52 protein-coding genes and 1 riboswitch (1 of these 53 only partly in view) are annotated in these 56,093 nt (G+C 58.8%); of the genes, 29 read left to right on the forward strand and 23 right to left on the reverse strand.

All coding sequences use genetic code 11. The features are described 5' to 3' along the window. The 4 genes in view from D7S44_RS10845 to D7S44_RS10860 are tightly spaced (at most 21 nt apart) and all read left to right on the forward strand, a layout consistent with a single transcriptional unit that may run on beyond the window. A protein-coding gene (locus D7S44_RS10845) for a Csu type fimbrial protein (protein WP_240629459.1) crosses the window boundary here: on the forward strand, positions 1-360 show its 3' portion. Its footprint begins 129 nt before the window's first position; the window shows 360 of its 489 coding nt (coding positions 130-489); its start codon lies off the left edge, out of view; it ends in the stop codon at positions 358-360. Positions 361-381: 21 nt separating this feature from the next. Next, complete coding sequence (locus D7S44_RS10850) at positions 382-1,074, forward strand: fimbrial biogenesis chaperone (protein ID WP_120454737.1); 693 nt, start codon at positions 382-384, stop codon at positions 1,072-1,074. Beyond that, on the forward strand, positions 1,075-3,525 hold the full coding sequence (locus D7S44_RS10855) for a fimbria/pilus outer membrane usher protein (RefSeq protein WP_120454739.1): 2,451 nt from the start codon (positions 1,075-1,077) through the stop codon (positions 3,523-3,525). It begins immediately after the preceding gene. Then, on the forward strand, positions 3,522-4,496 hold the full coding sequence (locus tag D7S44_RS10860) for a Csu type fimbrial protein (RefSeq protein ID WP_120454741.1): 975 nt from the start codon (positions 3,522-3,524) through the stop codon (positions 4,494-4,496). Before D7S44_RS10855 ends, D7S44_RS10860 begins: the two co-directional genes overlap by 4 nt. Here the strand turns inward: D7S44_RS10860 and tcuC are convergent. The 3 genes from tcuC to exbB all read right to left on the reverse strand — a co-directional run bounded on the left by tcuC (position 4,493) and on the right by exbB (position 7,259). Further along, on the reverse strand, positions 4,493-5,815 hold the full coding sequence (gene tcuC, locus D7S44_RS10865) for an MFS transporter (protein ID WP_120454743.1): 1,323 nt from the start codon (positions 5,813-5,815) through the stop codon (positions 4,493-4,495). The genes D7S44_RS10860 and tcuC overlap by 4 nt on opposite strands. Positions 5,816-6,107: 292 nt before the next feature. Beyond that, positions 6,108-6,530: a TonB system transport protein ExbD gene (exbD, locus tag D7S44_RS10870; protein WP_120454745.1), complete on the reverse strand. Its 423-nt coding sequence runs from the start codon at positions 6,528-6,530 to the stop codon at positions 6,108-6,110. Between the two features lie 3 nt (positions 6,531-6,533). Then, positions 6,534-7,259 (reverse strand): tol-pal system-associated acyl-CoA thioesterase, encoded by a 726-nt coding sequence (gene exbB, locus D7S44_RS10875; RefSeq protein ID WP_179256417.1) that lies wholly within the window; start codon positions 7,257-7,259, stop codon positions 6,534-6,536. Positions 7,260-7,609: 350 nt separating this feature from the next. Here exbB and D7S44_RS10880 point away from each other — a divergent pair, with 350 nt between their 5' ends. From D7S44_RS10880 to D7S44_RS10900, 5 genes are all read left to right on the forward strand, one after another. Further along, the gene (locus D7S44_RS10880) at positions 7,610-8,587 is read left to right on the forward strand and encodes a TRAP transporter substrate-binding protein (protein WP_120454749.1); all 978 of its coding nucleotides are present in this window, start codon (positions 7,610-7,612) and stop codon (positions 8,585-8,587) included. 46 nt (positions 8,588-8,633) lie between these two features. After that, positions 8,634-9,140: a TRAP transporter small permease gene (locus D7S44_RS10885; RefSeq protein WP_120454751.1), complete on the forward strand. Its 507-nt coding sequence runs from the start codon at positions 8,634-8,636 to the stop codon at positions 9,138-9,140. A 9-nt stretch (positions 9,141-9,149) separates the two neighbouring features. Beyond that, a complete protein-coding gene (locus D7S44_RS10890; protein WP_120454753.1) occupies positions 9,150-10,436 on the forward strand; it encodes a TRAP transporter large permease in 1,287 nt (428 codons plus the stop codon). Between the two features lie 157 nt (positions 10,437-10,593). Further along, on the forward strand, positions 10,594-11,784 hold the full coding sequence (gene metC, locus D7S44_RS10895; protein ID WP_120454754.1) for a cystathionine beta-lyase: 1,191 nt from the start codon (positions 10,594-10,596) through the stop codon (positions 11,782-11,784). Between the two features lie 105 nt (positions 11,785-11,889). After that, positions 11,890-12,552 (forward strand): DedA family protein, encoded by a 663-nt coding sequence (locus D7S44_RS10900; RefSeq protein WP_120454756.1) that lies wholly within the window; start codon positions 11,890-11,892, stop codon positions 12,550-12,552. Between the two features lie 10 nt (positions 12,553-12,562). On the opposite strand, the gene D7S44_RS10905 is transcribed toward D7S44_RS10900, so the two are convergent. Beyond that, entirely contained in the window at positions 12,563-13,471 is a 909-nt protein-coding gene (locus tag D7S44_RS10905) for an AraC family transcriptional regulator (protein WP_120454758.1), read from the reverse strand. A gap of 194 nt (positions 13,472-13,665) precedes the next feature. Between D7S44_RS10905 and dkgA the strand changes: the two genes are divergently transcribed. Beyond that, complete coding sequence (gene dkgA, locus D7S44_RS10910) at positions 13,666-14,493, forward strand: 2,5-didehydrogluconate reductase DkgA (protein WP_120454761.1); 828 nt, start codon at positions 13,666-13,668, stop codon at positions 14,491-14,493. A 50-nt stretch (positions 14,494-14,543) separates the two neighbouring features. On the opposite strand, the gene ftsP is transcribed toward dkgA, so the two are convergent. From ftsP to parC, 3 genes are all read right to left on the reverse strand, one after another. Further along, a complete protein-coding gene (ftsP, locus tag D7S44_RS10915; protein ID WP_120454762.1) occupies positions 14,544-15,974 on the reverse strand; it encodes a cell division protein FtsP in 1,431 nt (476 codons plus the stop codon). 132 nt (positions 15,975-16,106) lie between these two features. Continuing rightward, the gene (locus tag D7S44_RS10920; RefSeq protein ID WP_120454763.1) at positions 16,107-16,844 is read right to left on the reverse strand and encodes a 1-acylglycerol-3-phosphate O-acyltransferase; all 738 of its coding nucleotides are present in this window, start codon (positions 16,842-16,844) and stop codon (positions 16,107-16,109) included. Positions 16,845-16,890: 46 nt separating this feature from the next. Continuing rightward, positions 16,891-19,164 carry a DNA topoisomerase IV subunit A gene (parC, locus tag D7S44_RS10925; RefSeq protein ID WP_120454764.1) on the reverse strand — a complete coding sequence of 758 codons (2,274 nt, stop codon included), beginning with the start codon at positions 19,162-19,164 and terminating at the stop codon, positions 16,891-16,893. A 409-nt stretch (positions 19,165-19,573) separates the two neighbouring features. Between parC and D7S44_RS10930 the strand changes: the two genes are divergently transcribed. The 6 genes from D7S44_RS10930 to D7S44_RS10955 all read left to right on the forward strand — a co-directional run bounded on the left by D7S44_RS10930 (position 19,574) and on the right by D7S44_RS10955 (position 24,921). Then, the gene (locus tag D7S44_RS10930) at positions 19,574-21,136 is read left to right on the forward strand and encodes a BglG family transcription antiterminator (RefSeq protein ID WP_120454765.1); all 1,563 of its coding nucleotides are present in this window, start codon (positions 19,574-19,576) and stop codon (positions 21,134-21,136) included. A 17-nt stretch (positions 21,137-21,153) separates the two neighbouring features. Continuing rightward, complete coding sequence (locus tag D7S44_RS10935; protein ID WP_120454766.1) at positions 21,154-21,624, forward strand: PTS sugar transporter subunit IIA; 471 nt, start codon at positions 21,154-21,156, stop codon at positions 21,622-21,624. A gap of 24 nt (positions 21,625-21,648) precedes the next feature. Beyond that, a complete protein-coding gene (locus D7S44_RS10940; RefSeq protein WP_120454767.1) occupies positions 21,649-21,963 on the forward strand; it encodes a PTS fructose transporter subunit IIB in 315 nt (104 codons plus the stop codon). A gap of 11 nt (positions 21,964-21,974) precedes the next feature. Continuing rightward, positions 21,975-23,066: a PTS fructose transporter subunit IIC gene (locus tag D7S44_RS10945; RefSeq protein WP_120454768.1), complete on the forward strand. Its 1,092-nt coding sequence runs from the start codon at positions 21,975-21,977 to the stop codon at positions 23,064-23,066. A 9-nt stretch (positions 23,067-23,075) separates the two neighbouring features. Then, the gene (locus D7S44_RS10950; RefSeq protein ID WP_120454769.1) at positions 23,076-23,927 is read left to right on the forward strand and encodes a class II fructose-bisphosphate aldolase; all 852 of its coding nucleotides are present in this window, start codon (positions 23,076-23,078) and stop codon (positions 23,925-23,927) included. A gap of 130 nt (positions 23,928-24,057) precedes the next feature. Further along, positions 24,058-24,921 carry a ketose-bisphosphate aldolase gene (locus D7S44_RS10955; RefSeq protein ID WP_120454770.1) on the forward strand — a complete coding sequence of 288 codons (864 nt, stop codon included), beginning with the start codon at positions 24,058-24,060 and terminating at the stop codon, positions 24,919-24,921. A 69-nt stretch (positions 24,922-24,990) separates the two neighbouring features. Here the strand turns inward: D7S44_RS10955 and D7S44_RS10960 are convergent, their stop codons facing one another. Continuing rightward, complete coding sequence (locus D7S44_RS10960) at positions 24,991-25,755, reverse strand: transporter substrate-binding domain-containing protein (protein WP_120454771.1); 765 nt, start codon at positions 25,753-25,755, stop codon at positions 24,991-24,993. Between the two features lie 158 nt (positions 25,756-25,913). Between D7S44_RS10960 and D7S44_RS10965 the strand changes: the two genes are divergently transcribed. Next, positions 25,914-26,495, forward strand: a complete 582-nt coding sequence (locus D7S44_RS10965; protein ID WP_120454772.1) for an NAD(P)H-dependent oxidoreductase — start codon at positions 25,914-25,916, stop codon at positions 26,493-26,495. Positions 26,496-26,526: 31 nt separating this feature from the next. After that, positions 26,527-26,835: a putative quinol monooxygenase gene (locus D7S44_RS10970; RefSeq protein ID WP_120454774.1), complete on the forward strand. Its 309-nt coding sequence runs from the start codon at positions 26,527-26,529 to the stop codon at positions 26,833-26,835. A 51-nt stretch (positions 26,836-26,886) separates the two neighbouring features. On the opposite strand, the gene D7S44_RS10975 is transcribed toward D7S44_RS10970, so the two are convergent. From D7S44_RS10975 to nudF, 6 genes are all read right to left on the reverse strand, one after another. After that, complete coding sequence (locus D7S44_RS10975) at positions 26,887-27,786, reverse strand: LysR substrate-binding domain-containing protein (RefSeq protein WP_120454776.1); 900 nt, start codon at positions 27,784-27,786, stop codon at positions 26,887-26,889. Between the two features lie 76 nt (positions 27,787-27,862). Next, on the reverse strand, positions 27,863-29,758 hold the full coding sequence (parE, locus tag D7S44_RS10980) for a DNA topoisomerase IV subunit B (RefSeq protein ID WP_120454778.1): 1,896 nt from the start codon (positions 29,756-29,758) through the stop codon (positions 27,863-27,865). A 47-nt stretch (positions 29,759-29,805) separates the two neighbouring features. Continuing rightward, positions 29,806-30,387, reverse strand: a complete 582-nt coding sequence (gene yqiA, locus D7S44_RS10985; RefSeq protein WP_120454779.1) for an esterase YqiA — start codon at positions 30,385-30,387, stop codon at positions 29,806-29,808. A 3-nt stretch (positions 30,388-30,390) separates the two neighbouring features. Further along, positions 30,391-31,218, reverse strand: a complete 828-nt coding sequence (gene cpdA / locus D7S44_RS10990) for a 3',5'-cyclic-AMP phosphodiesterase (RefSeq protein WP_120454781.1) — start codon at positions 31,216-31,218, stop codon at positions 30,391-30,393. Between the two features lie 45 nt (positions 31,219-31,263). Beyond that, the gene (locus D7S44_RS10995; RefSeq protein ID WP_120454783.1) at positions 31,264-31,689 is read right to left on the reverse strand and encodes a DUF1249 family protein; all 426 of its coding nucleotides are present in this window, start codon (positions 31,687-31,689) and stop codon (positions 31,264-31,266) included. Continuing rightward, a complete protein-coding gene (gene nudF, locus D7S44_RS11000) occupies positions 31,686-32,321 on the reverse strand; it encodes an ADP-ribose diphosphatase (protein ID WP_120454785.1) in 636 nt (211 codons plus the stop codon). Before nudF ends, D7S44_RS10995 begins: the two co-directional genes overlap by 4 nt. 214 nt (positions 32,322-32,535) lie before the next feature. Between nudF and tolC the strand changes: the two genes are divergently transcribed. From tolC to D7S44_RS11020, 3 genes are all read left to right on the forward strand, one after another. Then, positions 32,536-34,002 carry an outer membrane channel protein TolC gene (tolC, locus tag D7S44_RS11010; RefSeq protein ID WP_120454787.1) on the forward strand — a complete coding sequence of 489 codons (1,467 nt, stop codon included), beginning with the start codon at positions 32,536-32,538 and terminating at the stop codon, positions 34,000-34,002. A gap of 141 nt (positions 34,003-34,143) precedes the next feature. Beyond that, complete coding sequence (locus tag D7S44_RS11015) at positions 34,144-34,815, forward strand: DUF1190 family protein (protein ID WP_120454789.1); 672 nt, start codon at positions 34,144-34,146, stop codon at positions 34,813-34,815. Positions 34,816-34,822: 7 nt separating this feature from the next. Then, on the forward strand, positions 34,823-35,983 hold the full coding sequence (locus D7S44_RS11020; RefSeq protein WP_120454791.1) for a glutathionylspermidine synthase family protein: 1,161 nt from the start codon (positions 34,823-34,825) through the stop codon (positions 35,981-35,983). Between the two features lie 31 nt (positions 35,984-36,014). On the opposite strand, the gene ygiD is transcribed toward D7S44_RS11020, so the two are convergent. Further along, complete coding sequence (gene ygiD / locus D7S44_RS11025; protein ID WP_120454793.1) at positions 36,015-36,800, reverse strand: 4,5-DOPA-extradiol-dioxygenase; 786 nt, start codon at positions 36,798-36,800, stop codon at positions 36,015-36,017. A gap of 188 nt (positions 36,801-36,988) precedes the next feature. Here ygiD and zupT point away from each other — a divergent pair, with 188 nt between their 5' ends. Further along, positions 36,989-37,756 (forward strand): zinc transporter ZupT, encoded by a 768-nt coding sequence (gene zupT / locus D7S44_RS11030; protein ID WP_120454795.1) that lies wholly within the window; start codon positions 36,989-36,991, stop codon positions 37,754-37,756. 64 nt (positions 37,757-37,820) lie between these two features. Here zupT and ribB read toward each other — a convergent pair whose 3' ends face one another. Continuing rightward, positions 37,821-38,477 carry a 3,4-dihydroxy-2-butanone-4-phosphate synthase gene (gene ribB, locus D7S44_RS11035; protein WP_120454797.1) on the reverse strand — a complete coding sequence of 219 codons (657 nt, stop codon included), beginning with the start codon at positions 38,475-38,477 and terminating at the stop codon, positions 37,821-37,823. A gap of 108 nt (positions 38,478-38,585) precedes the next feature. Further along, positions 38,586-38,733: riboswitch (FMN riboswitch) on the reverse strand. A 331-nt stretch (positions 38,734-39,064) separates the two neighbouring features. Between ribB and ubiK the strand changes: the two genes are divergently transcribed. After that, positions 39,065-39,370 (forward strand): ubiquinone biosynthesis accessory factor UbiK, encoded by a 306-nt coding sequence (ubiK, locus tag D7S44_RS11040; protein ID WP_033752486.1) that lies wholly within the window; start codon positions 39,065-39,067, stop codon positions 39,368-39,370. Between the two features lie 37 nt (positions 39,371-39,407). Here ubiK and hldE read toward each other — a convergent pair whose 3' ends face one another. The 3 genes from hldE to D7S44_RS11055 form a co-directional block, all read right to left on the reverse strand. Continuing rightward, complete coding sequence (hldE, locus tag D7S44_RS11045) at positions 39,408-40,832, reverse strand: bifunctional D-glycero-beta-D-manno-heptose-7-phosphate kinase/D-glycero-beta-D-manno-heptose 1-phosphate adenylyltransferase HldE (RefSeq protein ID WP_120454799.1); 1,425 nt, start codon at positions 40,830-40,832, stop codon at positions 39,408-39,410. A 75-nt stretch (positions 40,833-40,907) separates the two neighbouring features. Further along, complete coding sequence (gene glnE, locus D7S44_RS11050; protein WP_120454800.1) at positions 40,908-43,754, reverse strand: bifunctional [glutamate--ammonia ligase]-adenylyl-L-tyrosine phosphorylase/[glutamate--ammonia-ligase] adenylyltransferase; 2,847 nt, start codon at positions 43,752-43,754, stop codon at positions 40,908-40,910. A 22-nt stretch (positions 43,755-43,776) separates the two neighbouring features. After that, complete coding sequence (locus D7S44_RS11055; protein ID WP_120454802.1) at positions 43,777-45,087, reverse strand: CYTH domain-containing protein; 1,311 nt, start codon at positions 45,085-45,087, stop codon at positions 43,777-43,779. A gap of 207 nt (positions 45,088-45,294) precedes the next feature. Between D7S44_RS11055 and D7S44_RS11060 the strand changes: the two genes are divergently transcribed. Beyond that, positions 45,295-45,915 carry a TIGR04211 family SH3 domain-containing protein gene (locus tag D7S44_RS11060; protein ID WP_120454804.1) on the forward strand — a complete coding sequence of 207 codons (621 nt, stop codon included), beginning with the start codon at positions 45,295-45,297 and terminating at the stop codon, positions 45,913-45,915. Positions 45,916-46,129: 214 nt separating this feature from the next. Continuing rightward, a complete protein-coding gene (locus D7S44_RS11065) occupies positions 46,130-47,362 on the forward strand; it encodes a multifunctional CCA addition/repair protein (protein ID WP_120454806.1) in 1,233 nt (410 codons plus the stop codon). Positions 47,363-47,380: 18 nt separating this feature from the next. On the opposite strand, the gene bacA is transcribed toward D7S44_RS11065, so the two are convergent. Both bacA and folB read right to left on the reverse strand, forming a co-directional pair. Continuing rightward, a complete protein-coding gene (gene bacA / locus D7S44_RS11070; RefSeq protein ID WP_120454808.1) occupies positions 47,381-48,199 on the reverse strand; it encodes an undecaprenyl-diphosphate phosphatase in 819 nt (272 codons plus the stop codon). 194 nt (positions 48,200-48,393) lie between these two features. Continuing rightward, on the reverse strand, positions 48,394-48,753 hold the full coding sequence (folB, locus tag D7S44_RS11075; protein WP_120454810.1) for a bifunctional dihydroneopterin aldolase/7,8-dihydroneopterin epimerase: 360 nt from the start codon (positions 48,751-48,753) through the stop codon (positions 48,394-48,396). A 108-nt stretch (positions 48,754-48,861) separates the two neighbouring features. On the opposite strand from folB, the gene plsY reads away from it, so the two are divergent. Then, entirely contained in the window at positions 48,862-49,470 is a 609-nt protein-coding gene (plsY, locus tag D7S44_RS11080; protein WP_120454812.1) for a glycerol-3-phosphate 1-O-acyltransferase PlsY, read from the forward strand. A gap of 51 nt (positions 49,471-49,521) precedes the next feature. Here the strand turns inward: plsY and tsaD are convergent, their stop codons facing one another. Then, on the reverse strand, positions 49,522-50,535 hold the full coding sequence (tsaD, locus tag D7S44_RS11085; RefSeq protein WP_120454814.1) for a tRNA (adenosine(37)-N6)-threonylcarbamoyltransferase complex transferase subunit TsaD: 1,014 nt from the start codon (positions 50,533-50,535) through the stop codon (positions 49,522-49,524). Between the two features lie 281 nt (positions 50,536-50,816). On the opposite strand from tsaD, the gene rpsU reads away from it, so the two are divergent. The 3 genes from rpsU (at position 50,817) to rpoD (ending at position 55,189) form a co-directional block, all read left to right on the forward strand. Further along, positions 50,817-51,032, forward strand: coding sequence for a 30S ribosomal protein S21 (gene rpsU, locus D7S44_RS11090; protein WP_001144069.1), 216 nt, complete (start codon positions 50,817-50,819; stop codon positions 51,030-51,032). 118 nt (positions 51,033-51,150) lie between these two features. After that, a complete protein-coding gene (gene dnaG / locus D7S44_RS11095; protein WP_120454816.1) occupies positions 51,151-52,896 on the forward strand; it encodes a DNA primase in 1,746 nt (581 codons plus the stop codon). Between the two features lie 448 nt (positions 52,897-53,344). Beyond that, positions 53,345-55,189: an RNA polymerase sigma factor RpoD gene (gene rpoD, locus D7S44_RS11100; RefSeq protein WP_120454818.1), complete on the forward strand. Its 1,845-nt coding sequence runs from the start codon at positions 53,345-53,347 to the stop codon at positions 55,187-55,189. 61 nt (positions 55,190-55,250) lie between these two features. Here the strand turns inward: rpoD and D7S44_RS11105 are convergent, their stop codons facing one another. Beyond that, a complete protein-coding gene (locus tag D7S44_RS11105) occupies positions 55,251-56,000 on the reverse strand; it encodes a substrate-binding domain-containing protein (protein ID WP_120454820.1) in 750 nt (249 codons plus the stop codon). Positions 56,001-56,093: the final 93 nt, after the last annotated feature.

A 56,093-nucleotide genomic window follows, 5' to 3' on the forward strand; every position in this document is an offset into this window, starting at 1 on the left:
ACGCTTGATTTCGGCTCGCAGTCAGGCGTCGCCAGCAGCAGCGTCAGCGCCAGCTTCGTGCAAAGCACCGCCATTACGCTCGCCTGTACCCCCGGCACGACGCTGAGCATGAGCATTAACGGCGGCAGCAACTACACCACGACGCGCAACCTGAAACACACCAGCAATACCAATACCGTGGCCTATGCCCTCTATACCAACGCCAGCCATACCACCGCCATTCCGGTAAACAGCGCCGTCGCGCTGAGCTACAGCAACGCCAGCAACATTACGTTGCCGATTTATGGCCTGCTGCGGCTGCCCGGCCCGACGCGCGCTGGCGTCTACACCGACACGCTGACCGTGACGCTGAGCTGGTAGCCGCATGCTTAAAGGAGAAAGATGATGATGCGCGCCCTGTTGTTCCTTGTTTCCCTGCTGGCGACCAGCGCCCAGGCAGCGAATTCGCTGATGATCTGGCCTATCGATCCCAGCATCAACCCCGATGAAAAAGCCAGCGAGCTGTGGCTGGAGAATCGCGGCAACGCCACTACGCTGATGCAGGTACGCATCTTCAGCTGGCAGCAGGTCGGTGGCAAAGAGCAGTACGCCACGCAGCAGAGCGTCGTCGCCAGTCCGCCGCTGGTGCGTATTGAGCCTGGGCAAAAGCAGCTGGTACGCCTGATTAAGCAGACGCCGCCTGGCGCGGGCCAGGAGCTGGCGTACCGCGTCGTGCTCGACGAGATCCCGACACCGCGCACGCCGGGCGAAAACCAGGCGGGCCTTAATTTTCAGATGCGCTACTCAGTGCCGCTGTTTGTCTATGGCGACGGGCTGACGCGCGACGCAGCGAAGCCAGAACTGAGCTGGCGACAGGTCAGCGAGGGTGGAAAGTCCTGGCTGCTGCTCACCAACCGGGGCAGCGGCCACGCGCGCCTTAGCAACGTCACCCTCGGCGGACGCAAACTGGGCGACGGCTTGTTCGGCTACGTGCTGGCGCACAGCGAAAATCGCTGGCCGCTAAAAAATGCGGTTAGCGGCCAGATGAGGGCGGATACCAACGCCGGTGAATGGCGCAGCGCGCCCAGCCGCTAAATGCCAGGCTCTCTCCATCCCTGCGCGCTGGCGGTGGCCAGCGTCTGCGCTTCTCTGACGCCGGCCGCCGCGCTGGCGGAGACCTTTTCGTCGCTGCCGCCGCCGCCGTCGCTGGAGAGCAGCGGCGAACAGCAGCGTTATATGCTGGAACTGGTGATTAACCAGCGTGAAAACGGCGCTATCGTACCGGTAGAAAGACGCGATGGCCGCTTGCTGGTGCGCGCGGGCGATCTGCAGCGCGCCGGCATCCCGGCCGAGAAGCTGCCGGACCCGCAGCTGGTCGACGTTACCCGCTGGAACGAAGTAAAAGCGGACTATGACGATCGGCGTCAGCGCCTGCTGTTAACGGTGCCGCCCGCGTGGCTGCCAGGCCAGGTAATCGGCGCAGCGCAAAACGGGCCGCGCTACCCTGGCCGCACCTCCACGGGGGCGCTGTTCAATTACGACCTCTACGCCACCCGCACCGCCAACGCTGGCACGCGGCTGTCGGCCTGGAACGAGCTGCGCCTCTTCGGCTCCGCAGGCCAGTTTTCCAGCAATGGCGTCTGGCAGCAGCAGATGGAAGGCCGCGCTCCCGCGCAGGACGACGGCTATATCCGCTACGACACCTGGTGGAGCAATGAGGATGAGAACAAGGTGATCAGCTGGCGCGTCGGCGATCTCACCACCGATGCGCTGAGCTGGAGCAACAGCGTGCGTCTCGGCGGGATACAGATCGGCCGCGATTTTAGCGTGCGGCCCGATCTCGTGACCTACCCGCTACCGGCCTTTTCCGGTCAGGCCGCGGTGCCCTCCACCGTCGATCTCTTTATCAACGGCTACCAGTCCAGCCAGGCGAACGTGCAGCCGGGTCCCTGGTCGCTGACTAACGTGCCCTTTGTCAACGGCGCAGGCGATGCGGTCATTACCACCACCGACGCGGTGGGACGCCGGGTGACGACGACGCTGCCGTTTTATGTCTCCAGCACGCTGCTGAAAGCGGGCCTGAGCGACTACTCGTTTTCCGCTGGCGCGTTCCGCGAAAACTACGGTATTAAGAACGTCGATTACGGCAACGCGGCGGCCAGCGGCTCGCTGCGCTACGGCGCGACCGACTGGCTAACGCTGGAGACCCATGCCGAAGGCAGCGACTCGCTGGCGATGGGCGGCGCGGGAGCGATGTTTCGCATCGGCAGCCTGGGTGTGCTAAACGGCGCGCTGGCGCAGAGCCAGATGAGCGGCGCAGCCGGAACGCAGTACAGCTGGGGCTACCAGTACAACAACAGCTGGTTCAGCATCGGCACACAGCATACGCTGCGCAGCCGTGAATTCGGCAACCTGGCGCTGCTCAACAGTCGTACCGGCAACAGCAACGCCAGCAATACCACTTACAGCCTGGCGCGCCGCAGCGCCCAGTACAACGCCAGCGTGTCGCTGAGCCAGTACGGCAGCCTCGGTGCGGCCTACATCGATATCAGCGGCGGCGACGGCCAGCATACGCGGCTGCTTAACCTTTCGTGGAGCAAAACGCTGTGGGGCAACGCCAGCCTCTACCTCTCCGCCAGTCGCGACCAGCAACAGGGCGCATGGAGCGGCGCGATGTCGCTGGTGATCCCGTTCGGCGAACACGGCAGCGCTTCGGTCAGCATGGAGCGCGACCAGCAGGGCGAAAACAATCAGCGCCTCTACCTGTCGCGCTCGATGCCGAGCGACGGCGGCTTCGCCTGGGATGCCTCCTGGGCTAATCAGGGCGGCGACAGCGGCGACTATCGCCAGGCGAGCCTGCGCTGGCGCAATAATAAAATCGACACCTCCGCAGGCTTTTACGGCGACGACGACTACAACACCCAGTGGGCGGATCTCACGGGTTCGCTGGTGTTAATGGACAGCCAGGTGTTTGCCGCCAACGGTATCAACGACGCCTTTGTGGTAGTGAAAACCAGCTACCCCGACGTCAATGTGCGCTATGAAAACCAGTCGATGGGGCGCACTGACCGCAGCGGCTACCTGCTGGTGCCCTCGGTCAGCAGCTACTATCCGGCGAAGTATGATATCGATACGCTCGATCTGCCCGCCGATATGACGACGCCGCAGGTTGAACAGCGCTTCGCGGTGAAACGCCAGAGCGGCTACCTGCTCCATTTTCCGGTAGAGAAGCTGCGCTCCGCCAGCGTGATCCTGCAGGACGCCGAGGGTCAGCCGCTGCCGGTCTCCAGCCAGGTGCTGCGCGAGGGCCAGGCGACCGAGTATGTCGGCTGGGACGGCATCGCCTGGCTGGAAAACCTGCGCGCCAGCAACCCCCTTCGCGTCGCCACGCCGGACGGCCGCACCTGCAGCGCCGAGCTGACTATCGCCAGCGGCCAGCCGCAGGCGCTGAAAACCTATGGCCCGATTACCTGTCCGCTGCCGCCGCGACCGGCGGGCGCGCCGACTCCCAACCCCGATAACGCCACCTCAGGGATCACACCATGAAAAAAATGCTGCTGCTGATGCTGCTGATGCTTTTCCCGACGCTGTCGCGCGCCGCCTGCACCCTGCCCAGCTCGACCGCCAGCTTTGGCTCAGTCACGACCTTCGTGGTGAACAGCACGACAGAGGCGACCTCGACCAACGCCAACGTCAACTGTGGGGCCGGCTCGTCACTCTCGCTGCTGGGCAATAACCAGATCACCTTTCAGCTTACCGGCGCCACCAACGTCAGCGGTACGCGCGGCATCCTTAAGCGCAGCGGCGATACCGGCACGGACAATATTCCCGTCCAGCTCTGCGTCGACAGCGCCTGCGCAACGGAGCTGACTATCGGCGGTGCCGCCCATGTCTTCAGCCAGTCGGTGCTGGTTAATCTCGCCGGACTGCTGGGCAGCCTCAACTTCGCCATTCCGGTCTATCTGCGCACCGTACCGGGTCAGACGGTCGCCGCCGGCACCTATACCACCACGCTTAACCTGGCGGTAACCTATAACGTCTGCACAAGCATCGGCGTCGGCAATCTCTGCCTGACGCCGCAGAGCGGCAGCGGCGTGATCCCCATCGCCGTCACCCTGGTCGTCACCAATGACTGCACCACCATTACCGCGCCCAATATCAGCTTTGGCAGCGCGCCGCTGGTCGGCAGTTTTTCCGCCGTCTCGCAGACGATTAACGTGGTATGCAGCAAAGGCAGCACCTACACGGTGGGATTAAGCAACGGCAGCTATGTCAACGGCACGCAGCGCCAGATGGCGAGCGGCGCGAACCGGTTGAGCTATGAGATTTACAAGGGGACCAGCAGCAACCGCTGGGGGCCGAGCGGCACCGATCGCTACAGCAGCGCCAGCGCCACCAGCGTCAGTACGGATGGAGTGACGCGCGGCTATAACTACACCGCGCGCATACTCACCACGCAGACCACGCCGCCCGCAGGAAACTACACGGACAGCGTGGTGGTGGATGTGTCGTTTTAAACGGAGGCGCCAGCGGCGGCGGTGCTGCTGCGTCGCGCGCGATACTGTTTGACCATGCGTCCAATCAGCAGCGTGCCGATCAGACCGCAAACGGCGGCAAAAGTGAGCCATACGCCGGGCATCGCTTTATCGCCGGTGGCGTGGATCAGATAGCTGGAGATAGCGGGCGTAAAGCCGCCGAACAGCGCGGTCGCCAGACTATAGGCGAGCGAGAAACCTGAGGCGCGCACTTCGGCAGGCATAATTTCCGCCAGATAGACCACCATTGCGCCGTTGTAGCTGGCGTAGAGGAACGAGAGCCAGAGCTCAGCTTCCATCAGATGGGCGAAGGTCGGCGATCCTACCAGCCAGTGCAGCACCGGCCAGGTGGTGACGATCATCAGCAGCGTAAAGGTAATCAACAGCGGGCGGCGGCCGATACGGTCCGACAGCGCGCCCATTACCGGCAGCCAGAACAGGTTGGAGATGCCGATGCACAGCGTGACCAGAAAGCTCTCTTTGTCACTCATCATCAGCACGGTTTTGCCGAAGGTGGGCGTAAAGGCAGTGATCATATAGAACATAACGGTGGTGGTGACCACCATCAGCATTCCCGCCAGCACCAGTGCCCAGTTGCTCGCCAGCGAGCGCATAATATCCCGCATGCTGGGATGGTGTTTGCGCTGGCTAAAGGCTTCGGTCTCTTCCAGCATACGGCGGATCCAGAACAGAAACGGCACGATCATACAGCCGATGAAGAAAGGAATACGCCAGCCCCAGTCCGTCACCGCCTCTTTTGCCAGCAGATGGTTGATCAGCAAGCCGAGCAGCGCAGCGAAGATCACCGCGATCTGCTGACTGCCCGACTGCCAGCTGACGAAAAAGCCTTTACGTCCTTTCGGCGCAACCTCCGCCAGATAGACCGAGACGCCGCCCAGCTCCACGCCAGCAGAGAAGCCCTGCAGCAGACGGCCCAGCAGGATGAGGATCGGCGCGGCGGCGCCCAGCGTGGCGTAGCCCGGCACTACCGCGATGGTGAGCGTGCCTATCGCCATCAGCCCCAGCGTTAACAGCAGCCCTTTACGACGGCCATGATGGTCGATATAGGCACCAAGCACGATGGCGCCCAGCGGCCGCATTAAAAAGCCAGCGCCGAAGGTCATCAGGGTTAACATCAGAGAGGCGAATGGGTCGTCGCCTGGGAAAAAGGTTTTCGATATGGCGGTGGCATAATAGCCAAACACCATAAAGTCATACATTTCAAGGAAGTTACCGCTGGTAACGTTAAAGATGGTTCGAGCGCTGCCCTGAGGCTTTTGTAAAGGTGAAGTGTGACTCATAGTGGCTTCCTGCGTTTTTTTCCCCTTTTAGCCTGCCTGAGCCGGGAATAATGTGACATACCTCACCATTGCACTTTACAATCGCGAAACCAAAAGTAACAAATAATTAACCCCGCAATTATGCAGCATAATTCACCATTAAATGCCGCACTCCCCCTCTCTCCTCTCTGACGGGCAGCCTCCAGAGGCCGCTCGCCTGCGCAGCCGCAAAACCATAAACAGCGCCCTCGCCGCCAAAAACAAAAAGGGCAGCCGTCTGGCTACCCTTTTCAATTTGCATCTGCTTGCCCGCTTATTTTGCGGCGGTTTCCATGCCCATCAGGCCGATCTTGAGATAGCCCGCGGCGCGCAGCTTATCCATCACGCTCATCAGGGTTTCATAATCCACCGACTTGTCGGCCTGGAAGAAGATCGTCGTCTCTTTATTGCCTGCGGTCTGGCTGTTCAGCACGTTGACCAGCGTCTCCGGCGTGACCGGATCGTTGCCGATAAAGAGCTGCTTGTCGGCCTTAATCGACAGATAGACTGGCTTCTCCGGCCGCGGCTGCGGCGCGCTGGTCGAGGCGGGCAGATTAACGCGAACATCCACGGTTGCCAGCGGCGCGGCCACCATAAAGATGATCAGCAGAACCAGCATAACGTCGATAAACGGCGTTACGTTGATTTCATGCATTTCGCCATCGCTTTCCAGGTCGTCGTTTAATCGCATCGCCATGACTTAACCTACGCGTAATTTCTGAGCGGTCGGGCGAGCGTCAGCGCTTTTCGCGTTAAGGTTGCCCAGGTCGATATCGCGGCTCTGCAGCAGCAGGATTTGCGCGGCCACGTCGCCCAGCGACGCTTTATAGCCCGCAATCATGCGTGCAAAGACGTTGTAGATCACTACCGCAGGGATCGCTGCGACCAGACCGATGGCGGTTGCCAGCAGCGCTTCGGCAATGCCGGGGGCGACAACGGCCAGGTTGGTGGTCTGCGTCTGCGCGATGCCGATAAAGCTGTTCATGATGCCCCATACCGTGCCGAACAGGCCGATAAAGGGTGAGACGGAACCGATAGTGGCGAGGAAGCCGTTACCGCGTCCGGCGTGGCGGCTGAAGGCGGCGACGCGGCGCTCAAGGCGGAAGCTGGTGCGCTCTTTAATACCGTCGGTATCTTCTGCGCCCGCGGAGAGTTCAATCTCGTTTTGCGCGTCATTAAGCAGGACTGCGCTGTGGCTGTGGCTTTTGAACTGCGCGGCGGCACGGGCGGCGTCGCCTAAGTTACGGGCTTCGCCCAGCGCCATCTGCTCACTTTTTAATCGGCGCTTTGCCGCGCTAAGCTCGGCATACTTTCCAAAAAAAATCGCCCAGGTCACGACCGACGCCAGCAACAGGCCGATCATTACCACTTTTACCACGATATCAGCATGTTGATACATGCCCCAAACAGAGAGATCCGTTTGCATCAAGTCACTGGCTACCACGCTGCGTCTCCAACTTCATATGCAGGAATAATGGATAAGCGCGAATAATAGCAAAAAACGAGCGAATTGATAGTAGTTCTCATTACTATTTACAAAGTACAGGGACGGTATACCCGATCGTTACTGACATTTTATGACACTTTTCGGGTCGATTTCAGAAATGTGATTTCCTGTATAAATTTATTAAAACATCGTTTCAAAATGTGAGCTTGTTCATTCAATTCACATTGCCGCATTTTCAGCCAGCGCGTTTTGCCTATTCTGGCAACACGCGGGCCGCCTCCTCTGCCGCACAATACCTGTGCCCTCCTCTACCTGCCTGGAGAAAAATAATGAGAATGAATAAATGGATCCTTGCCGCTTCCGTCTCTGCGGCGCTCGCCCTGAACGCGACATCGGCGTCGGCGAAGGTATTAAAAGTGGCGGAGGTTCAGCCCGCCGGCTACCCCACCGTCGTGGCCCTGCAGCATATGGGCGACAAGCTGAAACAGGCCACCAGCGGACGCCTGGAGATGAAAGTCTATGCAGGCGGGGTGCTGGGCGATGAAGATCAAACGCTGCAGCAGGTGCAGCTCGGCGCGATCGATATGATCCGCGTCTCGCTGGCGCCGGTCACCACCATCGCGCCCGAAACCAGCGTGCTGACGCTGCCCTATATCTTTCGCGACGTGGACCATATGCATAAGGTGCTGGACGGCGAAGTCGGCAAACAGATTGTCGACAAGTTCGACGCCGATGCCAACGCGCGCATGGTGTTTCTCGGCTGGACCGACGCGGGCGAGCGCAACATGATCACCAAAAAGCCGCTCAGCAAACCAGAGGATCTCAAAGGCATGAAGATCCGCGTGCAGAACAGCGCCATTTCGCTGGCGACCCTGAAAGCGATGGGAGCGAACCCGGTGGCAATGGGGGTCAGCGAAGTATTTAGCGCCATGCAGACCGGCGTGGTGGACGGTACGGAGAACAATCCGCCAACCTTCGTCGCGCATAACTACCTACCGGTAGCGAAGTTCTACACCCTGACCGGCCACTTTATCCAGCCGGAGATGATCCTCTTCTCAAAAACCTCGTGGGCGCGTCTGTCGCCGGAGGATCAGACGCTGCTGAAGAAGCTCGGCAAAGAGGCGCAGGATGAAGAGCGTCAGCTGTGGGCAACCTACACCCAACAGTCGATCGAGAAGATGAAAGCGGGCGGCGTCACTTTTCAGGAGACCGACAGAGACTACTTTATGAAAGCCACGCAGCCGGTTCGCGATCGGTTTGGCGGCGCATACAGCGAACTGATGGCGCAAATAGCCGACGTTAAATAACCCACCGCCGCCGCGCATTCGACGCGGCGTTATTCAGGTAACGCATATGACCCGATACTCTCGTCTGATGGATGGGCTCTATCTGCTGTGCATGGGCATCGCCGCCGTCGCGCTGTTGGTGATGGTGACGGTGATCCCCATCGGCATTTTCGCCCGCTATGTATTAAACGGCGCGCTGGCGTGGCCCGAGCCGGTCGCCATTGTCTGCATGATCATTTTTACCTTTATCGGCGCGCCGGTGGGTTTTCGCGCCGGTACGCATATCTGCGTCTCGATGGTGACGGATCGCCTGCCGCCTACCGCGCAGCGGCTGATGCTGCGCCTGTGCGATCTGCTGATGGTGGCGACCTGTCTGGTGATCTTCCAGGCGAGCTACAACCTCTGCCTGGCGATGTGGATCCAGCCGCTCGCCTCGCTGCCTGCGGTGACCTACGGCGAGATGTATTTGCCGATCCCCATCGGCGCGCTGTTTACCCTGTTGTTCGTGATTGAGCGGCTGCTGAATGGCGATCAAAGCCAGCGGCCAGTGGTGATTTTAGGCGGCACCCATTAAGGAGCGACCATGGACGCATTGATGTTAATCGGCAGCCTGGTTGTGCTGCTGCTGTTGGGTTTTCCCGTCGCCTTCGCTGTGGGCCTCAGCGCCTTTATCGGCGCATGGTGGATCGATCTGCCGCTGGAGGCGGTGGTGATTCAGATCACCAACGGCGTTAATAAGTTTTCGCTGCTCACCATTCCCTTCTTTATTCTGGCGGGCGCGATTATGGCGGAAGGCGGCATTGCGCGACGGCTGGTTAATTTCGCCTATATCTTTGTCGGCTTTATTCGCGGCGGGCTGTCGCTGGTAAATATTGTCGCCTCAACCTTTTTCGGCGCGATTTCCGGCTCGTCGGTGGCGGATACCGCCTCGATTGGTTCGGTGATGATTCCGCAAATGGAGCAGAAGGGTTATCCACGCGACTTTGCCGCGGCGGTCACCGCCAGCGGCTCGGTGCAGGCGGTGCTGACGCCGCCCAGTCATAACTCGGTGATCTATTCGCTGGCGACCGGCGGCGTGGTGACCATCTCCTCGCTGTTCGTCGCTGGCATCTTTCCCGGCTTGCTGCTGGGTTTCTGCCTGATGGTGATGTGTCTCGCTTTCGCACGCAAGCGGGGTTACCCCAAAGGGGAACGCATTCCGTTTCGCCAGGCGGTGAAGATCTTCTTTGACGCCTTCTGGGGTCTCTTTACCATCGTGATCATTCTGGGCGGCATCCTGTCGGGCATCTTTACCGCGTCGGAATCAGCCGCCATCGCCTGCCTCTGGGCCTTCTTCGTCACCATGTTTATTTACCGCGACTTTAAGTGGAACCAGCTGCATATTCTGCTGTTCCGCACCATCAAGACGGTGACTATCGTGATGGTGCTGATCGCCTTTGCGGCGGGCTTCGGCGCGGTGATGACCTTTATGCAGCTGCCGACCATTATCACCGACGCCTTTACCAGCCTGTCGGATAACAAGTACGTCATTCTGATGTGCATCAACCTGCTGCTGCTGGTGATCGGCACGCTGATGGATATGGCGCCGATTATCCTTATCCTGACGCCGGTGCTGCTGCCGGTGGCGACCACGCTGGGCATCGATCCGGTGCACTTCGGCATGATCATGATGACCAATCTCGGCATCGGGCTGATTACCCCGCCGGTGGGGACGGTGCTGTTTGTCGCCAGCGCGGTAAGCAAGCAGAAGATTGAGCAAGTGGTAGGCGCGATGATGCCTTTCTACGTCATGTTGTTTCTGGTGCTGATGCTGATCACGTATATACCCGCCCTCTCGCTGTGGCTGCCGCATCTGATGGGAGTGATGTAACGCGCTGAAAGGCGCGGCGGCGTGGCCTTCTCGCGCACCGCGCCGCCGCGCCCTGTCCGCTGTCGGACAGGTTCTGAATATCAGGATTTGGGGTCAACCCTGAACGGTAATTCGTGGTAACGTGAAGGCTTTGTAGCAGGCGGCAGAGCAGACACGAATGACGACCAAAAAAATAGATACCACCTTAGTCAGCGCGGGACGCAGCAAACGTTACACTCAGGGCGCGGTCAACAGCGTAATTCAGCGCGCCTCCTCCCTGGTTTTTGACACCGTCGCCGATAAAAAACGCGCCACGGCGGGACGCGCTACCGGGGAACTCTTTTATGGCCGTCGCGGCACCCTGACTCACTTCTCGCTGCAGGATGCGATGACCGAGCTGGAAGGCGGCGCGGGCTGCGTGCTCTACCCCTGCGGCGCGGCGGCAGTTGCGAACGCCATTCTCTCTTTTGTCGACGCGGGCGATCATGTGCTGATGTGCGGCGCGGTCTATGAGCCGACGCAAGACTTCTGCACCAAAATCCTCAGCAAACTCGGCGTCGCCACTACCTTCTACGACCACACTATCGGCAGCGAAATTGGCGCGCTGGTGCGTGCGGAAACGCGCGTGGTGTTTCTGGAGTCCCCCGCCTCTGTCACCATGGAGGTACAGGATATTCCGGCAATTGTCGCAGCGGTGCGCGCAAAGGCGCCTGACGCGGTGATCATGATGGATAATACCTGGGCGGCGGGCTTTTTCTTCAATGCACTGGCGCACGGCGTGGATATTTCAATTCAGGCAGGTACCAAATATCTGATTGGCCACAGCGACGCGATGATCGGCACCGCGGTGGCGAACGCGCGCTGCTGGGAGCAGCTGCGCGAGAACTCCTACCTGATGGGCCAGACGGTGGACGCCGACAGCGCCTATATGGCGAGCCGCGGCCTGCGTACCCTCGCTACGCGCCTGCGTCAGCATGAGGCGAGCGCGCTGCAGGTGGCGGAGTGGCTGACGACGCGTCCGGAAGTGGCGCGCGTCAACCATCCGGCGCTGCCGCAGAGCAAAGGCCACACCTTCTGGAAACGTGACTTCAGCGGCAGCAGTGGCTTGTTTTCATTTGTGCTGCATGAAAAACTCAGCGACGAAAAACTGGCACATTACCTTGATCGCTTCCACCATTTCAGCATGGCCTATTCGTGGGGCGGTTACGAGTCGCTTATTCTGGCGAACCAGCCGGAAGAGCTGGCGGCAATCCGACCGGCGGGGGGCGTCGACTTTGACGGAACCCTGGTGCGTCTGCATATTGGTCTGGAACACGTTGACGACCTGATTGACGATTTAACGGCGGGCTTTAACCGCCTGACGCAGTAATAACTTAAACAGAACCTCAACCACAGAATGGCGACCGGCCGCAGATCAAATCTCTGTACCGGATTGCCGCTAAAATAGATTCCTTGTGACTCGATGGGATAGCAGATGAGTGTTTTACACGAGATTGTTCACGCGCTCTGGCATCAGGATTTTGCCGCGCTGGCCGATCCTAATGTGGTTTGGGTAGTTTACGGCGTCATGTTTCTGACGCTGTTTCTGGAAAATGGCCTGCTTCCCGCCTCTTTTTTGCCAGGCGACAGTTTGCTGCTGCTGGCGGGCGCGATGGTCGCCAAAGGGGTGATGGATTTTTTCCCGACCATGGTGATCCTGACCACCGCCGCCAGCCTCGGCTGCTGGCTCAGTTACCTGCAGGGACGCTGGCTCGGCAATACGCGTCTGGTGAAGGGCTGGCTGATGCACCTGCCAGCGCAATATCATCAGCGCGCGTGGCAGCTCTTTAACCGTCACGGCCTGATGGCACTGCTGGTGGGACGCTTTCTGGCGTTCGTCCGTACCATTCTGCCTACCATGGCGGGCATCTCCGGCCTGCAGAACGGCCGGTTTCAGCTCTTTAACTGGCTCAGCGGGCTGCTGTGGGTGGCGATTGTCGTGGCGTTTGGCTACGGCATCAGCCAGGTGCCCTTTATCAAACGCCATGAAGATCAGGTCATGGCGATCCTGATGGTGCTGCCGGTCGTTCTGCTGTTTGTTGGCCTGGCAGGCAGCATTGTGGTGATCTGGAAAAAACGTCGGCAAAAACAGGCCTGATCGCGCTGCGTCAGGCCTGCGGCTCCGCCACTGTCTGACGCACGCGGCTAACTTCCTCGCCCGGCGTCACGCCGAAATAGCGCTTAAACTCCCGTGAAAACTGTGATGGGCTCTCGTAGCCCACGCGTACTGCCGCCGCACTCGCTTTTAATCCGTCATGCAACATCAGCAGCCGCGCCTGATGCAGCCGGTAGCGCTTCAGATACTGCAGCGGCGAGGTTTGCGTTACCGCCTTGAAGTTATGGTGAAACGCCGAGACGCTCATATTCACTTCCGCCGCCAGCGCATCGACGCTGAGGTTATCCGCATAGTGGTTTTCAATACGGCGCAGCGCGCGGGCGATCTGGCTGAACTGGGTGTGGCGGCTCACCAGCGACAGCAGCGCGCCGCCCGTCGGTCCGGTCAGCACGTAATAGATAATCTCGCGCACGATTTGCGGCCCCAGCACGCGCGCGTCGCGTGGATTCGCCATCACGTCCAGCAGGCGCTCCGCCGCGCACAGCATCGGTTCGGTCAGCCAGGCTGAGTGAATGCCCGAGGTCTGCGGCTGTGGCTGAAAATCCTCATCGTCGCCAATCTCTATCAGCAGATCCTGCAGGCTGGCGGTATCGACCGTCAGACACATGCCCGCGACCGGCTCTTCCGGCGACGCCCAGGTTTCGCACTCCACCGGCAGCGGCACCGTCAGCATCAGATATTTGGTGGCGTCGTAGGTAAAAACGGTGCTGCCGAGATAACCGGTTTTGCTGCCCTGAAACAGAATAACGATACCGGGCTGATACATCACCGGCGTGCGCGGCTGATATTGATTAAGGTAAATCAGATTGACGTTTTCCACCGGGCAAAGGCGGTTGCGTCCATGGGTCATTAGGGTCACAACCTGGTTTGCCAGGTGCTGACACAGAGCTTCGTGCGCCATGCATTTCTCTCGCAGGGTAAAGAAACCAGTCTGCCAGGCTGCTGCGAAATTCGCCACTGAAATGGAGAAACAGGCAAGACTTCCGCAGGATCAGGCAGGGCGGGAAACGGAATTGCCGACCACAATGAAAACAGGGTCAGGTTTGTTGACTAGACTTAAGCCTCACAGGTTCACTGCAACAGAAAGGAGCACTTATGGCAGATCAACCGATTATCAAACTGCACGACGGCAATATGATGCCACAGCTGGGGCTTGGCGTGTGGCAGGCGAGCAATGAAGACGCCCACCGCGCCGTGCTTAAGGCGCTGGAGGTCGGCTACCGCTCGATCGACACCGCCGCCGCCTACAAAAACGAAGAGGCGATCGGCCGGGCGTTACAGGATACCGATGTGCCGCGCGAAGATATTTTCGTTACCACCAAGCTGTGGAATGACGATCAGCAGAATGTGCAGCAGGCGATGGAAACCAGCCTGAAAAAACTGCAGCTGGAGCAGGTTGATCTCTATCTGATGCACTGGCCGTGCCCGGAGAAAGATCACTACGTTGACGCCTGGAAAGCGATGATTGAACTGCAGCAGCAGGGGCTGGCCAAAAGCATCGGCGTCTGCAACTTCCATGAAGCGCACCTGAAACGCCTGCTGGACGAAACCGGCGTTTCGCCGGTAGTGAACCAGATCGAGCTGCACCCGATGCTGCAGCAGCGCACGCTGCACGCCTGGAACGCCATGCATCAGATCCAGACTGAGTCCTGGAGCCCGCTGGCGCAGGGCGGCGAAGGCGTCTTCGATCAGGACATTATTCGTCAGCTGGCGAAAAAATATGGCAAAACCCCGGCGCAGATCGTGATCCGCTGGCATCTCGACAGCGGCCTGGTGGTGATCCCGAAATCGGTAACGCCTGAGCGTATCGCCGAAAACTTCGCGGTATTCGATTTCCGCCTGGAGAAAACCGAACTGAGCGAAATCGCGAAGCTGGACCGCGGCAATCGTCTGGGGCCGGATCCAGAGACCTTCAACGGCTAACCACTACGCGCGCTGTCCTGACGGGCAGCGCGCCCTTCCCTGCAACCGCTTTACGCCGTCGGCTGCACCAGCAGCTGCCCGGCGGTGCCAAGATCGGCCAGCTCCAGCGTCTGACTGTAGTAGACAAAGGGGAAATGATCGGACGAACTTTGCGGGAAACTCACCAGCAGTTCGACCTCGCCATCTACCCAGACGGTATCTTTCCAGCCGCGATCTTCGCCCATCGGCTGCGCGCCGTTAACGCTCTTAATCAGGAACATCGCGCCCTGAATATGCATCGCCTGCGGCCGATCCGCGCGCAGGATCCAGCGCTCAAAGGTTCCCTGCTGCACGGTGGTATCGATGCGGTTCATATCCCACCGCGCGCCGTTGATGCCCGGTATATCGTCGCCGATGCGGAATTCGCGCGTGCGCGTCGCCATGCCGTCGAGGATCTGATCCGCCAGCAGGCGCATCGGCAGATTATCGGTCACCAGGGGCAACAGGCCGGTCGGACGCAGCGTCAGCACCAGCGTATTGGTCAGAATGGAAGAGGGTTCGAACAGGCCGCGCAGCCGGTCCATGATGCCTGCTGCCGTGCCTGCGGTAATCGATACCTCATCGCCCTGCGACATATCCACCAGCACTTCACGACGCTCGCCCGGCGCCAGCGAAAGCTGCTGTACCGCCACCGGCGCGGGCAGAAAGCCCTGATCGCTGGCAATAACGGTAAAGGGACGGTTATCGCTCAGCGCCATCTGATAGCGGCGCGAGTTCGAGGCGTTAAGCAGACGCAGGCGCACCCAGCCGCGCGATACCTCGACGAAAGGGTTCTGCACGCCGTTGACCAGCAGGACGTCACCAAGAAAGCCGCCGTCATGCGGCGGATCGTAGGTAGGCGTGCCGAAGTTATCGAGACGCTTGTCCTGAATAATCAGCGGGAAGTCATCTACGCCGTAGTGACGCGGCAGCGGCAGCTGCTTGCTCACCTCATCTTCGATCAGCCACATGCCCGCCAGCCCGTTATAGATGTGCGGCGCCATGCGGTTCGGCGTGCTGGCGTGGTACCAGCAGGTAGCGGCGTTCTGGCGGATCGGCAGCACCGGCGCCCAGTCGACGCCAGCGGACATCATGCGCGGCGCGCCGCCCATTAGCGCGCCCGGCACCTGCAGGCCGCTAACGGTCATCGCCACCGGTTCGTTAAGACGGTTGCTGTAAATCAGCTTGACGTCGTCGCCGTTGTAAACGCGCACCGTCGGGCCGAGGTAGAGGCCGTTTACGCCCCATACCGGCACTTTGTTATTGTCGCCGCGGAAGGACCAGTGGCTGCGCATTAGCGTCAGAAAGAGCGGCTGGCCGCGGCGCGACTCGATAAGCGGAGGAACCGGCAGCGGCGTATCGCCGCCGGGAGCGGAGGCGGCGCGCGCCGCTGAAGGCAAGAGACCTGCGCTAAGCGCCGCGCCAGCAGAAAGCTGGATAAACTGTCGTCTGCTGAAAGACATAGAACGTCAAACCCTTTACGCGTGGCGCTTGCGCGCCAGTCGATTGTTATTCTTGATTTATTGCTGTGTTGCGTCGCGGCGGCCAGAGCGCGCCGCGTGCATCCATGCGGGTGCCGGCGAGACGCAGGCCGGTCAGAGTTTACCGCTTTTTTCGCGCGCCTCGACTTCGGCGTTGAGCGCTTCCAGTTTTTCCATCATCACTTCACGACAATGGGTGGCCAGCTTGCGCACCGACTGCGTGGTGTAGCCGCTGGTATCGATAGGCGGCAGCATCTCGACGATTACCAGACCGTTATTCAGGCGGTTAAGCTTGATCTTGCCGTGAGTGTTGGAAACCACCACCGGGATCACCGGCACGCCTGCCGCCACAGCCGCATGGAACGCGCCGGTTTTAAAAGGTAGCAGACCGCGACCCCGACTGCGCGTGCCCTCCGGAAACATCCAGAACGAGATGCGCTTCTTTTTAAACTGATCGACCAGCTGGCCGATGGTGCTGTGCGCCTTAGTGCGGTTATCGCGGTCGATCAGCAGGTTGCCGGTCAGCCAGTAGAGCAGGCCGAAGAACGGTACCCACAGCAGGCTTTTTTTCCCGACCGTGACCGTCGTCGGCTGCACAATCTTCGCCGCCGTGATCATGTCAAAGTTGTTCTGGTGGTTGGCAATATAGATGGCATTGCCGTAGTTTTCCGCGCCGGCGGGTTTACGCAGCTCTACCTTAACGCCGAACACGCCGGAAAGACGACCAAACAGGTGGCCAAAGGTAGCGACGTGGCGCGGGTTACGCGGCGAAAACAGGCACCAGATGCAGCCGAAAACACAGACCAGAATCGAGTAGATCACCACAAAAATAGTACGTAGTACGAGTAACATAAATCCCTCATTATGGCGCGGCGGAGCAAAGGGTCCGCCGCGTTGCTCAGGCTTCGCCGTCTTCGCTGACGGCACGCGCTGGGGTATCCAGCTCTACCTTGTCGATACGCTGCAGGCCGCGCGGCAGCAGCGTGCCGCGGCGTCCGCGGTCGGCGCGGAATTTTTGCAGCTCTTCGCTGCGCAGCACCAGCTTACGCTTGCCAACATAGAGCGTGACGGCGCTGCCCGGCGGCAGAATCAGCAGCCATGCCAGTTTATCGTTGCCCGCCGCGGCGTCCGCCGCAGGAATAGAGATAATCTTGTTGCCCTTGCCTTTCGACATCTGCGGCAGCTCGCCGACCGGGAACATCAGCATACGGCCCGCCTGGGTAATCGCCAGCAGCATGTCATCTTCATGATGCACCGCCATCGGCGTCATTACGCGCGCGTTATCCGGCAGCGTCAGCAGCGCTTTACCGGCGCGATTGCGCGAGACCAGATCGGCGAAGGTGCAGATAAAGCCGTAGCCCGCATCAGACGCCATCAGCAGTTTCTGCTCTTCCGCTTCCATCAACACCTGCTCTACCACCGCGCCCGGCGGCGGCGTCAGCTTGCCGGTCAGCGGCTCGCCCTGCCCGCGCGCCGACGGCAGCGAGGTAGGATCAAGCGTATAGCTGCGTCCGGTCGAGTCGATAAAGGCGACCGGCTGGTTACTCTTGCCGCGCGCCGAAGCCAGATAGCTGTCGCCCGCTTTATAGCTCAGGCCTGACGGGTCGATATCATGGCCTTTGGCGCTGCGCACCCAGCCCATCTGCGACAGCACGATGGTGACCGGCTCGGACGGCACCAGCTCGTTCTCGCTCAGCGCTTTGGCCTCTTCGCGTTCATTCAGCGGCGAACGGCGATCGTCGCCGTAGGCGGCGGCGTCGGCCTGCAGCTCTTTTTTCAGCAGGGTATTCATCTTGCGCTCAGAGGCGAGGATCGCCTGAATCTGATCGCGCTCTTTTTCCAGCTCGCTCTGCTCGCCGCGGATCTTCATCTCTTCCAGCTTCGCCAGGTGGCGCAGCTTGAGCTCAAGGATCGCTTCCGCCTGGGTTTCGCTGATGCCGAAGCGCGACATCAGCACCGGCTTAGGCTCATCCTCGCTGCGGATGATATGGATCACCTCGTCGATATTGAGGAAAGCGACCAGCAAGCCCTCAAGGATATGCAGACGACGCAGCACGCGTTCAAGGCGGTGGTTAAGACGGCGCTTGACGGTATCGCGACGGAATACCAGCCATTCCGACAGGATTTCCAGCAGGTTTTTCACCGACGGACGGTTGTCGAGGCCGATCATATTGAGGTTAACGCGATAGCTCTTCTCAAGATCGGTGGTGGCGAACAGGTGATGCATGACCTGATCGAGATCCACGCGATTTGAACGCGGCACAATCACCAGCCGCGTCGGGTTTTCATGATCCGATTCATCGCGCAGATCCTCTACCATCGGCAGCTTTTTATTGCGCATCTGCGCAGCAATCTGCTCCAGCACGCGCGCGCCGGAAACCTGATGCGGCAGCGCGGTGATCACGACTTCGCCGTCCTCTTTTTTCCAGACGGCGCGCTGGCGGATGGAGCCGCGACCGTTCTGGTAAATTTTACGGATTTCGTCGCGCGGCGTAATGATCTCCGCTTCGGTGGGGTAATCCGGCCCCTGCACGATATCCAGCAGCGCGTCGAGGCTGGTGTTCGGCTTATCAATCAGGGCGATCGCCGCCTGCGCCACTTCGCGCAGGTTGTGCGGCGGAATGTCGGTCGCCATGCCGACGGCGATACCGGTGGTGCCGTTCAGCAGGATATTCGGCAGCCGCGCGGGCAGCATTTTCGGTTCCTGCATCGTGCCGTCGAAATTCGGCACGAAATCCACGGTGCCCTGGCCCAGCTCGCCGAGCAGCACTTCCGCATATTTTGAAAGGCGTGACTCGGTGTAACGCATCGCCGCGAAGGATTTCGGATCGTCAGGCGCGCCCCAGTTACCCTGGCCATCCACCAGCGGATAGCGATAGGAGAACGGCTGCGCCATCAGCACCATCGCTTCATAACAGGCGCTGTCGCCGTGCGGATGATATTTACCCAGCACATCGCCCACGGTACGCGCTGATTTCTTGAATTTAGCGCTGGCGCTCAGACCGAGTTCCGACATGGCGTAAACGATACGGCGCTGTACCGGCTTAAGACCGTCGCCGATATAAGGCAAGGCGCGGTCCATAATCACGTACATCGAGTAGTTCAGATACGCGTTTTCGGTAAATTTGTGCAGGGCAAGACGCTCTGCCCCATCCTGTGTCATTTCGCTCATTAAGCTGGCATCCTCACTTCGTGGCCCGCAACGGCGAGTCATCCGGCGGTCATTTGGCGAGAATAGTACCTTATTCGCAGGATTTAGTCACAGGGAAGCCGTTGGGGAGGATGAGAATCGTCTGGCAATAAATAACGTGACATTGGCTGGAAAAATAAAACGGATTGGGAGCGCCATCACAATTATTTTTCGAGCTTTTATGTGAGCAAACTCGCATTTAATCCGCCTCAGCGCTGCCGTATTAATTCTGTCCGCGCCCGGAGACAACATTTAGTATTGTTGCTGCCGCCCTCCTTTTCTAAATTCATACTTCATAAGAGACACCTTTTTTTGCGACGGCTTGCTGGCACCAGAATAAACAGAACGAGGAATAATCCCGAGACGTTTCACCAAAATAAAGGGTGACCGAATGCAAATACTGACTTCGCGACAACACCGGTTAATGAAATTACTGTTGCACCAGGCGGCGCCGCAGCCGATTGGGCAGTTAGCGTTACAGCTTGGCGTCTCTGGAAAAACCATTCAGCGTGACCTGCAGGGGCTGGAGAGCTGGCTCAGCAACTGGGCGCTGACGCTGGAGAAATCGCCCGGCCGCGGCGTTCGGTTACGGGTAGATAATATCCAGCAGCGTTTGCAGCTGGAACAGCAGCTGAACGGCGGCGATGCGGCTGCTGACGCGCTCAGCCACAACAGCCGGCGGGTAAAAATCGCCTCGCAGCTGCTGAGCGAAGCCCCGCGCGCCACCTCGATTAGCAAGTTGTCCGAGCGCTACTTTATCAGCCACGCCTCGATTGTGAACGACCTGAAAGTAATTGAGGAGTGGCTGCAGCCGCTGGGGTTAACGCTGCAGCGCGGGCCCGGCGGCACCCATATTGAGGGTAATGAGCAGACGCTGCGCCAGGCGATGGTGTCGCTGATCAACGATGTGATGCAGCAAAACGTCGCGGGCGCGCCGCTGCTGCCCAGACTCGATCCCGGCAGCCAGCAAGCGCTGGTGCACTACTTCGGCGAGGAAGATGTCGCCTTTGTGCAGGCGCTGCTGCTGCAGATGGAGCAGCAACTCAGCTACCCGCTTGGCGACGCCTGGTATCTCAATCTGTGCACGCACATCCTGATCATGATGCACCGCATGGCGCAGGGCAACGCGCTGGCGCTGGAAGCGCTGACCTCTGTACAGGATCTGGATAAGCCCATTCTCGCTATCGCCCGGCAGATGGTGACGCGTATTGAACAGCGTATCGGCTGTACATTACCGGCGGATGAGGTCGGCTTTATTTATCAATATATCGTTTCCTCCGGCATTGTGGTGGAAGAGCGTGGCGATCAGGTGTTGCTACATAATCAATTTTCCACCGCTGAGTCGGTTAAAATAACCTGCGAATTAATCGATCGCTTCTCAGATTTTATTCAGCAGGACTTAGCGCACGACCGTTTATTATTTGAAGGCTTACTCGTACATATAAAGCCTTTATTAAACCGGCTCAAATACCATATTCATATTCGTAACCCGCTGCTGGACGATATTAAGCAGGAGATGGAAAGGATATTTTTCCTGACGCAGCAGGCAATGCAGCAAACCGCGCAAACATTTGCCCTTTCGCCGGTGGCCGACGATGAAATTGGTTATTTGTGCGTACATTTCCAGGCGGCGCTGGAGCGGCAAATTGCTCACAAACGCATTCTGGTGGTGTGCTCCAGCGGCGTCGGCACATCACACCTGCTGAAGAGCCGCATATTGCGCGCCTTCCCTGACTGGGAAATTGCTGGCGTGGTCTCAGCCAGCAATCAGGCCGCGTTTTGCCAGCACCACAGGGTGGATTTGGTCATCACCACCATCCATCTCGACGCCGGCACCATTCCGGCGGTGTATGTCAGTGCCTTTTTTAATGATGACGATATCCGGCGGGTCACCGACGCCATGATTGGCAGCCAGCTGCCCAACGGCGCGCCCTGCGCGTTGACCACACATTGATTGAATGAGGAACAACGATGGATATTTCCCGCATTCTGACGCCGCGCCGCGTTAACCTGGCGCTGACCGCCACCAGTAAAGAGGAGGCGATTAACGAACTCACCGACCTGCTGGTGAGCGACGGCACCATCAGCGATCGCGCGGCCTTTATCAGGGATGTCTGGCTGCGTGAAGCCGAAGGCTCGACCGGCTTCGAAAACCATATCGCTATCCCGCACGGCAAGTCGTCGGCGGTCAAACAAACCACGCTCGCCATTGGCCGCACCCAACAGGATATTCCGTGGGAAACGCTTGATGGCAGCCAGGTGCGCTGCATCATCCTGTTCGCCGTGCGGCTGGAGGATCAGAACACCACCCATATTCGCCTGTTGTCGCAGGTGGCCAGCGCGCTGGCCGATGATGAGGTGATAGCCCAACTGCTGGCGGAAAATGACCCCGGCAATATTATCCGGCTGTTTAGTCAGTACGCCGAAACCGACCTCTGTTAACACCCTACTACTCTGAGGTGCCACATGAATATCGTCTGTGTAGCGGCCTGCACCGCAGGCATCGCGCATACCTATATTGCGCGCGAAAAACTGATTAAAGGGGCTCACGCACTGGGCCATACCATCCACGTCGAAACGCAGGGCACCATCGGTACCGAAACACCGCTGACGCGCGAGCAGATCGACGCTGCTGACGTGGTGATCCTCGCCGTTGACGTCAAGATCAAAGGCGAAGAGCGCTTTCAGGGCAAGCCCATCGTGCGAGTGAAAACCGAAGTGGTGATCAAGTCACCGGTGAAATTCCTCGAAAAAGTGGCGGATTCACTGGCGCGCGCCTGAGGAGATCGATCATGAACGATCACAAACGTCAGTACGGCCAGGAGATTAAAGGCCATCTGCTTACCGGGATCTCATGGATGATTCCGCTGATCGTCGCCGCCGGGATCTGTATCGCGCTCGGCCAGGTGATTGGCGGGCCGGACGTCGGCAAGCAGGACGGCAGCGTCGCATGGATGCTGAACCAGATCGGCGGCTGGGGCATGGGGCTGATTGTGCCGCTGATCGGCGCGGCCATTGCTTACTCGATTGCCGATCGTCCCGGCTTCGCCCCCGGTCTGATCGTCGGCTTTATCTGCGGCCAGATCGGCACGGGCTTTATCGGCGGCATCCTGGGCGGTTTCCTTGTCGGCTATACCGTCCTGCTGCTGCGCCGGGCGATCAAACTGCCACAGTCGATGCAGGGACTGATGCCGATAATGGTGCTGCCGCTGTTAAGCACCATTATTGCCGGGCTGTTGATGATGACCTTTATCGGCCAGCCGATCGTCTGGCTGCAGAAAGCGCTGATTCATCTGCTGGAATCCATGCAGGGCGGCTCAAAGTTCGTGCTGGGCGCGGTTCTCGGCGCGATGGCCACCTTCGACTTCGGCGGGCCGATCAATAAAACCATGTCGCTGTTCGCCGACGGCATGCTGGTGGACGGCATTTACGGGCCGGAAGCGGTGAAGTTTGTCGGATCGATCATTCCGCCTTTCGGTATCACCCTCTCTTATCTGCTGACGCGCCATAAGTACACCAAAGCGGAGAAAGAGGCACTGAAAGCCGCCTTCCCAATGGGCATCTGCATGATTACCGAAGGAGTGATCCCGATTGCCGCACGCGATTTGCTGCGCGTAGTGGCCAGCTGCGTGGTGGCCTCCGCTCTGGCCGGTGGGCTGATTATGACGTGGGGCGTGGAAGCGCCGGTGCCACACGGCGGCATGTTTGTGGTGCCGCTGTTTACCAAACCCTGGCTGTTCTGCCTGGCGCTGGGCATCGGCACTCTGGTGTGCGGCGTGATGCTCTCGGTGATCAAGAAACCGGTCACCCAGCAGGATGAAGAGTTTGATGACGTGGAAGCGCCGGGCGTCCGCGATGAAGAGATTAAATTCACTCTGGAATAAGGAGCCGTCATGTTTGCCATGATGAACGATCTGATTCAGGCCGCCTTTCAGCACAGATATGCAGTGCTGGCGATCAACTGCTTCAACCTGGAAACCGCCCGCGCGGCGATTCAGGCGGCCGAACAGCAGCGCGCCCCGCTGATCCTGAATGTCTATCAGGGCCACAGTGCGCATTTTCCACCGACGGTGGCGGTGCCGCTGGTGCAGGCGCTGGCCAGTAACGCTACGGTGCCGGTGGCGCTGGCGCTTGACCACGGCAAAGCCTTTTCACTGCTTTGTCAGGCGTTTCGCGCCGGCTTTACCGGGCTGATGATTGACGCCTCAGCCGACCCGCTGGCAGATAACATTCGTCAGACCGCGGCGGTGGTGAGGATGGCGCACACCGCCGGCGTGTGCGTCGAGGGCGAACTGGGGCATATCGCCGATGCACCTACCTACGAGCTGGCCGATGCCTCGGTGAAGATGACCCAGGTCCAGGATGTGCTGCCGTTCATTGAGCAGACCGATATCGATCTGCTGGCTATTTCGGTCGGTACCGCGCACGGGCTCTATCCGCCGGGTGTGAAGCCGAAGATCGATTTTCAGCGGCTGCAGGAACTGCACGCCGTATCGACACGCCCGCTGGCGCTGCACGGCGGTTCCGGCACCCCGGCAGAGGATATTCGTCGCGTCAGCGAGTATGGCGTCGCCAAAATCAACCTGGGCGCCGCAGTGTTTGACGCCGGTAAGCGCGCAGTGCAGCAGGCGCTGCAGCAGCATCCGCACGCCGAGCTGGCCGATCTGCTCGGGCTGATGGAGTCCGCCTGTCGCGAAGTGGTGGCTGAGTATCTGGGCTGGTCGGGGTCGGCGAACCGGGCTTGACGTTTTACACCTTATCGTAGCGGCGTGTTTTATTGCGCCGCTACGGAATGCAGAAGATTTCCCACTTTATCCATCATCGGGTCGGCGCGCGCGTCGGCTCTGGTTAAACTCACGTTAAGGAAAAATTAACATGTTGATTTCAATGAAAGAAATGTTAGCACCTACCCGTGAACATCGCTTTGCCATCGGCGCATTTAACGTCGCTGACAGCTGCTTTATCCGCGCGGTGGTCGAGGAAGCGGAAGCCACCAGCACGCCGGCCATTATCTCCATTCACCCGAGCGAGCTGGAGTTCGTTACCGACGCGTTCTTTGGTTACGTGCGTGAGCGCACGCTGAAAAGCAAAGTGCCGTTTACCCTGCATCTCGATCACGGTGCGTCCATCGCTCAGGTGCTGCGCGCTATTCAGTGCGGTTTTACGTCAGTGATGATTGACGGCTCGCTGCTGCCGTATGAAGAGAACGTGGCGCTGACCAGAGAGGTGGTAACGCTGGCGCATGCAGTCGGCGTGTCGGTAGAGGGCGAGCTTGGCACCATCGGCGATACCGGCACTACGGTGGAAGGCGGCGTAAGCAAGGTGATTTACACCGAACCGGCGCAGGCAGAAGATTTCGTGCAGCGCACCGGCGTTGATACGCTGGCCGTGGCAATTGGTACGGCGCATGGCATCTACCCGAAAGATATGAAGCCAGAGCTGCAGATGCACATCCTGAAGGAGATTTCCCAGCGCGTGGATATTCCCCTGGTGTTGCACGGCGGCTCGGCCAACCCGGACGCTGAGATTGCCGAAGCGGTGACGCTTGGCGTCGGCAAAATCAATATTTCCAGCGACATGAAGTACGCCTATTTCGCTAAGCTGCGCGAGATTCTGGCACGTGAAAGCTGGTGGGATCCCAACGTGATTTATCCGGATGCCATCGCCGCCGCCAAAGCGGTGATCCGCTACAAAATGAATCTGTTTGGCGGGCTGGGCAAAGCAGGGTTATATCGCTAAAAGCTGCCCCATCCGTAGCGGCGCCGCAATACAACACGCTGCTACGGTAGGGGTATGTCGTGCGCGCTGTTACTTCATCACGCCCAGCCACTGCTGCGCGATCTGCGCATATTCGCCGGTGGCGGTGCTGAGATGCAACCACTGATCGACATACAGCTTCCAGCTCATATCATCACGCGGGATCATGTAAGCCTTCTCGCCATACTGCATCGGCTGCTGCGGATTAATGGCGCACAGCGACGGATAGTGCTGCTGCTGGAACAGCGCTTCGGAGGCGTCAGTGATCATTACGTCAGCTTTCTTATCCACCAGCTGCTGGAAAATGGTGGTATTTTCCGCCAGCTGCAGACTGGCCTGCGGCAGAAGCCTGTGTACAAAGGCTTCGTTGGTGCCGCCGGCCGGTTCGATCACCCGTACCTCCGGCTTGTTGATTTGCTCAACCCGCTGATACTTCGCTTTATCGGCGCAGCGCACCAGCGGGATTTTGCCATCGACGCCGAGCGGCTGGGCGAACCAGGCGATCTGCTGGCGCTTTAGCGTCACCGACACGCCGCCCAGCGCGATATCGCACTGCTTCTCTTTGAAATCCTGCGACAGGGTTTTCCAGGTGGTCGGCACCCAGCTGATTTTCGCGTCAAGGCTGGCGGCCAGCGACTGCGCCATGGTGATATCCAGCCCCTCATACTGGCCATCCGGGCGCAGATAAGTGTAGGGCTTGTAGTCGCCGGTGGTGCAGACCTTCAGGGTTTTGCTGGCGAGAATTTGATCCAGACGGGCGTCCGCCTGCGCAATGCCGCTGGCCAGCAGCAGCGCGCTGAAAAGGTATTTACGCATTGTTCTTCTTCTGTATGGCGTGATGAGTGTGGACAGAGTGTGTCATAACCCGCCCGATTATTGCTTCCAGCGCAAAAGTCTTGTGATCCGAATCCCATTTTTCCGCCGCTGCTGAGCGCGTAAAGTAGCCGTCTATTGCAACACACATGAGATTATCAATGAGCAACATTCTTATTATCGACGGCGGTAAAACCTTCGCCCACTCCAAAGGCGAACTGAACCACACCCTGACCGAAGTAGCGGCCAGCCAGCTGCGCGACCTGGGGCATCAGGTCAGCGTCACTGTTGCCGACAGCGACTACGTAATCGCGGAAGAAGTGCAAAAGTATCGCGACAGCGACGTGGTTATTTATCAGATGCCGGGCTGGTGGATGGGCGAGCCCTGGACGGTGAAACGCTATATCGACGAGATCTTTACCGAAGGTCACGGCGTGCTCTACGCCAGCGATGGCCGCTCACGCGCCGACGCCAGCAAAAAATATGGTTCGGGCGGTCTGCTGCAGGGCAAAAAATATATGCTGTCGCTGACCTGGAACGCGCCGCTGGAAGCCTTTACCGATCCGGATCAGTTCTTTGAAGGCGTCGGCGTCGACGGCCTCTATCTGCACTTCCATAAAGCGAACCAGTTCCTGGGAATGGAGGCGCTGCCGACCTTTATCTGTAACGACGTCATCAAGATGCCGGACGTGCCGCGCGATATTGCACGTTATCGGACACATCTCAGCGAGATCTTTGCTTAACTGAAAGCGTGCCCGCAAACAGGAGACGTAAATGCTAACGGTAGTTGCTGAGATTTGTATTAAACCAGGACATCGCAATAAAGTGCTAGAGGCGATCTCTTCGCTTATCCCGATGGTGCTGGCCGAAGAGGGCTGCCATCAGTATGACGCGCTGGTCGATCACCAGGCGCAGGTGCCATGGAAGCATAATTCGCCCGACTCCATCTTTATGCTGGAGCAGTGGGAGTCGCTGCGCCATCTGGAGCAGCATCAGCAGATGCCGCATATGGAAGCGCATCGCGAAAAGATCAAAGATGACGTGCTGGACGTGAAGATTCTGGTGCTGGAGCCTACGGCCTGATTTAACGCGCTGACACGCGCCGCGCGCCTGCTGGCTCGCGGCTTTTTTTTGTCAGAAACGCGCCTGCAAAGCGATCTCCTCATGGAGAAAGTCAAGAAAGCAGGTGATGCGCGACGCCAGCTCCGCGTTGCGGTAGTAAACGGCATGCACCGGCAGTCTGATGTCGTGCGTCTGCTGCACCAGCACCTCTTTTAACCGGCCCTCGGCGAGATCCTGATGGCTAACGAAGTCAGATATGCGTGCGATGCCCTGTCCCGCCAGGGTGAGCTGACGGATGATTTCGCCGCTGGATGCAGCGATAGTCGGCTGAATGCGCAGCAGCTCGCCTTCGCGCTGCCAGACGGGCCAGACGTTGTGCATCTCCAGCTGGCTGAAGCCAATAAGCTGATGCTGTGCCAGCGCCTCGACGCTCTGCGGCTCGCCATATTTCTGCAAATAGTCCGGGCTGGCCAGCAGCCGCACCTTACTGCTGCCGAGCATCCGGGCGCGCATGGTCGAATCCCGCAGCTCGCCGATGCGAATGGCGATATCGGTCTGCTGCTCCAGCAGATCGATAACGATATCGTCGGTATTGAGCTCCAGCTGGATCAGCGGATAGCGCTGCCGGAACGCGCCGATCAGCGGCACGATAACGTGCTGCATGAAAGGGGCCGCGGCGTTGATACGCAGGCGGCCTGACGGCGTTTCTCTCCGTCGGGCGATCTGCTCTTCCGCCTGCTCGACGGAAAGCAGTATCTGGCGCGCGTGGGTAAGGAAAAGCTGGCCCTCTTCGGTTAAGGCCAGCCGCCGCGTGGTGCGGTGCAGCAGGGTGCTGTTGAGTTTAGCTTCGAGGCGGCTCAGGGCGCGGCTCACGCCTGAACTGGTTTGATCCAGCAGCTCCGCCGCCGAGGTGATTGAACCGCAGTCCGCCACCGCTACCAGCACGCGCAGCTCTTCCAGCGTGACTTTCATCATCTACTCCGTTGCGCGGCGGACGCGCTAAACAGGGCCGCAGCCCTGAGTGATGCACGACGCCGCAGCGCGATGATTACACTTCGATATCGGCCATATCGCCTTTTTCCTGCAGCCAGTTGCGACGATCTTCCGAGCGCTTCTTGGCCAGCAGCATATCCATTACCCGCAGCGTCTGCTCGACGTCGCTCTCATCCACCGTTAACTGCACCAGGCGGCGCGTGTTGGGGTCGAGCGTGGTTTCGCGCAGCTGCAGCGGGTTCATCTCGCCCAGCCCTTTAAAGCGCTGCACGTTCGGTTTGCCCTTCTTGCGCTTGAGCTGCTCCAGCACGCCCTCTTTCTCATCTTCGTCGAGGGCGTAATAGACTTCTTTGCCGAGATCGATACGGTAGAGCGGCGGCATCGCGACGTAAACGTGGCCGCCTTTCACCAGCGAACGGAAATGTTTCACAAACAGCGCGCACAGCAGCGTGGCGATATGCAGGCCGTCCGAGTCCGCATCGGCAAGGATGCAGATTTTGCCGTAGCGCAGCTGGCTAAGATCTTCGCTGTCGGGATCGATGCCGATCGCCACGGAGATGTCATGCACCTCCTGCGACGCCAGCACTTCGTCGGAGGAGACCTCCCAGGTGTTAAGGATCTTGCCCTTCAGCGGCATGATCGCCTGATATTCGCGATCGCGCGCCTGCTTGGCAGATCCGCCTGCGGAGTCACCTTCCACCAGGAACAGTTCGGTTTTATTCAGGTCCTGCGCGGTGCAGTCGGCCAGCTTGCCCGGCAGCGCCGGTCCGCTGGTGAGCTTTTTACGCACCACTTTTTTCGCCGCGCGCATACGGCGCTGCGCGCTGGAGATCGCCAGCTCCGCCAGCTGTTCTGCCGCCTGCACGTTCTGATTGAGCCACAGGCTGAAGGCGTCTTTCACCACCGCCGAAACGAAGGCGGCGCACTGGCGCGACGACAGACGCTCTTTGGTCTGTCCGGCGAACTGCGGGTCCTGCATCTTCACCGAAAGCACGTAAGCGCAGCGATCCCAGATATCTTCCGCCGACAGCTTCACGCCGCGCGGCAGAATATTGCGGTATTCACAAAACTCGCGCATGGCGTCGAGCAGGCCCTGACGCAGGCCGTTGACGTGCGTGCCGCCCTGCATGGTCGGGATCAGGTTGACGTAGCTTTCGGTCAGCAGCTCGCCGCCTTCCGGTAGCCATAACAGCGCCCAGTCCACCGCTTCCGTCTCGCCGGAGAAGCTGCCGACGAAGGGATTTTCCGGCAGCGTCGGCAACCCGTTAACCGCTTCACACAGGTAGTCGGTCAGGCCATCTTCGTAGCACCAGCGCTGTTCGGTATTGTTGACCTTGTCTTTAAAGACAATCTCAACGCCGGGACAGAGCACCGCTTTTGCCTTCAGCAGATGGGTCAGACGAGACACAGAGAAGCGTGGGCTATCGAAGAAGCTTTCATCAGGCCAGAAGTGAACGCTGGTACCGGTGTTGCGCTTCGCTACCGTGCCGGTTTTGGTCAGCTCCTGCACCTTTTCGCCATTTTCGAACGCGATGTCATACACTTCGCCGTTGCGGCGCACCGTGACTTCCACCCGCTTCGACAGGGCGTTGACCACGGAGATGCCGACGCCGTGCAGGCCGCCCGAGAACTGGTAGTTTTTGCTGGAAAACTTGCCGCCCGCATGCAGGCGACACAGGATCAGCTCAACGGCGGGAACGCCCTCTTCCGGATGGATGTCCACCGGCATGCCGCGTCCGTCGTCGATTACTTCCAGCGACTGATCGGCGTGCAGAATCACTTCGACCCGTTTCGCATGGCCCGCCAGCGCCTCATCGACGCTGTTATCAATGACTTCCTGACCGAGATGGTTAGGACGCGTCGTATCGGTGTACATGCCGGGACGACGGCGAACAGGCTCAAGGCCGGTCAGAACCTCAATAGCATCCGCGTTATAGCTTGATTGACTCATGATAAATTTCTAATCAGAAGCGTGAAATTATGTGCAATTTCCGCGAGTTAGTCGTGATTCAGACCCAGAAAGTCCAGAATCTGCGGGAAATAGCGCTCGAATCCGGTAAACGCATGATTACCGCCCTGCTCCACCGTTTGTCGGCACGCGCTGTAGTAGCCGAGCGCCTGGCGGTAATCCAGCACTTCGTCGCCCGTTTGCTGCAGCAGCCAGAGTAAATCGGGCGCTTCCAGCGGGTCAATCTGCATGACTTTCAGATCGTAAATGTGGCGTGACTCTAACACATATTGCTGGCCCGTGTAGGGATTCCGGTTCACCCCCAGATAATCGGTGAGCAGCTCAAAGGGGCGCACCGCCGGATTGACCACCACGGCCGGCAGCATAAAGCACTGGGATAGCCAGGTGGCGAAATAGCCGCCCAGCGAAGAGCCGATTAAGCCGAGCGGCTGGCCGCTCAGAGCCATCACTTTCTCTTCCAGCAGCGCGGCGGCGTCGGCGGGAAAAGCGGGCAGCTGCGGCACAATAACGTCGATATGCGGATGCGTCGCCGCCAGCCACTGCTGCAGCTGCGTCGCCTTGGCGGAGCGCGGCGAGCTGTTAAACCCGTGCAGATAGAGCAGCGCCGCCATGCGTCAGTATCCGTCCGAATCCAGGTCCGGCCGAAAAGCGTCGGTTTGCAACCGCTCCACTTCGGTATCGAAAGAGCCGTCCGGGTAGAGCGTAAACCAGCGCCAGCCGGGCGCGACGGTATCAATAGTGAAGCTGGTGCAGTGCGGTTTGAACTGCACGCAGGTAGAGGGCGTCGCCAGCACGCGGCGATCGCGCCAGATAAGATCCAGCTCCTGATGAATATGGCCGCACACCAGGGTGCGTGCTAAAGGATAGTTTTGCAGCACCGCGTCCAGCTGATGGGAATTGCGCAGGCTGTGCTGATCGAGCCAGGTGCAGCCACTGGCCAGCGGATGATGATGCAGCACCACCAGCGTGTGGCGCTGCGGCCTGGCCGCCAGCGTCTTCTCCAGCCACTCCAGCTGGTAGTCGCTCAACATGCCGTGCGGCACGCCGAATACCTGGCTGTCGAGCATCACCAGCTGCCAGTGCTCGCCAAGCAGAACGTGCTTATACGCGGCGATCTTCGCCTCGGCCAGGGTATCGACCATTGCCGGCTGGAAATCGTGATTGCCCGGCAGCCAGACGCAGGGTTTCGGCAGACGTGTGATACCCTCAGCGAAGTGCTGATAGGCTTCGACGGAGTGATCCTGAGCGAGATCGCCAGTGGCGATAATCAGGTCGTACTCGCGCTGCTGCGCCGCTATGGCGTCCAGCACCGCGTCATAACTCGCCCAGGTATTGACTCCCAGCAGCGATTCATTTTTTCCAGCGAAAAGGTGGGTGTCCGTGATTTGCAAAATCCTGATCCCGGCCCCATTCGCCGCAGGAAGTGTTAGCAGGCTATCCAAAGCGTTTCCTTCGTCTCCACGCCGCATAATGCATTATCTGTGCGATCAGCAGACCGGCGCTGCCATCGCGCCCTGCGCCAGGCAGTAGCGCAACCAGTCTGCCAGAAACTGGTTAATCTGATGTTTTTCGTCGCGCTGATGCAATTTTTTATTGGGATAATCATAGCGCGCTTTAAAGCGATAGATCTGCTGTGTTGAACACACTTCGGCGACCAGCGCATCATGATAGAGCCGCACCGACATCGACGGCAAACTCCAGTAACTGACGGTAGGCGCCACCTGGCGGATCTCCACCAGCGTGGTATAGCGCGTGGACTCTTCTATGGTCAACTGATAGCGGGCGCCGTTTACCTGATAGACCACCGACGCGCCAGCCTCGTCGCTGCGCGGCAGCAAACGACGCAGCTGGGCGAAATTGGTTTCGCAGAGCCGCATCATTTCAGGGAAATCAGGGATATAGCGCTGTTTCATTTTAGCTTCCACTCTTCTCGTAGTTTTTCATAGTGCAACGCCAGCCATTGCAGGGCGATGACGGACGCCGCGTTATCAATAATCCCCTCTTCCACCCAGCGGTAAGCCTGTTCGCGGCTCACCACATGCACAAGAATATCCTCATTCTCTTCCTCCAGGCCGTGGCATCCTTTTGCCAGGCTGGCATCCACTTCTCCCACCAGGATCGATAAACGCTCACTGGTGCCGCCAGGGCTGGCGAGGTAGTTTAACACGGGTTTAACGCGACCGACGGTCAGCCCCGCTTCTTCTACGGCTTCACGTCGCACCACATCTTCGGCGCTTTCGTTGGGCTCGATAATGCCCGCCACCATTTCCAGCAGCCAGGGCGTTTTGCTGACGTCAAAGGCGGGAATGCGGATCTGTTCGATCAGCACCACTTCGTCACGTAAGGGATCATAGGGTAGCAGCACGGCAGCGTGTCCACGCTCGAAAACTTCGCGCACCACTTCGTTGCTCATTTCGCCATTAAAACGGCGATGACGAAACCGGTAACGAACAATGGAAAAAAAACCTTTCCAGGCGGTTTCGCGTGCAATAATTTCTACATCGTTTTTTGTAAAAGTCACTGGGGATTTTTTTTCGCCGCTCATCGTCGGACTCCTTATGCAGATTGGGACGGAGCGGCAAAAAGCCAACCCACAGGCTCCATCCGAGTGGTTCTTTCTGAATTATTTACGTAAATTAGGGAGAGAAGGCACGTTCAGCCAACTTATCTCACAGTCGCACTCTGCTAGAATCTGCGATTATTTTTTGGCTTATCCGGCAGCGCTACCCCTGTTATTTGCTGCAACAAAAGGAATGCAAATGAAAAAACTGCTCCCACTTCTCATTGGGCTGAGCCTGGCCGGTTTCAGCCTCGCTAGCCAGGCAGAGGACCTGCTGCAGGTCTATCAACAAGCGCGTCTGAGCAACCCGGATTTACGTAGCTCCGCAGCCACCCGTGACGCTGCCTTTGAAAAGATCAATGAAGCGCGCAGTCCTTTGTTGCCTCAGTTAGGTTTAGGCGCGGATTACACCTACAGCAATGGTTATCGCGACAGTAGTGGTCTTCATTCCAACACGACCAGCGGATCGCTGCAATTAACCCAGACCATTTTTGATATGTCAAAATGGCGCGCGTTGACGCTGCAGGAAAAAGCCGCCGGTATTCAGGATGTGACCTATCAGGTCGCGCAACAGGATTTAATCCTGAATACCGCTACCGCCTATTTCAATGTATTAAAGGCGATCGACACCCTGTCATACACCGAAGCGCAAAAACAGTCGATCTATCGCGAGCTGGATCAAACCACCCAGCGTTTTAACGTCGGCCTGGTGGCGATTACCGATGTCCAGAACGCCCGCGCACAGTATGACAGCGTGCTGGCGAACGAAGTGACCGCGCGCAACAACCTCGACAATATGATCGAGTCGCTGCGTCAGATTACCGGCAATGAGTACCTTTCGCTGGCTTCGCTGAATATCGATCGCTTTAAAACCACCAAACCGGATGCGGTCAGCGCGCTGCTGAAACAGGCGGAGAGCCGTAACCTGAACCTGCTGTCGGCGCGTCTGAACCAGGATCTGGCGCGCGAGCAGATCCGCTCCGCTGAAACCGGCCATATGCCGACGCTGGATCTGACGGCGTCAACCGGCCTGTCGAACAGCAAATATGGCGGCAGCCGCGCTAACCAGAGCGCAGGCAGCACCGACTCTATCAGCGGCACCAACCAGGTGGGCCTGAGCTTCTCTCTGCCGCTCTACAGCGGCGGCGCGGTCACCTCGCAGGTGAAACAGGCGCAGTATAACTACGTCAGCGCCAGTGAGCAGCTTGAGAGCGCGCATCGCTCTGCCGTGCAGACCGTGCGTTCCTCTTATAACAACGTGAACGCCTCAGTGAGCAGCATCGACGCCTACAAACAGGCGGTAGTCTCCGCGCAAAGCTCGCTGGATGCGATGGAAGCGGGTTATCAGGTCGGTACGCGCACCATTGTCGACGTGCTGGACGCGACCACTACGCTCTATAACGCCAAGCAGCAGCTCTCCGACGCGCGTTACAGCTATTTGATTAACCAGCTCAATATCAAATATGCACTGGGTACGCTGAACGAGCAGGATCTGCAGCAGCTTAACAGCCAGCTCGGCAAAGAGATCTCTACGTCTCCGGAAAGTGTTGCGCCCGAAAATCCGCAGCAGACCGCACGCGTCGATAACGGCCCGTCAGCAGAGCCAGCGGCCCCTGCGGCGCGCCCTGCCGCCAGACGCAGCAGTGCGAATCCGTTCCGCAATTAATCCTCTACGGGCCGCTTTGCGGCCCGTCTCCCCGTTAAACGTATAACAACGTAAAGATCCTTTCCTCATCAGGCCCTCAGCTTCATTTTCCACTAGCGATCCCCTATTCTGAGCATCACCTTTGGGCACAGGATGATAAATATGAAACGGACAAAAAATATTCGCCATGCCGCTTTTCGTAAAAGCTGGCAGGCCCGACATGTAACGCCTGTCGCACTGGCCATTGCCGCGGTATTTACCCTGGCGGGCTGCGAGCAGAGCGATGAAACGGTCTCCATGTATCAAAACGCAGATGACTGCAGCAAGGCCAATCCAGGCCAGAGCGCGCAGTGCACCACGGCGTACAATAACGCGCGGAAAGAAGCGGAACGCACCGCGCCGAAATACGCCTCGCGCGAAGACTGCGTGGCGGAGTTTGGCGAGAATCAGTGCCAGCAGGCGCCAGCGCAGGCAGGTACGGGCACGACGCAGAACGCTGAAGCGCAGCAGAGCGGCAGTTTCTGGATGCCGCTGATGGCGGGCTACATGATGGGCCGCCTGATGGGCGGCGGCGCAGGCGTCGCTCAGCAGCCGCTCTTTTCTCCGCGTACGCCGAACAGCCCGGCAAACGGTCAGTTTGTTGACGCGTCGGGTAAAAACTACGGCCCCGCCACGTCCGGCCGCACCATGAACGTGCCGAAAACCGCGCTGGCGCCGAAACCGGCCACCACCACGACGACCGCACGCGGCGGCTTCGGCGAAACGGTCGCGAAGCAGAACAGCATGGCGCGCAGCAGCGCCGGCGGCACCTCCAGCCGCTCGCTGGGAGGCTAAGGCCGATATGCAACGCATCGCGATTAACGAGCGTCCTGACTGGCGCGCAAAAGCGACGGAATATGGCTTTAATTTTCACACCATGCACGGCGAGCCGTACTGGTGTGAAGATGCCTACTACCAGTTCACCCTGGCGCAAATAGATAAACTGGAAGCGACCACGGCGGAACTGCACCAGATGTGTCTGCAGGTGGTGGAAAAAGTGGTCAGCAGCGAACAGCTGCTGGAAAAATTCCGCATTCCGAAACACACTTGGGATTTCGTACGCGACTCCTGGAAGCTGCGCCAGCCGTCGCTCTACTCGCGCCTGGATCTCGCCTGGGACGGCAAGGGCGACGCAAAGCTGCTGGAGAACAATGCGGACACGCCGACCTCGCTTTATGAAGCGGCCTTTTTTCAGTGGATCTGGCTGGAGGATCAGCTTAACGCCGGGCAACTGCCCGCGGGCAGCGATCAGTTCAACAGTCTGCAGGAGAAGATTATCGAGCGTTTCGCTGCGCTGCATCAGCAGCACGGCTTCCAGTGGCTGCACTTCGCCTGCTGCCGCGATACCGAAGAGGATCGCGGCACGGTGCAGTATCTACAGGACTGCGCCACTGAAGCCGGATTGCCGAACGAGTTTCTCTACATTGACGACATCGGCCTCGGCGATAAAGGGCAGTTCACCGACGTGCAGGATCAGGTAATCAGCAACCTGTTCAAGCTCTATCCCTGGGAGTTTATGCTGCGCGAGATCTTCTCTACCAAGCTGGCGGATGCGGGCGTACGCTGGCTGGAACCCGCCTGGAAGAGCATCATCTCCAACAAGGCGCTGCTGCCGATGCTGTGGCAGATGTTTCCCAACCACCCCAACCTGCTGCCCGCTTATTTCGCCGAAGACAACGTGCCGCACATGGATAAATATGTGGTTAAGCCGCTCTTCTCACGCGAAGGTGCCAATATTCGCATCGTAGAAAACGGTCAGGAGATCGCGCGCGTCGACGGGCCCTATGGCGAAGAGGGTATGATCGTGCAGCAGTTCTGCCCGCTGCCGAAGTTCGGCGACAGCTATACGCTGATCGGCAGCTGGCTGATTGACGATCAGCCAGCTGGCATCGGTCTGCGCGAGGATCGCGACCTGATCACTCAGGATCTTTCGCGCTTCTATCCTCACGCCTTTATCGAGTAAACCAGGCGGGCCGCACTGGCCCGCTTTTCTTTTAGCCCACCTGTACCGACAGCATGCTGATAGCCCCCATCTCAATGCCATTTACCGGCACGGTCACCGGCTCGTCAGCCTGACGCGTGCCCAGCACATAGAGCAGCGGTAGATAGTGTTCCGGCGTTGGGTTCGACAGCGCTGCGTCCTGATGCTGCATAAAGTTCACCAGCGGATGCGCGGCGGCGTCGCCCTGAAAGGTCAGATTATCCTGTACGAATTGATTAAAGCGCTGCGCCCACGGCCAAGCCTCCGCCGTTTCGTCCCAACGAGCCTTACGCAGGTTGTGCACCACGTTGCCGCTGGCGACGATCATCACACCGCTATCACGCAGCGCTGCCAGCTTTTTCCCCTGCTCAAAGTGCCAGGCAGGCGGCTGCGTCGCATCCACGCTGAGCTGCACCACCGGAATATCGGCGTCAGGATACATCTTGATCAGCACGCCCCAGCTGCCGTGATCGAATCCCCACTCATGGTCGAGATGCACTTCTACCGGCGCGAGCGTATCTGCAATCTCCTCAGCCAGTGCTGGCGAACCTGGCGCGGGATAGCGCGTATCGAACAGCGCCTGCGGGAAACCGCCGAAGTCATGGATCGTGCGCGGATCTTTCATCGCCGTGACCGCCGTGCCGCGCGTGTACCAGTGTGCCGATACCGCGATAATGGCGCGCGGACGCGGCAGCGTATCGCCCGCCTGACGCCAGGCCTGCGTATAGCGGTTCTCTTCCAGCACGTTCATTGGGCTGCCATGTCCCAGGAACAGCGCGGGCATACGTGTTTGCATCATTAATCCTCACACATTCTCTGTCGAATAACGATACGCCCTTTAACTGCGGCGGAAACGCGCATAAACGTGATGAAGTCCATCAGTGTTTTTGAATAACAGCAAACCGACACATCTTTACCAAAATTAACTCGACGTTTCGTAGGGTTATCGCTAATTTTATGCGAATGATTATCATTAAGGAGAATGCGATGTCGGTACCTCTGCTGCTCACCGTGCTGGCTGGCGGCGCCACTTTTATCGGCGCGATATTCGGCGTGCTGGGACAGAAGCCGTCCAACCGCATGCTGGCGTTTGCGCTCGGCTTTGCGGCGGGGATTATGCTGCTGATTTCGCTAATGGAGATGCTGCCGACCGCGCTGCGTACTGAAGGAATATCGCCCATACTCGGTTACGGCATGTTTATGCTGGGCCTGCTCGGTTATTTCGCGCTGGACCGCCTGCTGCCGCACCAGCATCCGCAGGATCTGATGGCGGCGCAACGTCAACCGGCGAAACTGCGCCGCACGGCTATCCTGCTGACGCTGGGCATCAGCCTGCATAACTTTCCCGAAGGCGTCGCAACCTATGTCACCGCCAGCAGCGATATGGAGCTGGGACTGGGCATCGCGCTGGCGGTGGCGATCCACAATATTCCTGAAGGTCTGGCGGTAGCCGGTCCCATGTACGCCGCCACCGGCTCGAAAAGCAAAGCGCTGTTCTGGGCGTGCGTCTCCGGCATGGCGGAGATCCTCGGCGGAGTGCTGGCGTTTTTGCTGCTCGGCCCACTGATGTCGCCAGTGGTTATCGCCGCGGTGATGGCGGCTGTCGCGGGCATTATGGTGGCGCTGTCGGTGGATGAGCTAATGCCGCTGGCGCGAGAGATCGATCCCCATAACAATCCGAGCTATGGCGTGCTGTGTGGCATGACGGTGATGGGCGCAAGCCTCGCGCTGCTGCAGGTAAGTGACTTAAGCTAAGCGCCAGCGGCTAAAAAAAACGGGCCGCTAACGGGCCCGTTTTTTTTTTGATTAGCTGCTCAGCTTAGCTGGCCTGGCGCGTTTCGCGCGCGCGGCGATAAGCGACCAGATCTTCAATGGTGACCACCGGCATATTGTTCGCTTTGGCGAAGACAATAGCTTCCGGCGCGTGCGCCATAGTGCCGTCGTCATTGGTCAGTTCACACAGCACGCCTGCTGGCTTAAAGCCCGCCAGCGTCACCAGATCGATGGTCGCTTCGGTATGGCCGCCGCGTGTAAGAACGCCGCCGTCGCGCGCGCGCAGTGGGAAAACATGGCCCGGACGATTCAGGTCGCTCGGCTTCGCGTCATCAGCAATCGCCGCGCGAATAGTCGTAATGCGATCTTTAGCCGAGACGCCGGTGGTTACGCCTTCAGCAGCTTCAATAGTAACCGTAAAACCGGTGCCATAAGAGCTGGTGTTGTTCTCCACCATCATCGGCAGCTCAAGCTGCTGACGACGCTCTTCGGTCAGGCAAAGGCAAACAATGCCGCTGCCGTGGCGGATGGTCAGCGCCATCTGCTCAACGGTCATGGTTTCCGCTGCGAAGATCATATCGCCTTCGTTCTCGCGGTCTTCGTCGTCAAGCACCATTACGCCGCGTCCCTCACGGAGCGCAGCCACTGCACGTTCTACACGCTGTTCCGGCGTGCCAAATTCAGAAAGAAGCGTCTGATTCATGGTAATAAAGCCTTATAAAATATATGAGTTACCAGAATCAGGGCGAGCTTAGGAGTGATGTCATTAAGACATGGCAATAACGCGAAGCGGGCGTAGCCCGGCAGATGTCGTTACCCTCTCCCATCCGGACTTTAACCGTCGGCCCCGGAATTACACCGGATCTGCTGACCTTCCCGTTGCCGGGAAGCGCTCGCGGGCTTTCAGCTATTGCTGATTTACCGCCGGTGGGGAATTTCGCCCCGCCCTGAGAATAAGCAAAATTACTATAGCGCCAATCCACAGGCCGGGCAATCGACAAAACCGCAAATGCTTTTGCATTTCAGGCTGTATAGGGTGCTCATCAGCGGCAAAGAGAGTGCAAGCCGCGCGTCAGGAAAATGGCGGGGCGAGCAGGCAAGGAGGCCGGGTTTTACGCTTTTGTGCTCGGACGCTCTCTGGCGCACAGACAGGTTAATCATCACCGGGAGCGTTTTGCCCTTCCCGCCGTGTCGATTTCGGGTTTAACCTTTTCGTTTCAGGCATTACACTTAACCCTTATCAGGATCCAACCCCTGCTGTCACCAGCAACACGAAACCAGGAAATCATCATGATCGACACGAAAAAAATTGAACAACTTGCGCGTCAGGTGCACGAGGCGATGCCGAAAGGGATTCGTGAATTTGGCGACGATGTCGAAAAGAAAATCCGCCAGGTTCTGCAGGCGCAGCTGACGCGTATGGATTTGGTTAATCGTGAAGAGTTCGACGTGCAGACGCAGGTGCTGCTGCGCACGCGTGAAAAGCTGGCCGCGCTGGAACAGCGCCTGGCGCAGCTGGAAAGCCATCAGCCTTCCGCGCCAGCCCCGGCAGTCGTTACGCCCGATCCGGCAGGTAAAATCGACACGCCGCAGTAAGCATGTTACGGCGGGCGCGACGCGCCCGCCCGCATCATTACTCGCCGCGAATGGTTTTGATGATGTTAGTTGTAGAGATGCCGTCCTCGAAGTTAAGCACGCGCACGTCGCCGCCGTTCGCCCACACCTCTTTGCTGCCTGCGATATCTTCAGGTTTGTAATCACCGCCTTTTACCAGCAGGTCGGGCAAAACGCCTGCGATCAGACGCTGCGGCGTATCTTCTTCAAACGCCACTACCCAGTCCACCGCTTCCAGCGCGCCGAGCACAATCATACGATTGACCAGCGGATTCACCGGACGGCTGTCGCCTTTCAGACGTTTCGTCGAGGCATCGCTGTTGACCGCCACGATCAGGCGATCGCCCAGCTTGCGCGCATTGGCCAGATAAGAGACGTGGCCCGCGTGCAGAATATCGAACACGCCGTTAGTCATCACCACTTTCTCGCCGCGCTTGCGCGCCTGCTCTACCGCGACTTTAAGCTGCGCTTCGTTCATGATGCCGAAGCCTTCGTCCGGACGCGCATGAATGGCGTTTTCCAGCTCGACCGGGCTGACCGTAGAGGTACCCAGCTTGCCGACCACGACGCCCGCCGCCGCGTTCGCCATAAAGCACGCCTCTTCAAGGGAATCGCCCGCCGCCAGCGTCGCAGCCAGCACGCCGATAACGGTATCGCCCGCGCCGGTTACGTCAAAGACTTCCTGCGCCTGCGTCGGCAGATGCAGCGGCGCTTTGCCAGGCTGCAGCAGCGTCATGCCGTTTTCAGAGCGCGTCACCAGCAGCGCGGAGAGTTCATAATCCGCCACCAGCTGCATACCACGGCTGACAATCTCTTCTTCGTTTTTGCATTTGCCGACCACCGCTTCAAACTCCGACAGGTTCGGCGTAAGCAGCGTCGCACCGCGATAGCGCTCGAAGTCGGTGCCTTTAGGATCGATCAGCACCGGCACATTCGCCTCGCGTGCCAGCCGGATCATGGTCTGCACGCTGGAGAGCGCGCCTTTCGCATAGTCGGAGAGCACCAGCGCGCCGGCGGCGGCCAGCGACTGACGCAGCCGCTGATGGATAGGTTCCGGATCGACCTGCTCAAAACCCTCTTCGAAATCGAGACGGAGCAGCTGCTGATTGCGCGACAATACGCGCAGTTTGGTGATAGTGGGATGGGTTTTGACCGCAACGAAGTCACAGCGAACATTGACGTTTTTCAGCGTTTCGCTCAGCACGCGCGCCGCATCATCTTCGCCAGTTAAGCCGATCAGCTGCGAAGCGGCGCCCAGCGCTGCAATGTTCATCGCCACGTTTGCCGCGCCGCCGGGACGCTCTTCAATAGCGTCCACTTTCACCACCGGCACCGGCGCTTCAGGAGAGATACGGCTGGTTGGGCCATACCAGTAGCGATCCAACATCACATCGCCTACGACCAGCACCGAAGCACGGTCGAACGCGGGCAAAGTAACTTTCATTCCAGACACTCCAGACTGCAGTAAAAATAGTGCGCGGATGATAGCACAGATGCGATCCGCGCTATCAACAGGCGCTTAAGGTGTTAGCGACGACGCCAGCCAGCGCTGCCAGCTCGCCATTACGGTTTGCCGCTCGGCGGCGAAGGCTTCAGGCTCGACATGGGCGGGCAGCTCCTGCAACGCCAGATGATGCAGCGCGTCGCGCAGCGTGACATAGGCACGCGTCAGCGCCTGCGCTTCCTCTTCCGGCATTTTGTCATAGCGCGCCGCCAGCTCGAAGATACGCACATTGTCGGACCAGCGCGTCAGTTCGGGCTGTTCGGCAGCCCAGGCTAAGACCAGATATTGCGCGATGAATTCAATATCGGTAATGCCGCCCTGGTCGGTTTTAATCTCCCAGCGCCCTTTATGCTTGTTGCTGAGGTGCGCGCGCATTTTCTCACGCATTTCCCGCACCTCTTTTTGCAGCGCCTCAGGCGCGCGCGGCAGGCAGAGAATAGCGCGGCGAATCGCATTAAAGCGTCCGGCCAGCGCGTCATCGCCAAATACCACGCGGGCGCGCACCAGCGCCTGATGCTCCCAGGTCCAGGCTTCATGACGTTGATAGTCGTCAAAGGCGTCAAAAGTGCTGACCAGCATGCCCGCGGCGCCGGAAGGCCGCAGCCGCGCGTCCACCTCGTAGAGAATGCCCGAGGCGGTGCGCGTGCTAAAGAGATGCATAATGCGCTGCGCCAGACGCAGATAGAACTGGCGGCCATCAATGCTGCGTTCCCCGTCCGTGACCGTCTCCGCCGGACAGTCATGGAGGAACACCAGATCGAGATCGGAGCTATAGCCCAGCTCCCAGCCGCCCAGCTTGCCGTAGCCCAGCACCGCGAAGCCGCGATCGCTCTCGCTTTTCAGATGTCCCGGCCGCCCGTAGCGCTGTACCATCATCAGCCACGCCTGTTGCACCACCGATTCGATAATCGCTTCCGCCAGCCAGGTTAAGTGATCGCTCACTTTCATCACCGGCAGCGTTCCTGCGATATCCGCCGCCGCAATGCGCAGCAGCTGCGCCTGTTTAAACTGGCGCACTGCCTCAAGCTGCTGCTCTTCATCATCAACGGGAATACGCATCAGATACTGGCGCAGCTCGTCGCGGTAGGCGTCGGTAGCGGTCGGCTGATAGAGCGTAGCGGGATCGAGCAGCTCATCCAGCAGCAGCGGATAGCGCGCCAGCTGGCTGGCGATCATCGGCGACGCCGCGCAGAGGCGGATCAGATGCCGCAGGGCACCGTGATATTCGGTAAGGAGTTCAAGGTAGGTGCTGCGCGTCAGCACGCCCAGCAGCAGCGGAACAAGGCGGCTGAAGGTTACTGCGGCGTCGTCGCGCGGGCACACTTCGCTCAACAGGCGCGGCATAAGCTGGTCGATCGCCAGCCGCCCGCGTGGACCGATAGTGCGACGGCTAATGTCCTGACGAAAATCCTCCAGCGCACGATGCAGCGAACGTCGCTGGTCATCGCCTAACTGCGGTACCAGCGGCGCCAGCTCCGCATCCTCCAGCGAATCCTGCCACATGCTGCTGAACTCCTGCAGCTCAGGCTGATCGCTGATTTCCGGAATATCTTCGCCGATCAGTTCGTCGAAGATAGCGCGCACCGCCGCCATATGGGTTTCAAGCTGCGCCGTCAGGGCGGGCCAGCTCTCTGCGCCCATCGCCCAGGCGAGCCGCGCGCGATCGAGCGGATCGGTCGGCAGCGTCTGGGTCTGTTCGTCGGCAATGCTTTGCAGCAGGTTCTCCAGACGACGCAGAAAAAGATAAGCCTCGCGCAGCGTGGCGACCTGCTCTGCCGTCAGCAGCGCCAGCTCGCCAATGGCTGAGAGCGTCGGCAGCAGGGAGCGCAGCTGTAACGAGCGCTCACGTCCGCCACGTATCAGCTGAAACACCTGCACGATAAATTCGGTTTCACGGATGCCGCCCGCGCCCAGCTTAATATTGTTGGTCAGACCGCGCCGCCGCACTTCGCGCGTGATCATGCTCTTCATATTGCGCAGCGACTGGATCACGCTGAAGTCGATATAGCGGCGATAGATAAACGGGCGCAGCATCTGCTGCAGCTCCTGGCTCCAGCGATCCTGATCGTCGCCCATCAGGCGCGCCTTAACCATCGCATAACGCTCCCAGTCGCGGCCCTGCTCCTGATAATAATCCTCCAGCGCGGCGAAGCTCAGCACCAGCGGGCCGCTGTCGCCAAAAGGGCGCAGCCGCATATCGACGCGGTAGACAAAGCCGTCCATGGTGGGCTGATCCAGTACCTTGATAAGCCGCTGTCCCATGCGCGTAAAAAACTGCGCATTATCCAGCTCACGTCGGCCGCCGCGCGTCACGCCGTTTTCCGGCCAGGCGAAGATGAGGTCGATATCGGAAGAGAAGTTAAGCTCGCCGCCGCCCAGCTTGCCCATGCCGAGGATAAGCATTGGCTGCGGCTCCCCCGCGCTGTTGCAGGGCGTGCCGAAATCCTGGCAGCACGCCTGATACACCCAGTCGCGCGCGCGGCCGATCAGCACCTCCGCCAGCACGCTAAGCTGTTTCAGGCTCTGTTCGGTGCTCGCGTCGTGCAGGCACTGCATCCAGGCGATGCGCACCAGCATGCGGCGGCGGAACAGTCGCAGCGCGCGCATCAGCGCTGCCTCGCTGTCGACCGCGGCGATGTCGTCATCCAGCCAGCGCGCGTAGTGCTGCCATTCATCCGGCTGCGGCGGTTTCTGCTGGAGCGCCAGCCACCACTCCGGCTGACGCTGCAGGTTTTCAGCAATGAAATCACTGAAGGCCAGCGCGGCGCGCGGCGCGTCGGTCAGGGCATCAGCGGCGAGGCCGAGGCGCTCAGCCACGCTGGCCGCCTGCGCCTGTAACTCTGCGGGTAACTGCGGCAACATCTTCTCTCCCTGATGGATTAGATCATCGTGGCGCGCTGCTGTTCAGCCAAAAGGCGGGCTGGCGAATCGCCTGAGCCGCCAGTGATTTCAGCCAGCGATCCTGATTTTGCGCAATAGACTGCTGCAGTTGCTGCCACGGCGACAGCCAGACGGCAACGGCTTCCGGCGCGTAGGCGCCCGCCAGCAAATGCACCGCCAGCAGCTGGCGCGTCAGACGCGTCGCTTTGTCGTGATATTCGTTCGCCTGCTGCACATCGCTGAAGGTCTCTTTCAGATCGGCCGCGATACGGCTCAGCATAATGTCACTGAAGCGTTTAAAGGAGCCGTCGAGCTTCGCCTGGTTCTTTGCATCGATCCAGGGCTGCCACTGCGACTCCACCAGCCAGTGAGTAAGCGCTAACTGGGTTTCGACGGAGAGCGCTGAAAAGCTCAACGCCTGCGCATCTTTTACCGGTTCGGCGAGGATCTCTTCCAGCGTGGTGAGTTTCTGGCGCAGCTCGCTGCTCGCCTTACGCGGCACCAGCGCGCCGAACAGAGAAAAGGCCTGACGCAGCGCTTCCAGCGCCTCGACGACGCTGTGCTGCGCCTCGGGATTGCCGCGCAGCCAGACCTCTTCATGATACTGCCAGTGACTGAGGGCGCTGGACATGGCGGTGACCATCCCCTCTTCCACCGTCGCTTTCGGCGCGGCCTTTAACAGCGGGAACGGACGCAGCGGACGCGGCGGATTGCCCTGCGCCAGCTGATAGCCGCGCGCCGCCTTGCTCAGGCTCCCCAGACGCAGGCCGCCGTTTGCGATAAGCTGCCGGGCGAAGGTCATCATGTCGTTACGCTGACCGCTTTTCAGCTCCAGCTCGACCTCAAAGAGATCTTCGCTCAGCGTCTCTGTGGCGACTGCGCCGCGATCGAACGCCACTTCCACTTCGCTTTCGCCCACCTGAACCAGCCAGGTTTCGCGCTGGAAATGGGTGCTGAAGAGCGGCTGCAGCCGCTGCTGCAGCGCAGCGAGGTCGGTGCCCTGCGGCCAGACCTCGGCGGGCAGTCGCGCGATATCCAGTTTCGCTTCAGGCAGGTCGATATTATATTCCGCGCGCTGATGCAGGCCGCCGAGGGTTTTTCCGGCGGTTTTCAGCGTCATCTCGTGATGACCGTCAACGCCGCGAATACGCAGGCCCATATCCCAGCGACGCAGCTGGTTGTCATCCGTCTCAAAATAGACGTTGCTTAACGCGCGCGCGGCCTGATGCTGGTGGGGAAAACCGGCGAGGGTTTGCGCCAGCTTGCTGGCGGCGTCAGGTGTGGCAATGAACTTTAGCTCGATTTCGATGGTCATAATTTTTTATTCAATACGCTGCTGGCACTTACGAGGGTTATCTGGCGAAGATTAATGCACAGAAGGCGGGCTGTCTCTGCTTTCTTTGCGCTTTCGCTACCCTTTTCGCAGGGAAATGAGACCAGGATAGTTCTCATTCAGATTTATGCGAGGCGGTTCCAGACTGTGCCGGTAAATTTACAGACCCCCAAGCTAAAACGACATCGAATGAAAAAAATTGTAATCGCAGGCCTTACCTTGTTGGCTATTAGCACGCTCGCGCCAGCCCATGCAGACGAAAAACGCTACATCTCCGACGAATTATCCACCTGGGTTCGCAGCGGACCGGGCGACCAGTTTCGCCTGCTCGGCAAGCTGAACGCGGGCGAAGAAGTGCAGCTGGTGCAGACTAACAACGACACGAATTACGGCCAGATCCGCGACTCGGAAGGCCGTACCGTCTGGATCCCGCTTTCGCAGCTCAGCGCCGAACCCAGCCTGCGCACGCGCGTGCCGCAGCTGGAGCAGCAGGTAAAAGATCTTACCGCTAAGCTGGGCAACATCGATAACAGCTGGAACCAGCGCACCTCGGAAATGCAGAATAAAGTCGCCAACAGCGACAGCGTGATCAACGGGCTGAAAGAAGAAAACCAGAAGCTGAAAAACGAGCTGATCGTGGCGCAGAAAAAGGTCAGCGCCGCCAACGTTCAACTGGATGACAAACAGCGCACCATCATCATGCAGTGGTTTATGTATGGCGGCGGCGTGCTGGGCGTTGGTCTGCTGCTGGGGCTGGTGTTGCCGCATATGGTGCCGCGCCGCAAGAAAAAAGATCGCTGGATGAACTAAGCCTTCTCCCGCGCTTTCTCGTCATCAGCGACCGGGCCGGCGCGGGTGACAAGGCCCGCTGTAAGGCCACTATTTTAAGGGCATCCTTTGATGTCCTTTCTGTCATGCCTGCAATCTGGCCATTGTGTGCAACAATAGAGCAACAAGCGTGCTGAATGTTCAGCGGCGAATTTGCCCTGCGGCGCGCCTTATTTATTACCTCTGGAGTTGTTGAGTGAAGACCTATTTAGTAGGCGGCGCCGTTCGCGATGCGCTGTTAAAACTGCCGGTCAAGGACCGGGACTGGGTGGTAGTCGGCGCGACGCCTGAAGCGATGCTGGCGCAGGGTTTTCAGCAGGTCGGCCGTGATTTCCCGGTATTTCTCCATCCGAAAAGCCGCGAAGAATACGCGCTGGCGCGCACCGAACGGAAAAGCGGCAATGGCTATACGGGGTTTGTCACCTGGGCTGCGCCCGACGTGACGCTGGAGCAGGATCTGCAGCGCCGCGATCTGACTATCAACGCCATTGCGCAGACGGAGAGCGGCGAGCTGATCGATCCCTTTCATGGACAGCGCGATCTGCAGGCGCGCCTGCTGCGCCACGTTTCCGACGCCTTTAATGAAGATCCGCTGCGCGTACTGCGCGTGGCGCGCTTCGCCGCGCGTTTCGCGCATCTTAATTTCCGTATCGCCGAAGAGACGCAGGCGCTGATGCGTCAGATGGCGGAGAGCGGCGAGCTGGGCCATCTCACCGCCGAGCGCGTCTGGAAAGAGACGGAGAAAGCGCTAACCTCGCGCAATCCGCAGGTCTATTTTCAGGTGCTGCGCGACTGCGGCGCGCTTGAAGTGCTGTTCCCGGAGCTCGACAGGCTGTTCGGCATTCCCGCGCCGGCGAAGTGGCATCCGGAGATCGACACTGGCGTGCATACGCTGATGACGCTGACGCTGGCGGCATCGCTGTCGGATGAGGTCGATGTGCGTTTCGCTACGCTGTTCCACGACGTCGGCAAAGCGCTGACACCGCCAGAGAAGTGGCCGAGCCATCACGGGCACGGCGCGGCAGGCGTGCCGCTGGTTGAGGCGCTCTGTCAGCGTCTGCGCGTGCCGAACGCTATTCGCGATCTGGCGCTGATCGTCACGGAATACCACGACGTCGTGCATACCATTGAACGTCAGTCCGCCGAGGCCTTAGTGGCGCTGTTCGATCGTATCGACGCCTGGCGCAAACCCCATCGGGTAGAGCAAATAGCGCTGACCAGCGAAGCGGACGCGCGCGGCCGCGCCGGACTCGAGAGCATGGCCTATCCGCAGGGCGATTATCTGCGTCAGGCGTTCGCGCTGGCGCAATCGGTGCCGACCAAAGCGGTCATCGAGGCGGGTTTCAAAGGCGCTAAGGTAAGAGAAGAGCTGACGCGACGCCGTATTGCCGCCGTGGCGCAAGGAATTGCGGAGATGCGGCCAGCCTGATGGCTGGCCGCGCAGGCATTACATAAAGATAGCGTAGACGGCTGCCGCTACGATAAAGCGGTAGATGGCGAAAGAGACGAACGAAATGCGTTTAATCAGCTCAAGGAAGGCTTTAATCGCAATCAGCGCCACGATAAACGCGGTCACGAAACCGACGGCGAACATCGGAAAATCGCTCATCGTCAGGAAGCCGATGCTTTTATAGAGATCGAGGCCGGTAGCACCCATCATCATCGGCACAGCGAGAATAAAAGAGAACTCTGACGCTGCGTAACGACTAACGCCCATCAGCATGCCGCCGGAAATGGTAGCGCCGGAGCGAGAGAAGCCCGGCCAGAGCGCAAGGCACTGGAAGCAGCCGATCATAAAGGCCTGGCGATAGGTAATATCGTCAATCCCCACCGCTTTTGGCTGTTTCGGCTTCAGGTATTCCGCCGCCAGCAGCAGCAGGCCGCCGACCACCAGCGCGTAGGTGACGTTAATCGGGTTGAACAGCGTTTTGATCTGGTCGTGCAGCACCAGCCCGATGACGACCGCCGGGATCATTCCCAGCAGGATATGGATCAGCGTCAGATGCCCGCGGCCCACGCCTTCATGCTTTACTTCGCCAAAATGAATACCGATTAATCCAAAGAGACGACGCCAGAACATCACCACCACGGCAAGTATGGATCCAAGCTGGATCACCACTTCGAAGGTTTCTGCTTTATCGCCCTCAAAGCCCAGCAGGTGGCCGACAATAATCATGTGCCCCGTGGAAGAGACAGGCAGGAATTCCGTTAGCCCCTCCACGACGCCCAGGATTGCAGCTACCCAAAGCTGATGAATATCTGCCATCAAATTTTCCTTATGTCCGTTTCAAACCCATTAAAAAGGCGGTCGCGATTTTGCTTCCGCCTGAAATTCTGCCATCGCCAGCCTGAGGGAAACCTTAAGGCTTTCGGTGCCCTTTGCGTTTCACAACGCACCGGCACAGCGTATGGCAGACAATAATTTGGTTTGGTTTCACTGTGATGGCAATCACAACGTATTCATTTAGGAATAGTCCCGCGCTCGATGCGCACGCCGACCTGGTTTGCCTGCGCAACCGCGCCCGGTTTGGCGACCCTGATACGCACGCCTGGCGTACCGAAACGCGTCATCAGCAGATCCGCGATTTCCTCCGCTACGCGCTCTACCAGCGCGAAGCGCGTACCGCTGAGGTGCGTCAGGATCGCCTCAGAGACGTCGGCATAGCTTAAACAGTGGTTCACATCGTCGCTGCGCGCCGCCTGGCGGTTGTCCCACGCCATTTCGACATCGAGCACCAGCTTCTGCTGAATGCCCTGTTCCCAGTCGTAAACGCCAATGGTGGTGAACACCGTGAGTTGTTCGATAAAAACGATATCCATGATGACAGTCTCTGTTTTTGGCTAAGCCGGATACCACTTCCGGCGTATAATGCGTATTATCCACGGTTAACGAAGACAAAACGACCCTAAAGGAAACGGTACGGTAATATGAGTGCTATCGCGCCTGGTATGATTTTTTTCGCGTATCTTTGCGGTTCGATTTCGAGCGCCATTCTGGTCTGCAAAATCGCCGGACTGCCCGATCCGCGCACTCAGGGTTCAGGTAATCCTGGCGCGACCAACGTATTGCGCATCGGCGGCAAAGCCGCAGCGGCCTGCGTTTTGGTTTTCGATATCCTCAAAGGCATGGTGCCGGTCTGGCTGGCGTATCTGCTGCATCTCGCCCCGCTTTATCTTGGCCTTACCGCTATTGCGGCCTGTCTTGGCCATATCTATCCGGTGTTTTTCCGCTTTCGCGGCGGCAAAGGCGTCGCGACCGCGCTGGGCGCCATCGCGCCGATCGGCTGGGATTTGACCGGGCTGATGACCGGCACCTGGCTGCTGACGGTGCTGCTGAGCGGCTACTCGTCGCTAGGCGCGATTGTCAGCGCGCTGATTGCGCCCTTCTACGTCTGGTGGTTTAAGCCGCAGTTCACCTTTCCGGTGTCGATGCTGTCATGCCTGATTTTGCTGCGTCATCACGACAATATTCAGCGTTTATGGCGCGGTCAGGAGAGTAAAATCTGGAAGCGCAAAAAAGCGCGCAAAGAGGAATAACAGAGCCGAGGCTGTCGGCTCTGTTAGGGATTAGAAAACCCCATTTTTACATCAGATAGCGGGCAGCTCCGCCAGCGGCCAGCGAGGCCGTACGCTGACTCCCAGCCCGCCACGCGTGCCGCCTTTCAGCCGTACCATGCCCGCATAGGCGATCATCGCGCCGTTGTCGGTGCAGAATTCCGGACGCGCATAGAAAACTTCGCCGCCGCGCGCCTGCATCATCTGCGCCATACGATCGCGCAGCGTGCGGTTGGCACTGACGCCCCCCGCGATCACCAGCCGCTTAAAGCCGGTTTGCTCCAGCGCGCGTTTGCACTTGATCATCAGGGTATCGACCACCGCATCCTCGAACGCGCGCGCGATGTCGGCATGGGTTTGCGCGTCGTCCGCATTTTCGCGAATGGTGTTGGCGGCAAAGGTCTTCAGACCGGAGAAGCTGAAGTCCAGCCCGGGACGATCGGTCATCGGACGCGGAAAGGTAAAGCGTCCCGCAACGCCCTGCTGCGCCATTTTCGACAGCATCGGGCCGCCGGGATAGTCCAGCCCCAGCAGCTTGGCGGTTTTATCAAAAGCTTCGCCTGCGGCGTCGTCGATGGACTCGCCCAGCAGCGCATATTCGCCGATGCCGGTTACGCTAATCAGCTGGGTATGGCCGCCGGACACCAGCAGCGCCACGAACGGAAACTGCGGCGGGTTCTCTTCCAGCATCGGCGCCAGCAGATGGCCTTCCATATGATGTACTGGCACCGCAGGCACCTTCCATGCAAAGGCCAGCGCGCGTCCGATGGTGGCGCCGACCAGCAGCGCGCCCACCAGACCCGGCCCCGCCGTATAGGCGACGGCGTCGATCTGCTGCGGCTGCAGGTTCGCCTGTTTCAGCGCCGCCTGAATCAGCGGCACGGTTTTGCGCACGTGATCGCGCGACGCCAGTTCCGGCACCACGCCGCCATAATCGGCGTGCAGTTTCACTTGGCTGTAAAGCTGATTGGCGAGCAGACCCGCTTCGTCATCATAGATTGCGATGCCGGTTTCATCGCAGGATGTTTCAATACCCAGAATTCGCATAGCGCTTACCTCTTACTTGCGGCGCGCAGTGTAGCATAGCAACGCCTTCGTTCGTCGACGCTTTCGCTGTAAAAAGTGATTCCGTGGCGCGCAAAGAGTGCGCTATACTCCGCACCCTTGAAAAAAACCGGCAGCCGCATCGGCAAACGCTCCTGTTGGTTCTTAATTGTCCATGGTGCTTTACAAACCGACTCGCGTTGGAGTAAAATGCTGCACCATTTTGAAAAGTGCTGGCGCCGCAGTCAGCAGCAAAAACCGAATTTTATCGAGGTGAGAGTTACATGCCGGTAATTAAAGTACGTGAAAACGAGCCATTCGACGTAGCACTGCGTCGCTTCAAGCGTTCCTGCGAGAAAGCAGGCGTTCTGGCTGAAGTTCGTCGTCGTGAGTTCTATGAAAAACCGACCACAGAACGTAAGCGCGCTAAAGCGTCAGCAGTTAAGCGTCACGCCAAAAAACTGGCTCGCGAAAACGCACGCCGCACTCGTCTGTACTAAGTTCTTCCGGAGGTTCGCCTCCACCGCGTGTTAAACGCAGACAGAGTCACGTAAGAGGCCGTGCTTTCCGAAAGGAAGCGCGGCTTGTTGCCGTTTATGAGCTGAAAATCTGGGGCTTATGGCTGGAAGAATCCCACGCGTTTTTATCAATGATCTGCTTGCCCGCACGGATATCGTGGATCTGATCGATGCCCGCGTTAAGCTGAAAAAGCAGGGTAAGAACTTCCACGCGTGCTGTCCTTTCCACAATGAGAAAACCCCCTCTTTCACCGTAAACGGCGAGAAGCAGTTTTATCACTGCTTTGGCTGCGGCGCGCACGGCAACGCCATCGACTTTTTGATGAATTACGATCGACTGGAATTTGTCGAGAGCATCGAAGAGCTGGCGACGCAGCACGGTCTGGAAGTGCCCTATGAAGCGGGCAGCGGACCGAGCCAGATGGAACGCCATCAGCGCCAGAGCCTGTATCAGCTGATGGAGAACCTCAACGGTTTTTATCAGCAAAGCCTGACGCAGTCTCACGCCCGAGCGGCGCGCGACTATCTCAGCAACCGCGGCTTAAGCGCCGAGGTCATCGAGCATTTCGCCATCGGCTTCGCGCCGGCGGGCTGGGATAACGTGTTAAAACGTTTCGGCAGCAATAAGGACGATCGCGAATCCCTGATGGAAGCCGGCATGCTGGTCTCCAACGACAAGGGCCGCACCTACGACCGCTTCCGCGAGCGCGTCATGTTTCCCATCCGCGATAAGCGCGGACGCGTGATTGGCTTCGGCGGCCGCGTGTTGGGCAACGATACGCCGAAGTACCTGAACTCGCCGGAAACGCCCATTTTTCACAAGGGTCGTCAGCTTTACGGCCTGTATGAAGCGCAAAAGAATCATCCGCAGCCTGCTCGCCTGCTTGTAGTAGAAGGCTATATGGATGTGGTGGCGCTGGCGCAGTTCGGCATTGATTATGCAGTAGCGTCGCTGGGTACCTCCACGACGGCGGAGCATATCCAGCTGCTGTTCCGCAGCACCGATACCGTGATCTGCTGTTACGACGGCGATCGCGCGGGTCGGGAAGCCGCGTGGCGCGCGCTGGAAACCGCATTGCCTTACATGAATGACGGACGTCAGCTACGCTTTATGTTTTTGCCTGACGGCGAAGATCCGGACACGCTGGTACGTAAAGAGGGTAAAGACGCGTTTGAAGCGCGTATGGAGCAGGCAATGCCGCTCTCCTCTTTTCTGTTCGACTCGCTGTTGCCACAGGTGGACCTGAGCACACGCGACGGTAAAACGCGCCTGAGTACGCTGGCGCTGCCGTTGATCAGCCAGATTCCAGGCGAGACCTTGCGCATCTATATGCGTCAGGAACTGGGTAATAAACTCGGCATTCTTGACGATAACCAGTTAGAGAAGCTGATGCCGAAGCTGGCACCCGGCGGCGCGGCGCCGACGGCACCGCCGCTGAAGCGCACCACAATGCGCGTGCTGGTAGCGCTGCTGGTGCAAAATCCGCAGCTGGCGACGCTGGTGCCGACGCTTGACGGGCTTGACCAGGTAAAAATGGCGGGTTTGCCGCTGTTTGCTGAATTAGTCAGCCGTTGCAACGAGAATCCTGGATTGACTACCGGACAGCTACTAGAGTTATATCGCGGAACAAATTTTAGTCAGACGCTTGAAACCTTAGCCACATGGAACCACATGATAGTGGATGAGGAAGTTGAAGCGGTGTTCCATGACTCGCTGGCGAGCATTTACGACGCCGCGCTGGAGCAGCGTCTGGAAGAGCTGATCGCCCGCGATCGCACTCAGGGTTTAAGCGCGGAAGAACGCCGCGAATTCTGGACGTTAAGCCAGGCGCTGGCGAAAAAGTAGAATTTACAGTGGGTCAGACTGTTGCGCGTAGTCAAAGGCGCATGTCTGACCCATTCGTTTCTGGGGCGCAGCGCCGCAAGCCGAGGCTTAGTGACGCGATAAGCCAAGCCGGAGACGTAAACCTGTAAGGGCTGAAAGGGCGAATATGCCAGGTCCGAGCAGCGCGCAATAATTGCAGGACCGTTGGCGGCGAAGTCATTTCTATCACCGCCAGCGCGCAGCACCCGGAGCGTACGGAAATACGTGAGGAGTGCGAGCACTGCCGGGGGTGAAAAGGGCGAACACGCCAGGCCCGGAACATATTCAAAGCGGCTTAAGTGCCGATATACAATGGGCAAAAGCCCTGGCCGCGACGAAGGCAGCGGCAATAACACAACGCCTTCACTGTTATAGTTGGCTCGCTGCCGACCGACACCAATCTAATTAACAGAAGTGTGGATACCGTCTTATGGAGCAAAACCCGCAGTCACAGCTTAAGCTGCTTGTCACCCGTGGTAAGGAGCAAGGCTATCTGACCTATGCTGAGGTCAATGACCATCTGCCGGAAGATATCGTCGACTCCGATCAGATCGAAGACATCATCCAGATGATTAACGATATGGGTATTCAGGTGGTGGAAGAAGCCCCTGACGCCGACGATCTGATGCTGAACGAAAACAGCGCCGATACTGACGAAGATGCCGCGGAAGCCGCCGCTCAGGTGTTATCCAGCGTAGAATCTGAAATTGGCCGCACCACCGACCCTGTGCGCATGTATATGCGTGAAATGGGTACCGTTGAGCTGCTGACGCGCGAAGGCGAAATCGACATCGCCAAGCGCATCGAAGACGGTATCAACCAGGTACAATGTTCGGTTGCGGAATACCCGGAAGCCATTACCTATCTGCTGGAGCAGTACGACAAAGTCGAAGCGGGCGAGTCTCGCCTCTCCGACCTGATCACCGGCTTCGTGGATCCAAACGCTGAAGAAGATCTGGCGCCTACCGCCACCCACGTCGGCTCAGAGCTGTCTGAAGAAGACCGCGACGACGACGAAGAAGAAGACGAAGAGAGCGAAGACGACAATTCCGACGACGATAACTCTATCGATCCGGAACTGGCGCGCGAGAAATTCGTCGAGCTGCGCACGCAGTATGAAACGACCCGCACCGTCATCAAGAGCAAAGGTCGCAGCCATGCTGACGCAGTAAAAGAGATTCAGAACCTTTCTGACGTCTTTAAGCAGTTCCGCCTGGTGCCGAAGCAGTTCGACTACCTGGTCAACAACATGCGCGAGATGATGGAGCGCGTGCGTACGCAAGAGCGCATCATCATGAAGCTGTGCGTTGAACTGTGCAAAATGCCGAAGAAAAACTTCATCACACTGTTCACCGGCAACGAGACCAGCGAGAGCTGGTTCAAAGCCGCGCTGGCCATGAATAAACCCTGGTCAGAGAAGCTGAAAGAAGTAGAAGAAGATGTGATGCGCTGCCTGCAGAAACTGCATCAGATCGAAGAAGAGACCGGCCTGACCATCGAGCAGGTTAAAGATATCAACCGTCGTATGTCTATCGGCGAAGCGAAAGCGCGTCGTGCGAAGAAAGAGATGGTAGAGGCGAACCTGCGTCTGGTGATTTCAATTGCGAAAAAATACACCAACCGCGGTCTGCAGTTCCTCGACCTGATTCAGGAAGGCAACATCGGCCTGATGAAAGCGGTTGATAAGTTTGAATACCGTCGTGGTTATAAGTTCTCTACCTATGCCACATGGTGGATCCGTCAGGCGATTACCCGCTCTATCGCCGACCAGGCGCGTACCATCCGTATTCCGGTGCATATGATTGAGACCATCAACAAGCTCAACCGTATTTCGCGCCAGATGCTGCAGGAGATGGGCCGCGAGCCGACGCCGGAAGAGCTGGCCGAGCGTATGCTGATGCCGGAAGACAAGATCCGCAAAGTGTTGAAGATCGCCAAAGAGCCGATTTCTATGGAGACGCCGATTGGCGACGACGAAGATTCGCATCTGGGCGACTTTATCGAAGACACCACGCTGGAGCTGCCGCTTGACTCTGCTACCTCTGAGAGCCTGCGTTCAGCCACCCACGACGTGCTGGCGGGCCTGACCGCGCGTGAAGCCAAAGTGCTGCGTATGCGTTTCGGCATCGATATGAACACCGACCATACGCTGGAAGAGGTGGGCAAACAGTTCGACGTAACGCGTGAGCGTATTCGTCAGATTGAAGCGAAAGCGCTGCGTAAGCTGCGCCACCCGAGCCGTTCAGAAGTGCTGCGCAGCTTCCTGGACGACTAATCGCTAATCGCTAATCGCTCCATTGTTAAAAACCCCGGCTCGCCGGGGTTTTTTATTGCCTTTAAAACGGCGTCAGCCCCTTGTCACGCATCACCGCTTTCGCCCGATCGCTTTGCAGATAGTGCACAAAGTCGCCCGCCGCCTGCGGCTGTTTGCTGGAGGCAGTTACAACCGCCCCGTAAAGGGTATCCTGCTGCACCGCGGGTGGAATAAGGCCCACAATGGTAATGCCCTTCACCGCTTTCAACTCGCTGTTCTGCTGAAAACCGATTGGCGCTTTGCCCTCCGCGACAGCTTCACCAACCGGCGTTGCGGGGATCACCCTCACCTTTTTCGCCGTCTGCTCGCCAAGGTTTAGCTTTTTCAGCATTTCGCTGCGGATATACCGCCCGCTGGCGCTGTCTGAGACAGCGATAGTTGAGGCTTCGGTCAGCACCTGTTTGAACTTCGCGACGCTGCTGATATCGGGCGCCGGCCTGCCCTGCTTCACCGCCATCGCAATCCAGGAGTGCGCCAGCACCTGATGCGTGTCGCTTTTCACCTGCTGCGCCAGCGGTTTGATGGCGTAATCAACCATAACCAGCACGTCGGCGTCGTCGTGCCGCTTCAGGCGGTTCGGGATCGCCTGCGGCGTGTCGCCCATTGATGGCGCGGCCTCCAGCGTCAGCTGATTGCCGCTGCGCTTTTCATAATCGGCCTTCAGGCTCTCCACGACGGGGTACATCCCGCCGGAACAGAACACGCGCAGGGTTTCGCTCCAGCCCGGCGCAGCAAACAGCAGCGCCATCAGCATAATCAGGTACTTTTTCATTCCACTCCCCTTTTATAAGCCAGTACCTGGTTTAGCCAGGATGGTGCCGGGGAACAATTGCCAGTCAGCGGTAAGCCGAGCCTGCTCACGTTT

The organism is Pantoea piersonii, from assembly GCF_003612015.1.
Classification (GTDB): Bacteria; Pseudomonadota; Gammaproteobacteria; order Enterobacterales; family Enterobacteriaceae; genus Pantoea; species Pantoea piersonii.

Excerpts from the sequence above, each read along its gene's own strand:
- D7S44_RS11105 (WP_120454820.1), bottom strand. The coding sequence starts at position 56,000 with ATGAAAAAGTACCTGATTATGCTGATGGCGCTGCTGTTTGCTGCGCCG.
- dkgA (WP_120454761.1), top strand. The coding sequence starts at position 13,666 with ATGGCAGATCAACCGATTATCAAACTGCACGACGGCAATATGATGCCA.
- plsY (WP_120454812.1), top strand. The coding sequence starts at position 48,862 with ATGAGTGCTATCGCGCCTGGTATGATTTTTTTCGCGTATCTTTGCGGT.
- D7S44_RS11020 (WP_120454791.1), top strand. The coding sequence starts at position 34,823 with ATGCAACGCATCGCGATTAACGAGCGTCCTGACTGGCGCGCAAAAGCG.
- rpsU (WP_001144069.1), top strand. The coding sequence starts at position 50,817 with ATGCCGGTAATTAAAGTACGTGAAAACGAGCCATTCGACGTAGCACTG.
- D7S44_RS10960 (WP_120454771.1), bottom strand. The coding sequence starts at position 25,755 with ATGCGTAAATACCTTTTCAGCGCGCTGCTGCTGGCCAGCGGCATTGCG.
- D7S44_RS10945 (WP_120454768.1), top strand. The coding sequence starts at position 21,975 with ATGAACGATCACAAACGTCAGTACGGCCAGGAGATTAAAGGCCATCTG.
- folB (WP_120454810.1), bottom strand. The coding sequence starts at position 48,753 with ATGGATATCGTTTTTATCGAACAACTCACGGTGTTCACCACCATTGGC.
- D7S44_RS10920 (WP_120454763.1), bottom strand. The coding sequence starts at position 16,844 with ATGTTACTCGTACTACGTACTATTTTTGTGGTGATCTACTCGATTCTG.
- exbB (WP_179256417.1), bottom strand. The coding sequence starts at position 7,259 with ATGCAAACGGATCTCTCTGTTTGGGGCATGTATCAACATGCTGATATC.
- D7S44_RS10970 (WP_120454774.1), top strand. The coding sequence starts at position 26,527 with ATGCTAACGGTAGTTGCTGAGATTTGTATTAAACCAGGACATCGCAAT.
- ubiK (WP_033752486.1), top strand. The coding sequence starts at position 39,065 with ATGATCGACACGAAAAAAATTGAACAACTTGCGCGTCAGGTGCACGAG.
- D7S44_RS10995 (WP_120454783.1), bottom strand. The coding sequence starts at position 31,689 with ATGAAACAGCGCTATATCCCTGATTTCCCTGAAATGATGCGGCTCTGC.
- rpoD (WP_120454818.1), top strand. The coding sequence starts at position 53,345 with ATGGAGCAAAACCCGCAGTCACAGCTTAAGCTGCTTGTCACCCGTGGT.
- ygiD (WP_120454793.1), bottom strand. The coding sequence starts at position 36,800 with ATGATGCAAACACGTATGCCCGCGCTGTTCCTGGGACATGGCAGCCCA.
- D7S44_RS10940 (WP_120454767.1), top strand. The coding sequence starts at position 21,649 with ATGAATATCGTCTGTGTAGCGGCCTGCACCGCAGGCATCGCGCATACC.
- D7S44_RS10965 (WP_120454772.1), top strand. The coding sequence starts at position 25,914 with ATGAGCAACATTCTTATTATCGACGGCGGTAAAACCTTCGCCCACTCC.
- parC (WP_120454764.1), bottom strand. The coding sequence starts at position 19,164 with ATGAGCGAAATGACACAGGATGGGGCAGAGCGTCTTGCCCTGCACAAA.
- yqiA (WP_120454779.1), bottom strand. The coding sequence starts at position 30,387 with ATGGCGGCGCTGCTCTATCTGCACGGGTTTAACAGCTCGCCGCGCTCC.
- D7S44_RS11055 (WP_120454802.1), bottom strand. The coding sequence starts at position 45,087 with ATGACCATCGAAATCGAGCTAAAGTTCATTGCCACACCTGACGCCGCC.
- ftsP (WP_120454762.1), bottom strand. The coding sequence starts at position 15,974 with ATGTCTTTCAGCAGACGACAGTTTATCCAGCTTTCTGCTGGCGCGGCG.
- D7S44_RS11015 (WP_120454789.1), top strand. The coding sequence starts at position 34,144 with ATGAAACGGACAAAAAATATTCGCCATGCCGCTTTTCGTAAAAGCTGG.
- D7S44_RS10905 (WP_120454758.1), bottom strand. The coding sequence starts at position 13,471 with ATGGCGCACGAAGCTCTGTGTCAGCACCTGGCAAACCAGGTTGTGACC.
- metC (WP_120454754.1), top strand. The coding sequence starts at position 10,594 with ATGACGACCAAAAAAATAGATACCACCTTAGTCAGCGCGGGACGCAGC.
- D7S44_RS10930 (WP_120454765.1), top strand. The coding sequence starts at position 19,574 with ATGCAAATACTGACTTCGCGACAACACCGGTTAATGAAATTACTGTTG.
- zupT (WP_120454795.1), top strand. The coding sequence starts at position 36,989 with ATGTCGGTACCTCTGCTGCTCACCGTGCTGGCTGGCGGCGCCACTTTT.
- ribB (WP_120454797.1), bottom strand. The coding sequence starts at position 38,477 with ATGAATCAGACGCTTCTTTCTGAATTTGGCACGCCGGAACAGCGTGTA.
- D7S44_RS10850 (WP_120454737.1), top strand. The coding sequence starts at position 382 with ATGATGATGCGCGCCCTGTTGTTCCTTGTTTCCCTGCTGGCGACCAGC.
- nudF (WP_120454785.1), bottom strand. The coding sequence starts at position 32,321 with ATGAGCGGCGAAAAAAAATCCCCAGTGACTTTTACAAAAAACGATGTA.
- parE (WP_120454778.1), bottom strand. The coding sequence starts at position 29,758 with ATGAGTCAATCAAGCTATAACGCGGATGCTATTGAGGTTCTGACCGGC.
- hldE (WP_120454799.1), bottom strand. The coding sequence starts at position 40,832 with ATGAAAGTTACTTTGCCCGCGTTCGACCGTGCTTCGGTGCTGGTCGTA.
- D7S44_RS10885 (WP_120454751.1), top strand. The coding sequence starts at position 8,634 with ATGACCCGATACTCTCGTCTGATGGATGGGCTCTATCTGCTGTGCATG.
- tolC (WP_120454787.1), top strand. The coding sequence starts at position 32,536 with ATGAAAAAACTGCTCCCACTTCTCATTGGGCTGAGCCTGGCCGGTTTC.
- D7S44_RS10975 (WP_120454776.1), bottom strand. The coding sequence starts at position 27,786 with ATGAAAGTCACGCTGGAAGAGCTGCGCGTGCTGGTAGCGGTGGCGGAC.
- D7S44_RS10890 (WP_120454753.1), top strand. The coding sequence starts at position 9,150 with ATGGACGCATTGATGTTAATCGGCAGCCTGGTTGTGCTGCTGCTGTTG.
- D7S44_RS10860 (WP_120454741.1), top strand. The coding sequence starts at position 3,522 with ATGAAAAAAATGCTGCTGCTGATGCTGCTGATGCTTTTCCCGACGCTG.
- D7S44_RS10955 (WP_120454770.1), top strand. The coding sequence starts at position 24,058 with ATGTTGATTTCAATGAAAGAAATGTTAGCACCTACCCGTGAACATCGC.
- D7S44_RS10950 (WP_120454769.1), top strand. The coding sequence starts at position 23,076 with ATGTTTGCCATGATGAACGATCTGATTCAGGCCGCCTTTCAGCACAGA.
- D7S44_RS10900 (WP_120454756.1), top strand. The coding sequence starts at position 11,890 with ATGAGTGTTTTACACGAGATTGTTCACGCGCTCTGGCATCAGGATTTT.
- bacA (WP_120454808.1), bottom strand. The coding sequence starts at position 48,199 with ATGGCAGATATTCATCAGCTTTGGGTAGCTGCAATCCTGGGCGTCGTG.
- D7S44_RS10935 (WP_120454766.1), top strand. The coding sequence starts at position 21,154 with ATGGATATTTCCCGCATTCTGACGCCGCGCCGCGTTAACCTGGCGCTG.
- dnaG (WP_120454816.1), top strand. The coding sequence starts at position 51,151 with ATGGCTGGAAGAATCCCACGCGTTTTTATCAATGATCTGCTTGCCCGC.
- glnE (WP_120454800.1), bottom strand. The coding sequence starts at position 43,754 with ATGTTGCCGCAGTTACCCGCAGAGTTACAGGCGCAGGCGGCCAGCGTG.
- D7S44_RS11060 (WP_120454804.1), top strand. The coding sequence starts at position 45,295 with ATGAAAAAAATTGTAATCGCAGGCCTTACCTTGTTGGCTATTAGCACG.
- tsaD (WP_120454814.1), bottom strand. The coding sequence starts at position 50,535 with ATGCGAATTCTGGGTATTGAAACATCCTGCGATGAAACCGGCATCGCA.
- tcuC (WP_120454743.1), bottom strand. The coding sequence starts at position 5,815 with ATGAGTCACACTTCACCTTTACAAAAGCCTCAGGGCAGCGCTCGAACC.
- D7S44_RS10880 (WP_120454749.1), top strand. The coding sequence starts at position 7,610 with ATGAGAATGAATAAATGGATCCTTGCCGCTTCCGTCTCTGCGGCGCTC.
- exbD (WP_120454745.1), bottom strand. The coding sequence starts at position 6,530 with ATGGCGATGCGATTAAACGACGACCTGGAAAGCGATGGCGAAATGCAT.
- D7S44_RS10855 (WP_120454739.1), top strand. The coding sequence starts at position 1,075 with ATGCCAGGCTCTCTCCATCCCTGCGCGCTGGCGGTGGCCAGCGTCTGC.